The 57,671-nt window shown below is 43.1% G+C and carries 51 protein-coding genes, 1 tRNA gene and 1 other annotated feature (1 of these 53 running past the window's edge); of the genes, 28 read left to right on the forward strand and 24 right to left on the reverse strand.

Going from position 1 to position 57,671, the window contains the following annotated elements; genetic code table 11:
• Positions 1-428: 428 nt before the first annotated feature.
• The 6 genes from infB to radA all read right to left on the reverse strand — a co-directional run bounded on the left by infB (position 429) and on the right by radA (position 9,800).
• A complete protein-coding gene (infB, locus tag NWP22_RS04745) occupies positions 429-3,593 on the reverse strand; it encodes a translation initiation factor IF-2 (protein ID WP_271731774.1) in 3,165 nt (1,054 codons plus the stop codon).
• Between the two features lie 418 nt (positions 3,594-4,011).
• Positions 4,012-4,281, reverse strand: coding sequence for a YlxR family protein (locus NWP22_RS04750; protein WP_271731773.1), 270 nt, complete (start codon positions 4,279-4,281; stop codon positions 4,012-4,014).
• A 150-nt stretch (positions 4,282-4,431) separates the two neighbouring features.
• Entirely contained in the window at positions 4,432-5,709 is a 1,278-nt protein-coding gene (gene nusA / locus NWP22_RS04755; RefSeq protein ID WP_271731772.1) for a transcription termination factor NusA, read from the reverse strand.
• Positions 5,710-5,962: 253 nt separating this feature from the next.
• On the reverse strand, positions 5,963-6,424 hold the full coding sequence (rimP, locus tag NWP22_RS04760; protein WP_271731771.1) for a ribosome maturation factor RimP: 462 nt from the start codon (positions 6,422-6,424) through the stop codon (positions 5,963-5,965).
• A 213-nt stretch (positions 6,425-6,637) separates the two neighbouring features.
• Positions 6,638-8,071: a hypothetical protein gene (locus NWP22_RS04765; RefSeq protein ID WP_271731770.1), complete on the reverse strand. Its 1,434-nt coding sequence runs from the start codon at positions 8,069-8,071 to the stop codon at positions 6,638-6,640.
• Positions 8,072-8,273: 202 nt separating this feature from the next.
• The gene (gene radA / locus NWP22_RS04770) at positions 8,274-9,800 is read right to left on the reverse strand and encodes a DNA repair protein RadA (RefSeq protein ID WP_271731769.1); all 1,527 of its coding nucleotides are present in this window, start codon (positions 9,798-9,800) and stop codon (positions 8,274-8,276) included.
• Positions 9,801-9,970: 170 nt separating this feature from the next.
• Between radA and rpaB the strand changes: the two genes are divergently transcribed.
• The 3 genes from rpaB (at position 9,971) to NWP22_RS04785 (ending at position 11,952) form a co-directional block, all read left to right on the forward strand.
• Positions 9,971-10,699: a response regulator transcription factor RpaB gene (gene rpaB, locus NWP22_RS04775; protein WP_200989741.1), complete on the forward strand. Its 729-nt coding sequence runs from the start codon at positions 9,971-9,973 to the stop codon at positions 10,697-10,699.
• A 68-nt stretch (positions 10,700-10,767) separates the two neighbouring features.
• Positions 10,768-11,430 (forward strand): cofactor assembly of complex C subunit B, encoded by a 663-nt coding sequence (locus tag NWP22_RS04780; RefSeq protein ID WP_271731768.1) that lies wholly within the window; start codon positions 10,768-10,770, stop codon positions 11,428-11,430.
• 6 nt (positions 11,431-11,436) lie between these two features.
• Positions 11,437-11,952 (forward strand): DUF456 domain-containing protein, encoded by a 516-nt coding sequence (locus tag NWP22_RS04785; protein WP_271731767.1) that lies wholly within the window; start codon positions 11,437-11,439, stop codon positions 11,950-11,952.
• A gap of 5 nt (positions 11,953-11,957) precedes the next feature.
• Here the strand turns inward: NWP22_RS04785 and nblB are convergent, their stop codons facing one another.
• The 7 genes from nblB to dpsA all read right to left on the reverse strand — a co-directional run bounded on the left by nblB (position 11,958) and on the right by dpsA (position 20,647).
• The gene (gene nblB, locus NWP22_RS04790) at positions 11,958-12,629 is read right to left on the reverse strand and encodes a phycobilisome degradation protein NblB (RefSeq protein WP_271731765.1); all 672 of its coding nucleotides are present in this window, start codon (positions 12,627-12,629) and stop codon (positions 11,958-11,960) included.
• A gap of 45 nt (positions 12,630-12,674) precedes the next feature.
• On the reverse strand, positions 12,675-13,133 hold the full coding sequence (locus NWP22_RS04795) for a CBS domain-containing protein (RefSeq protein WP_271731764.1): 459 nt from the start codon (positions 13,131-13,133) through the stop codon (positions 12,675-12,677).
• A gap of 120 nt (positions 13,134-13,253) precedes the next feature.
• The gene (gene mutT / locus NWP22_RS04800) at positions 13,254-13,676 is read right to left on the reverse strand and encodes an 8-oxo-dGTP diphosphatase MutT (protein ID WP_271731763.1); all 423 of its coding nucleotides are present in this window, start codon (positions 13,674-13,676) and stop codon (positions 13,254-13,256) included.
• Positions 13,677-13,841: 165 nt separating this feature from the next.
• Positions 13,842-14,189, reverse strand: coding sequence for a DUF760 domain-containing protein (locus tag NWP22_RS04805; protein ID WP_271731762.1), 348 nt, complete (start codon positions 14,187-14,189; stop codon positions 13,842-13,844).
• 227 nt (positions 14,190-14,416) lie between these two features.
• Entirely contained in the window at positions 14,417-15,373 is a 957-nt protein-coding gene (locus tag NWP22_RS04810; RefSeq protein WP_271731761.1) for an RNA polymerase sigma factor, RpoD/SigA family, read from the reverse strand.
• Positions 15,374-16,105: 732 nt separating this feature from the next.
• Positions 16,106-19,381: a carbamoyl-phosphate synthase large subunit gene (gene carB / locus NWP22_RS04815; protein ID WP_271731760.1), complete on the reverse strand. Its 3,276-nt coding sequence runs from the start codon at positions 19,379-19,381 to the stop codon at positions 16,106-16,108.
• A gap of 711 nt (positions 19,382-20,092) precedes the next feature.
• A complete protein-coding gene (gene dpsA / locus NWP22_RS04820) occupies positions 20,093-20,647 on the reverse strand; it encodes a DNA starvation/stress protection protein DpsA (RefSeq protein ID WP_271731759.1) in 555 nt (184 codons plus the stop codon).
• Positions 20,648-21,236: 589 nt separating this feature from the next.
• Between dpsA and NWP22_RS04825 the strand changes: the two genes are divergently transcribed.
• The 3 genes from NWP22_RS04825 to NWP22_RS04835 are packed head-to-tail and all read left to right on the forward strand — an operon-like array spanning position 21,237 to position 22,416.
• Entirely contained in the window at positions 21,237-21,527 is a 291-nt protein-coding gene (locus NWP22_RS04825) for an Asr1405/Asl0597 family protein (protein WP_280792108.1), read from the forward strand.
• A 56-nt stretch (positions 21,528-21,583) separates the two neighbouring features.
• The gene (locus tag NWP22_RS04830; RefSeq protein ID WP_271731757.1) at positions 21,584-22,240 is read left to right on the forward strand and encodes a (2Fe-2S) ferredoxin domain-containing protein; all 657 of its coding nucleotides are present in this window, start codon (positions 21,584-21,586) and stop codon (positions 22,238-22,240) included.
• A 44-nt stretch (positions 22,241-22,284) separates the two neighbouring features.
• Positions 22,285-22,416: a hypothetical protein gene (locus tag NWP22_RS04835; protein ID WP_271731756.1), complete on the forward strand. Its 132-nt coding sequence runs from the start codon at positions 22,285-22,287 to the stop codon at positions 22,414-22,416.
• Between the two features lies 1 nt (position 22,417).
• Here NWP22_RS04835 and NWP22_RS04840 read toward each other — a convergent pair whose 3' ends face one another.
• Positions 22,418-23,542 (reverse strand): Rid family detoxifying hydrolase, encoded by a 1,125-nt coding sequence (locus NWP22_RS04840; protein WP_271731755.1) that lies wholly within the window; start codon positions 23,540-23,542, stop codon positions 22,418-22,420.
• A gap of 76 nt (positions 23,543-23,618) precedes the next feature.
• Positions 23,619-24,056 carry an NUDIX hydrolase gene (locus NWP22_RS04845; protein WP_271731754.1) on the reverse strand — a complete coding sequence of 146 codons (438 nt, stop codon included), beginning with the start codon at positions 24,054-24,056 and terminating at the stop codon, positions 23,619-23,621.
• 44 nt (positions 24,057-24,100) lie between these two features.
• Here NWP22_RS04845 and malQ point away from each other — a divergent pair, with 44 nt between their 5' ends.
• Positions 24,101-25,609 carry a 4-alpha-glucanotransferase gene (gene malQ, locus NWP22_RS04850; protein WP_280801585.1) on the forward strand — a complete coding sequence of 503 codons (1,509 nt, stop codon included), beginning with the start codon at positions 24,101-24,103 and terminating at the stop codon, positions 25,607-25,609.
• A 22-nt stretch (positions 25,610-25,631) separates the two neighbouring features.
• On the opposite strand, the gene NWP22_RS04855 is transcribed toward malQ, so the two are convergent.
• The gene (locus tag NWP22_RS04855; protein ID WP_271731752.1) at positions 25,632-26,438 is read right to left on the reverse strand and encodes a helix-turn-helix domain-containing protein; all 807 of its coding nucleotides are present in this window, start codon (positions 26,436-26,438) and stop codon (positions 25,632-25,634) included.
• Positions 26,439-26,464: 26 nt separating this feature from the next.
• Positions 26,465-27,229, reverse strand: coding sequence for a pseudouridine synthase (locus NWP22_RS04860; protein ID WP_271731751.1), 765 nt, complete (start codon positions 27,227-27,229; stop codon positions 26,465-26,467).
• 141 nt (positions 27,230-27,370) lie between these two features.
• Between NWP22_RS04860 and NWP22_RS04865 the strand changes: the two genes are divergently transcribed.
• Positions 27,371-28,084 (forward strand): LmeA family phospholipid-binding protein, encoded by a 714-nt coding sequence (locus tag NWP22_RS04865; protein WP_271731750.1) that lies wholly within the window; start codon positions 27,371-27,373, stop codon positions 28,082-28,084.
• 61 nt (positions 28,085-28,145) lie between these two features.
• On the opposite strand, the gene NWP22_RS04870 is transcribed toward NWP22_RS04865, so the two are convergent.
• The gene (locus NWP22_RS04870) at positions 28,146-29,051 is read right to left on the reverse strand and encodes a phosphatidate cytidylyltransferase (RefSeq protein WP_271731749.1); all 906 of its coding nucleotides are present in this window, start codon (positions 29,049-29,051) and stop codon (positions 28,146-28,148) included.
• Positions 29,052-29,157: 106 nt separating this feature from the next.
• Positions 29,158-29,760, reverse strand: a complete 603-nt coding sequence (cbiT, locus tag NWP22_RS04875) for a precorrin-6Y C5,15-methyltransferase subunit CbiT (protein ID WP_271731748.1) — start codon at positions 29,758-29,760, stop codon at positions 29,158-29,160.
• A gap of 94 nt (positions 29,761-29,854) precedes the next feature.
• Between cbiT and NWP22_RS04880 the strand changes: the two genes are divergently transcribed.
• A complete protein-coding gene (locus NWP22_RS04880) occupies positions 29,855-31,237 on the forward strand; it encodes a serine/threonine protein kinase (RefSeq protein ID WP_271731746.1) in 1,383 nt (460 codons plus the stop codon).
• A 314-nt stretch (positions 31,238-31,551) separates the two neighbouring features.
• The gene (tatA, locus tag NWP22_RS04885) at positions 31,552-31,716 is read left to right on the forward strand and encodes a twin-arginine translocase TatA/TatE family subunit (protein ID WP_271731744.1); all 165 of its coding nucleotides are present in this window, start codon (positions 31,552-31,554) and stop codon (positions 31,714-31,716) included.
• A gap of 71 nt (positions 31,717-31,787) precedes the next feature.
• Here the strand turns inward: tatA and cphA are convergent, their stop codons facing one another.
• From cphA to NWP22_RS04900, 3 genes are read right to left on the reverse strand one after another with little or no spacing between them, the layout of a single operon-like run.
• Positions 31,788-34,490, reverse strand: a complete 2,703-nt coding sequence (gene cphA / locus NWP22_RS04890; protein WP_271731777.1) for a cyanophycin synthetase — start codon at positions 34,488-34,490, stop codon at positions 31,788-31,790.
• Between the two features lie 42 nt (positions 34,491-34,532).
• Positions 34,533-34,673 carry a hypothetical protein gene (locus tag NWP22_RS04895; protein WP_271731743.1) on the reverse strand — a complete coding sequence of 47 codons (141 nt, stop codon included), beginning with the start codon at positions 34,671-34,673 and terminating at the stop codon, positions 34,533-34,535.
• 19 nt (positions 34,674-34,692) lie between these two features.
• Complete coding sequence (locus NWP22_RS04900) at positions 34,693-35,556, reverse strand: cyanophycinase (protein ID WP_271731775.1); 864 nt, start codon at positions 35,554-35,556, stop codon at positions 34,693-34,695.
• A 643-nt stretch (positions 35,557-36,199) separates the two neighbouring features.
• On the opposite strand from NWP22_RS04900, the gene trmD reads away from it, so the two are divergent.
• From trmD to NWP22_RS04935, 7 genes are all read left to right on the forward strand, one after another.
• Positions 36,200-36,940 carry a tRNA (guanosine(37)-N1)-methyltransferase TrmD gene (gene trmD / locus NWP22_RS04905; RefSeq protein ID WP_271731741.1) on the forward strand — a complete coding sequence of 247 codons (741 nt, stop codon included), beginning with the start codon at positions 36,200-36,202 and terminating at the stop codon, positions 36,938-36,940.
• An 8-nt stretch (positions 36,941-36,948) separates the two neighbouring features.
• Positions 36,949-37,431, forward strand: a complete 483-nt coding sequence (gene ispF, locus NWP22_RS04910; RefSeq protein ID WP_271731740.1) for a 2-C-methyl-D-erythritol 2,4-cyclodiphosphate synthase — start codon at positions 36,949-36,951, stop codon at positions 37,429-37,431.
• A 36-nt stretch (positions 37,432-37,467) separates the two neighbouring features.
• Entirely contained in the window at positions 37,468-39,252 is a 1,785-nt protein-coding gene (locus NWP22_RS04915) for an ABC transporter substrate-binding protein (protein ID WP_271731738.1), read from the forward strand.
• 28 nt (positions 39,253-39,280) lie between these two features.
• Positions 39,281-40,057, forward strand: a complete 777-nt coding sequence (larB, locus tag NWP22_RS04920) for a nickel pincer cofactor biosynthesis protein LarB (protein ID WP_271731737.1) — start codon at positions 39,281-39,283, stop codon at positions 40,055-40,057.
• 10 nt (positions 40,058-40,067) lie between these two features.
• Positions 40,068-41,453, forward strand: a complete 1,386-nt coding sequence (gene argH / locus NWP22_RS04925) for an argininosuccinate lyase (RefSeq protein ID WP_271731735.1) — start codon at positions 40,068-40,070, stop codon at positions 41,451-41,453.
• A gap of 686 nt (positions 41,454-42,139) precedes the next feature.
• Complete coding sequence (locus NWP22_RS04930; protein WP_271731733.1) at positions 42,140-42,631, forward strand: NUDIX hydrolase; 492 nt, start codon at positions 42,140-42,142, stop codon at positions 42,629-42,631.
• Between the two features lie 37 nt (positions 42,632-42,668).
• Positions 42,669-43,505, forward strand: a complete 837-nt coding sequence (locus NWP22_RS04935) for an alpha/beta fold hydrolase (protein WP_271731732.1) — start codon at positions 42,669-42,671, stop codon at positions 43,503-43,505.
• A 15-nt stretch (positions 43,506-43,520) separates the two neighbouring features.
• Here the strand turns inward: NWP22_RS04935 and NWP22_RS04940 are convergent, their stop codons facing one another.
• Positions 43,521-44,327: a pantothenate kinase gene (locus NWP22_RS04940; RefSeq protein ID WP_271731731.1), complete on the reverse strand. Its 807-nt coding sequence runs from the start codon at positions 44,325-44,327 to the stop codon at positions 43,521-43,523.
• Between the two features lie 109 nt (positions 44,328-44,436).
• Between NWP22_RS04940 and NWP22_RS04945 the strand changes: the two genes are divergently transcribed.
• Positions 44,437-46,152 (forward strand): diflavin flavoprotein, encoded by a 1,716-nt coding sequence (locus NWP22_RS04945; protein WP_271731730.1) that lies wholly within the window; start codon positions 44,437-44,439, stop codon positions 46,150-46,152.
• A 32-nt stretch (positions 46,153-46,184) separates the two neighbouring features.
• A complete protein-coding gene (locus NWP22_RS04950; RefSeq protein ID WP_271731729.1) occupies positions 46,185-47,918 on the forward strand; it encodes a diflavin flavoprotein in 1,734 nt (577 codons plus the stop codon).
• 104 nt (positions 47,919-48,022) lie between these two features.
• On the opposite strand, the gene NWP22_RS04955 is transcribed toward NWP22_RS04950, so the two are convergent.
• Entirely contained in the window at positions 48,023-48,571 is a 549-nt protein-coding gene (locus NWP22_RS04955) for a phycobiliprotein lyase (RefSeq protein ID WP_271731728.1), read from the reverse strand.
• Between the two features lie 524 nt (positions 48,572-49,095).
• Between NWP22_RS04955 and NWP22_RS04960 the strand changes: the two genes are divergently transcribed.
• From NWP22_RS04960 to rplJ, 9 genes are all read left to right on the forward strand, one after another.
• On the forward strand, positions 49,096-50,448 hold the full coding sequence (locus tag NWP22_RS04960; protein ID WP_271731727.1) for an efflux RND transporter periplasmic adaptor subunit: 1,353 nt from the start codon (positions 49,096-49,098) through the stop codon (positions 50,446-50,448).
• Between the two features lie 99 nt (positions 50,449-50,547).
• The gene (locus NWP22_RS04965) at positions 50,548-53,775 is read left to right on the forward strand and encodes an efflux RND transporter permease subunit (RefSeq protein ID WP_271731725.1); all 3,228 of its coding nucleotides are present in this window, start codon (positions 50,548-50,550) and stop codon (positions 53,773-53,775) included.
• Between the two features lie 95 nt (positions 53,776-53,870).
• Positions 53,871-54,233, forward strand: a complete 363-nt coding sequence (gene rplS / locus NWP22_RS04970; RefSeq protein ID WP_271731724.1) for a 50S ribosomal protein L19 — start codon at positions 53,871-53,873, stop codon at positions 54,231-54,233.
• Positions 54,234-54,378: 145 nt separating this feature from the next.
• Positions 54,379-54,451 (forward strand) — tRNA-Trp (locus tag NWP22_RS04975).
• A gap of 172 nt (positions 54,452-54,623) precedes the next feature.
• A complete protein-coding gene (secE, locus tag NWP22_RS04980; protein ID WP_271731723.1) occupies positions 54,624-54,845 on the forward strand; it encodes a preprotein translocase subunit SecE in 222 nt (73 codons plus the stop codon).
• Complete coding sequence (gene nusG / locus NWP22_RS04985) at positions 54,845-55,477, forward strand: transcription termination/antitermination protein NusG (protein WP_271731722.1); 633 nt, start codon at positions 54,845-54,847, stop codon at positions 55,475-55,477. Before secE ends, nusG begins: the two co-directional genes overlap by 1 nt.
• A 6-nt stretch (positions 55,478-55,483) precedes the next feature.
• Positions 55,484-55,909, forward strand: coding sequence for a 50S ribosomal protein L11 (gene rplK, locus NWP22_RS04990; RefSeq protein ID WP_271731721.1), 426 nt, complete (start codon positions 55,484-55,486; stop codon positions 55,907-55,909).
• A 57-nt stretch (positions 55,910-55,966) separates the two neighbouring features.
• Positions 55,967-56,683 (forward strand): 50S ribosomal protein L1, encoded by a 717-nt coding sequence (gene rplA / locus NWP22_RS04995; protein WP_271731720.1) that lies wholly within the window; start codon positions 55,967-55,969, stop codon positions 56,681-56,683.
• 79 nt (positions 56,684-56,762) lie between these two features.
• Positions 56,763-56,932: a sequence feature (ribosomal protein L10 leader region), on the forward strand.
• 218 nt (positions 56,933-57,150) lie between these two features.
• Positions 57,151-57,671 carry the 5' portion of a 50S ribosomal protein L10 gene (rplJ, locus tag NWP22_RS05000; RefSeq protein ID WP_271731719.1) on the forward strand. Its footprint extends 31 nt past the window's final position, so the window shows 521 of its 552 coding nt (coding positions 1-521); it begins with the start codon at positions 57,151-57,153; its stop codon lies off the right edge, out of view.

A 57,671-nucleotide genomic window follows, 5' to 3' on the forward strand; every position in this document is an offset into this window, starting at 1 on the left:
GCTCAAAATACTTCTTCGTGCAGATGGTTATTCTTACTCGCACCTTGATTATATCATCACGGCGAATCAATTCGCCGTTGGCACTTCCTCCACTGTCTAAAGCCAAGTGGAGGAAGTGCCTTTTTTGCGATTTTCTTGTGACATCATTCTAAACTGATTGCAAGCAATAGAGTATAGGCTTCTCATCTAATCCACCTATTGCCATGCCTACCCATCCTAGGCTATCGGAGGCGATGAGCTTTGCTTTAAGTCTACTCAATGCTCTACCGCCGATATAAATTTCTTACCTTCCTGAGGAAACTACAAAATACCGAGACAATTCATCAAGGGAGCAGAAGGCATTGATGAGTTTTGAACTGTGAGTTATGCACTCATTTGATCTCAAAACTCATCATTTTCACTCACAACCCAGAAATGAGCAACCAGCACTATTTCGTCAATGTGAGTGTACGACGCTTAGTTACCATTTGGAAGGCTTCAATCAAGTCACCTTCTACCCAGTCATGGAACTTATCAATGTTGATACCGCATTCATAACCGGAGTTAACTTCTCGCGCATCTTCCTTCATCCGTTTGAGGGAGTCAAGGACACCTTCATAAATGACCTTACCGGCACGACGCACTCGCACCTTGCAGTTGCGAACCAATTTGCCAGACTGTACATAACAACCAGCCACGGCTCCACGCCCCACAGGGAAGACGGCACGGACTTCGGTTTGGCCAAGGGGTTCTTCCACCAACTCTGGTTCCAGCAGACCTTCTAAAGCTCCTTGGATATCTTCCAAAAGTTTGTAGATGATATTGTATTCCCTCACATCCACCCCGGCTTCATCGGCGGCTTGTCTAGCGCCACTAGCATAGGTAGTATTGAAACCAATGATCACAGCGCCACTAGCTGCGGCTAGGTCAATATCGGTTTCAGTTATTTCCCCAGCGGTTGCCAATAGCATACGAATTTGAACTTCGTTTTGGGGGATTTGTCTGAGAGATCCAACAATAGCTTCCACAGAACCTTGTACGTCTGCCTTTAAGATTAAGTTGAGTTCTTTCAACTCTCCCTCTTGTGCTTGGGCCGAGAGGGTGGTCAAAGTGACACGCCCTTGTAACAGACGGGATAGACGTTGTTTGTCAGCGCGATCACTAGCCAGGGTTCTGGCTTCTTTTTCGTTAGCGAAGACCTGGAATTCATCGCCCGCGGCTGGGACATCACTTAAACCGAGTACTTCCACAGCAAAAGAAGGACTAGCAAGCTCTACTCGTTTGCCTCGGTCATCTACCATTGCCCGAACTTTACCAAACGCCGAGCCGGCCACTAACATATCTCCCACATGGAGGGTACCATTCTGAATCAGCAGGGTAGCAACTGCGCCTTTTGCCTTATCCAGATGTGCTTCAATCACTGTGCCCTTAGCAGACCTGTCTGGATTGGCACAGAGTTCTCCCACTTCTGCTACTAGCAAAATCATATCCAGAAGCGTATCGAGGTTTTCGCCCTTGATAGCACTTACAGGAACCATGATTGTTTCACCGCCCCACTCTTCAGGTGTGAGACCATACTGAGTGAGTTCTTGTTTAACTCGGTCTGGTTGTGCGCCTTCCTTATCAATTTTGTTAATGGCAACAACAATTGGTACTCCGGCAGCTTGGGCGTGACTAATAGCCTCTACCGTTTGGGGACGAACACCGTCATCAGCAGCCACTACTAAAATCGCAATATCAGTTACCCTTGCCCCCCGCGCCCGCATAGCCGTAAATGCCTCATGTCCGGGAGTATCAAGAAAAACTATCTGCTGTTCTTTTCCCTCATGTTGCACATCCACATGGTATGCACCAATGTGTTGGGTAATACCACCAGCTTCCCCAGCAGCAACCTTAGTTTTCCGAATGGAGTCAAGCAGAGTTGTCTTCCCATGGTCTACGTGACCCATAATTGTCACCACAGGGGGACGCCGCTGGAGTAGCTCCATATCTGCCACATCAAGCATTTCCGTGACTTTACGGGCTTCTGCTTCTGGTTGAGCAGTTTCCACTTCTATCTCCAGATCTTTTCCTATTAAGGTAATGGTGGGGATATCCAAATTCTGGGTGATACTTACAGCCATACCTTTGAGGAAAAGGATTTTCACAATCTCTGTATCGGCGATCGCAAAAACATCAGCCAGTTCTTGGACTGTCATTGGCCCTGTGATCACTACCTTTTCAGGACGTTCACGCTTTGTCTCCAATTCTTGGCGACGGTTTTGGTCGCGACGAGAGAAGGATTTTTTCTTTCTAGCAGTTGGGGCGCTAATAACTGCTGCTGCAGGTGACTGTGTACCTCGAGCAGCTTTTGGTTTAGGAGGACGGGCGATGGAAAGACTAACCTGGACTGTAGCTGGTGAGTCTTGATCCTCATCATCGAGTAAATCCTCTTCTTCAAAGTCATCTTCAACGATTGGTTTAACCCGCTTGCCTTTAGGTCCTACTTTACCGGACTTTTCCTTGATTTCGTCAATAATTTCTTCCTCTTGCCACCTTTTACCACCTTTAGCCAGACGCGGTGGTGTGGGGCGTTTCAAATCAAGTAGTTCCGGTGCGATCACATCAGTATCCAGGTCGGGTTTTACCTGTCCCCCTGACATGGGTTTTGGCGGAGTAGCAATTGGCATTGCGGCTACAACTTCTGACGGACGTACTGGACGACTAGGTCTTGTCCCATCTGCCAGTGGTGCACTTCGTAACCGCTGCTCCTGGTGACCTTGTCCGGGCGGCCGATTGCCTTTTTGTTCTGCTTTGACTGGATTTGTGGGAGTAGCACGATGCTGTTTTGCCGCTGGGGCTTGTGGGCTGTCACTGCTAGTGCCTCGTTGCGGCTTCTGCTTGACTTGATCGCGCTTGAGTACTGGTTTTTCTGTGGAACTCTGGCCGATTCCTACACGGTAATTTCCAGCCACCGGTCTGGCTGGCGGCTCCGCCAGATGGGGTTTTTGCGGTTTTTCCGCTTTTGGTTTAGGGGAAACCCCACTTCGGCTGCGTTCAGTTCCAGCTTTTTCAGGTTTTGCGGCTGCTCTTGTTTCTAGCGCCTGTGTATTAGAAACTGGATCTACTGGTTTGATTGCAGGTTCTGGTGAGGTCTCAGATTGATTCCGGGGTACAGGTCGAATTGGTGCCGTCGGCTTCATGGGTGAGACTGGTGTATCGATTGGCTCTGATTGTGAAGAAGAATGAACTTCTGAGGAAGCAAGTTGGCTATCATTAGCCACTGAAGCTTGGGGGGCGTTTCGGGTATTATTTCTCAATATTTTGGGTTTGCGAATTTCCAAAATTTGTGGTTTGTGAGGTGGTGTAGGTCGATTGCGATTGCCTCCGGCACTGCGCTTTGCGCCATCGCCAGGTTGTGATGTATTTAGTTTACTAGATGTATTGTTGCCTTTCAAATTATTAGCCGTCAGTTTTTCGGCAGCCGTGCGTATACGTTCTGCCTCAGATTCGGAAATAGTGCTGCTATGGCTTTTAACCGCGATTTCGAGCTGATCGCAAATAGCTAATAGCTCTTTGTTATCCAAATTCAATTCCTTTGATAATTCGTAGATTCTAACTTTGCCGTTGTTCATCCACTCTTCCCCTTTAATTTACAGTTTTTTAGCGGATGGTTGCCTGGTTTCGGACATCTCCATCCTTCGATTACTGTTTTAGGTTGCCCTTGGTGATTTTGCCGGTGCCTCCAGTCAGGAAAGAGAGATATTTCGGTTTAACTCTGACATCTCCACCAATAATCATGATGGTTGATGCCCAGCTGCCCCTGATCGCTACCAGGTTGCCATTCTTTAGTTTTTTGTTTTGCTGATTCTGAGTCTTCCACAACACAATCGAGTAAAACTTTTTGGGGGTATTGCCCTGCCACTCGTCTTGTAAAAAAGCCGCTGGTTACTACACCCATTTACTATTTTGGCATTCACCCCATTAATTGCAGAGTCGGCTTTATGCACAAAGACTCTGGGGATTACCGCCTCCAGGTTTTTCCACCCGTTGTTAATTTTGATTTTGGGCATGGGTTTGGCCTAGACGTTGCCACAATGTTTGATACAGTGTTTCAGGCACTGATGCATGTAGCGATCGCCCCAGTCTATTTTTTTTCTGAGCCGCTTGTAGGCAACTCATTTGGGGGCATATATAGGCAGAACGCCCCATCCCCTGATCTAATTGTACCTTTCCGGATGGAAAAACGCGGACAACCCGCCAAAAGTCTTCTTTCAAGCCGACTTGACGGCAACTAATACAACGTCGATAATTCGGTTTCATTGGTCTTATTTGACTACAGGGGAGCAATCTGGTTGTGAAAATAAAGTTGGCTTTACCAATCTTTACTTAATAGTGGCATGATTGATTCTGTGGTAATCATTAAGACTAGTAATCTTGTCAATAGTATAATAACTGCATCAGAGTCATAAGTTAATCTTGATCACTGATCTCAAAAATTTCTTCCTCCTGTTCTAGTTCCTCTTGGTTTTCATAATCTAGCTCCTCCAATTCCAGATCATCTGCCTCTGGTTTATATTGGGCTCGTGCAGCCGCGAACTTAGTATCCTCTCCCGTATAATCGTACTTAGCTTTGTCTTTGATGTCGATTTTCCAACCAGTGAGACGGGCTGCTAAACGAACATTTTGTCCTTCCTTACCAATAGCTAAACTCAGTTGATCTTCAGCTACAAGTACGTGAGTTTGGCGGGTTTCAGGATCCATGAGACGGACTTCATCCACCCGGGCTGGACTCAAAGCGTTAGCAATATATGTAGATGGATCTGGAGACCAACGAATCACATCTATTTTTTCCCCACGTAATTCGTTGACTACTACTTGAATGCGTGACCCCCGTGCACCAATACAAGCGCCAACTGGGTCTACATCCCGCTCAAGGGTATCTACTGCAATTTTAGTCCGAGGACCAACATAACGGGAAGGCGGATTAGCTTCTCGTGCTACGGCAACAATTCTGACTACCTCATCTTCAATTTCTGGGACTTCGTTAGCAAACAGATAAACAACCAAACCAGCATCAGCACGGGATACTAGCAACTGAGGACCCCGTTGTTGCCCTTGGGAAACCTTTTTGAGATACACCTTAAAAGTAGCATTAGCCCGATAATTATCATTGGGGAGTTGTTCTCGCTTTGGTAATTCAGCTTCCACTTCCGGCTGACCAAAGCCACTGGCCACTGCCAAAATCACCGATTGTCTTTCAAACCGTAAAACTCTAGCTTGTAGGACAGTTCCTTCTAAGTCTTGGAATTCTTCTTGCACCATTTGGCGTTGCTGATCCCGGAGTTTCTGAGCCAGCACTTGCTTGGTTTGCATGGCTGCCATGCGACCAAATTCTCGCTGATCTGGGGTGACATCCAGCACTACAGAGTCTCCCAATTGTGCTTCAGGAGCGACCTGTTGCACTTCATCGAGGGATATCTGATGGTCGGAGTTCTCCACTGATTGCACAATGCTTTTCGTAGAAAGAACGCGAAATCCTTCTCCTTCGATGTCAAGTTCTACCTCGAAATTCTCAAAATACTCTTCATCAAATTGTCTTCGTTCTAAGTTTTGGGCGCGACGATAACGTTCGTAGCCTTTAAGCAATGCTTCTCTAATAGCTGACTGAACTGCTAGACGTGGCAAATTGCGCTCACGACTGATACTTTCAATTAATTCTTTTAATCCTGGTAAACTAACCATTGACATAAGTAATCTCCTTTAAAATCGAGTCTAAAAAAAATAGGGATAAGGAAAATTAGAGGCGCAATTAATCAACCCGCGCCCTGTCAACTTTCCCAAGTTAGAGATAATTCATCAATTACCCCTAATAAACTCTCCTCTATACAAAGGGGTGGAGAGTGAGAAACTACACATTAGAGGCTTGGGATTAGAGAAAAGTTTGACTCTACTCCCTAGCCTTTTACTTCCAGTTACTGTTGTCTAGCTCTGAGTTCCTCACCTATGGGTGCTCATCTAGTTGCACCCTAGTAATCAGAGTGCGGGGAATTTCGATCACACGACCTTTTTGGTTTAAGTAAACAGTGACTTCATCCCGGCGAATCAACTGACCAATCCACTCTTGTTGTCCATCGTAGGGTTGGGAAGTGGAGATAATCACAGGAAATCCCTTAAAGGAAATAAATTCCCTGTCTGTAATTAATTGTCGTGAAATTCCAGGACTGGACACTTCCAAGACATAAGCATCTGGAATGATCTCCGCCGCATCTAAGGAAGCTTCTAAAGCCCGACTCATAAGCTCACAATCATTCAGTCCAGTGTCTTTTTGAGGGTTGCGGATATCTACCCTTAATACTGGAGGACGCTGGTTAGTCTGAAAAACTATGCCAACGAGTTCCAAGCCCAGTTCTGCTGCTACTGGTATTGCCAAATCGATAATTTGTGAAACTAAAGGATGAGTCATGCGAAATTTCAATAAAAAAAGTGGGCATCGACCCACTTCCTGCGATAGGGATATCTTCCAAGAAGTCTTGTGACGAATCAATAATGGTTCGTCTCTCTTCCGAGTTTAGCGCATTTCTTTAAGAGTCTATAGTAAATAGTCATTGGTCACTGGTTATTAGTCAATCTCTTGTGCCCTTATCCTCCTTATTCCACTGATATCCATCATTTTGAGCTAATTTTGGTTCTTAACCGGGAGAATGTTATTGTTATCTACTGATGCTTGTATTTTTAGCTGTCTGGTTTGTTCCATAATCTGGTCTATGTCTTCTTGGGATAACCGCTGGACATAGTTGAGCTTAAGTTCTTCGAGGTAGTCAGACATTAAGCTTTGAATTTCCGCAATTACGTGTTTTTGCTGTACTTCTTCGGAGAATATTTTGCTAAAGCTTTGCGCTAGTTGAATAGAAAGTTTGCCTCCTACAGGGTCTTTCATAGCTGTAGTGACCGCGCTGTAAAGGTTTCTGGTAAGTTGAGTTGCTAGTTGCTCACTGAGTTGGGCTTGTATATTACCTAATCCCCAAGGTACAAGGTGGCGATAAAGAGGGACTTGATTAATGGTGGTGGCAATATTGTGACGTAAAATGGCAATGATTTCTGGTTGAACTTTCGGCAGTACTTGATAGACTACAGTTTGCACTAAAATATTCGTGATCGCTTCTATTTCATTGATGTTGTTAATATTTATATAGGGACTCGCATTTTGTTTTTGCGTCAGCCATCTGGTGAAATCGCCGCTGCGAATTGAACCTTGAAGCTGGTTAATGACTCTGACTACCACTATTTCTGTGAGGTCTTCGGCAAAATTCGCTAATATTGATTGGTTTATTTGCTGCTGCAAGGGCTGAAGATTTAATAACCTGGCTTGGTGTAGGCGCACTGTTACCGGTATTACCCGTAACCAACGCCAAAAAGGCAATACTAAGAACAAGTCATACCAGCGCCACAATATAGCATTTACCCAGGTAAAATTGGGATGACGACTGCGCAAATAAAAGGAGCACCCCAATAATTCTATGCCAAATAGCAAGATAAAGGGTAAATCAATCTGCCAAAAGTTATCAAGCAATTCCCCATTTTCCCCGATGCGGCGGAAATAGTTGCTGGCTATTAAAGGTCGGATTTGTCTGTTAAAAAAGTTAATCTCTTGGTTCCATCCTTGTGTCGATAAATACTCTCGACTCCAGAAGGTATTAAAAGACTGTTTTGCAGATTCTTGACCGATGCGATCGCGCATCCGATTTTTAGCTTTTTCAAAATTACCACCTTTATTCACTGCTGCAAAGGGGTTACCGTCCACCATCTCATTACTGAGACGACCAAGTTCTTCTAACTTAATTTTGGCTTCTGGGGAAGTTAGCCCCGTTTGACTCACCTGGTCTTGGAGTGCGTCTACTTTATTTAAATAATTTCTCGTTTCTCTATGGTCTTCAATACCCTTAACAGGGTCATAAACTCGGGTAATTTGGGGTAAATTCCGTAAATAGAAATCCCGCCACGGTATGTAAGTTAAGTTAAAAAATACTAAACATAAATTAACCGTGGCCATGATTGCCATGACCCTTTCAAAAAGCAGGTTTGATGATTTTAAAGGCTTTTGTTTACTCATTGACTGTGATTATTTGCTCACTGGTTGGGCTTGTGCGGATATAATACGGATATATATACAGCACCTCTCCAGTCAATGAACTACACAGATATTAATATAGTAAATCTCATGGGACGGGCAGGCAAGCCCGTCTTCTAAGCAGATGAGATATGCTGTATATTTAGGGTGCTGGTTTCCGGAAAAACTTGTCAATGAGTTACCCCTACTGTGAGGTGTATTCCTCCTCCTCCAGTTCTAAATCGCTGTCCTCTAGGGTTTGGTGGGGAATGGCGGCAATAATTGCATCTATCACTTTAGATACTGCTAATATCTCGATGTTAAAATCGGGGTATTTTTGCCCTTTAGGAACGATTGCTCGTTTAAATCCCAGTTTAGCAGCTTCTTTTAATCGTAGTTCCATTTGAGACACAGATCGCACTTGTCCCCCTAATCCCACTTCACCAATTAATATTGTACCCGGCTCAACTATGCGATCGCGGAAACTGGCAACAATAGCGACGGCTATTCCTAAATCCACCGCTGGTTCCTCCACATTTAAACCACCCGCTGAGGCCACGTAAGAATCTAATTTTGACATGGGAATCCCGACCCGCTTCTCTAAAACAGCCAGAATCTGCACCAGACGGTTATAGTCTATCCCTGTACCTGCACGCCGGGGAGAAGGGTAACTAGTAGGACTGACCAAAGCCTGTAATTCTACTACAATGGGGCGAGTACCCTCACAAGCTACCACAAGAGCTGTTCCCGGTGCTGGGTCATCACGGTTACCTAAAAATAACTCTGAAGGATTAGGCACTTCTCGCAGTCCGTTCTGCACCATTTCAAAAATACCAATTTCGTGAGTGGCACCGAAACGATTCTTGACAGTTCTTAATAACCTGTGGGAGGCAAAGCGATCGCCCTCAAAATATAATACTGTATCTACTAAATGTTCTAAAACCTTCGGTCCGGCGATGGCTCCTTCCTTAGTGACGTGTCCGACAATTAACATCGTAATATCTTCATGTTTTGCCACCTTCATCAAAGCTGCTGTACACTCCCTCACCTGGGCCACAGAACCGGGTGCTGAGGTCAGCGCCGGAAAAAATATTGTTTGAATACTGTCAATTACCGCCAGATTCGGCCTTAGTGAGTCCATCTCCTTTAATATTTCTTCTAAGTCTGTTTCTGGTAATACATATAAATCAGCATTTATACCCTCTTCTCCTACCTCGTTTGCTGTGGCTTCTGATTGCTCACTGGTGAGATGCTGGGTTTTTGCTACTCCCAAGCGAGAGGCTCGCAATTTTACCTGTTGTCCTGATTCTTCTCCTGTGACGTAGAGAATGCGGTATTTTTGCGCTAACTGGTTTGATACTTGTAGTAGTAAAGTAGATTTACCAATTCCCGGATCACCACCAATTAGCACCATGGAACCAGGGACAACACCACCACCTAGCACGCGATCAAGTTCACCATACCCAGATTCCCAACGGGCGATTTGGCGATCGCTAATTTGATCAAATGTCAGGGAAGCTCTAGGTTTTGCTGGTTTAACCGTAGATTTACCAGGATTGTGACTTCCTTGCCAACCAGTTATCCCACCCCTAGTCAGCACATCTACTGATGATTGAATCGTAATTTGCTCTTCTAAAGAATTATATGTACCACAAGCTGGACACTTACCAAACCACTGGGGAGATTCTGCTCCACACTCGTTACAAATGTAAAAGGTTTTAGGCTTTGCCATTATTTAAAGTTGTTCAAAAATCTTAATGTTTTCTTAATTGTTGGTCAAAACTAAAATCAAATAAGAATAAGAGTTAGAGCTTTTTCCCAATCAATTGATGGAATGATATCTTAATATTATGGTATTAAAAATTAATCATGTTAAATTTTAGTTAAGGAGCATAGAGAAACTTGGAAAGCCATAAAGAAAAAATCTTGGTGGTAGACGACGAAGCCAGTATTCGCCGGATTTTGGAAACGCGCCTTTCCATGATTGGCTACGATGTGGTCACTGCGGGAGATGGAGAAGAAGCTTTAGAAACCTTTCGCAAATCAGAACCTGACCTAGTAGTGCTAGATGTGATGATGCCAAAGCTGGATGGCTACGGCGTATGTCAAGAATTGCGTAAAGAATCCGATGTTCCCATTATCATGCTAACAGCCTTGGGGGACGTTGCCGATCGCATCACCGGTCTAGAATTAGGTGCTGATGACTATGTTGTCAAACCATTTTCCCCCAAAGAGCTAGAAGCTCGCATTCGCTCAGTACTCAGACGAGTAGACAAAACAGGGGCTTCTGGTATTCCTAGCTCCGGGGTGATTCATGTTGGTAACATTAGAATAGACACCAACAAACGCCAAGTCTACAAAGGGGATGAGCGCATTCGGTTGACAGGTATGGAATTTAGTCTCCTAGAGCTACTAGTTAGCCGTTCGGGAGAAGCATTTTCTCGCTCAGAAATCTTACAGGAAGTATGGGGTTACACACCAGAACGCCATGTAGATACCCGTGTCGTAGACGTACATATTTCCCGTTTGCGGGCTAAATTAGAAGATGATCCTAGTAATCCAGAATTAATTCTCACAGCTAGAGGTACTGGTTATTTGTTTCAGAGGATAATTGAACCAGGCGAGGAATAAGCACAGTTGTAAAAAGTCAATAGTTGTATTCTCGCAACTAATGACTAATCACTAATGACTAACCACTAATGGCCAAATCTGACCCCAATAAAATTTTACGCCGTTTACCCCTAGCTGTGGGTGGGTTAGGCGCTGTACTTTTGCTAATTAACCGGTTGCTGACTCCAGAACTAACAGAGTCCCAAGCACGTGGGGATGTAGTGGGCGTAATTTTGAGTGCAGTTTTGATTCTCACAGGTTTAATATGGCAGCAAGTACAGCCGCGATCGCCTGATTCTGTAGAATTAATTGGGGAAGAAGGTTTTGTACTTGCACCAGACTTACCAGAGACCGTCAAAACCGAACTAGCGTGGGCATCTCGTTTATTATTAACTAATACAGTCACCCGCTCACTGGTAGTAGTGTATAAAAACCAGGTTCTCCTGCGTCGTGGTATTCTGGGTGCTAAATCGAAAGTAATACCAGGTCCCATCCTCAAACGAGTATTGGAAACACAAAAGCCAATTTATCTCGTAGCTTTGAAAGTATACCCCGGGAGAATTGAATTTGATTACTTACCAGAAAACACACAAGGTGTAATTTGTCAACCAATTGGTCAGGAAGGAGTGATGATTTTAGGAGCCAATGCACCCCGCAGCTACACCAAACAAGATGAACAATGGATTGCGGGAATTGCTGATAAATTAGCAGTAACCTTGCATTCCTCCTTGCTAGCTAATATGGAGATTTAAAACCTTATGCTTACTTATTGGCTACTAATTACCCTCATGGTAGTGGGGGTAATTGGTTCGGTGGTTCCCGGTATACCCGGAAGCAGTTTAATTCTAACTTCTATGATTATTTGGGGTATACTGGGTAGTTCCTTTGCAGCCATCAAAATACCACTGGTTGTCACAATTGTAGTTTTAATTCTCAGCATCGCCGTAGATTTTCTAGCTGGCTACTTAGGAGCAAAAAAAGCCGGTGCTAGTAAGTGGGGACAAATCGGCGCTATCCTAGGATTGATATTAGGCTTTTTTGGCTTACTACCAACCTTACCCTTCGGCGGACCTCTGTTAGGAATTTTATTAGGTCCGCTACTAGGCGCAATTATTGCTGAGTTTATTTACCGACGCGAACTATGGCCAGCAGTTAAGGCTGGTGTAGGCATTATAGTGGGTTCGGTAATTGGAAACTTAATTCAAGGAGTTTTAGCGATCGCCGCAGTTGTAGTTTTTATAGTCACAACTTGGCCTCAAGTATATGGAAGTTGAGAGAATCAAGCCAAATTTAAAGATTTTTTAGCTTCATTAGCTACCGCTTCCACTTCGTCATCAGTAAGAGTTTCTAAAAGCAAGTGAGCATCAGTACCACCTAAACGACTCAAAGCTTGAACAACCCTATAACGGATTTGCCAGTCGGAGCTAGTAATAAAGGGAGCTAAAAGGGGAACTGCTTCCATATCTCCCAACTCACCCAACGAACTAATCGCAGCTGTTTGGACTAATTCATTTTTTGATGATAGTGCTTCTTTGAGTAGTTCAAAGCCCCGTGGATCACCCAACTCTCCCAATGTCGCAATAACACTAAACTGCACCAGCCATTCAGGGCTTGTATTGTAAAGTTGCTGTAAATCTTCAAAAGCATCTTCGAGTTTTAACGCCCCCAAACAATCAGCCGCAGCAGCTTGTACATCAGGTTCAGGGTCATTGAGCATACCGCGCAATACATCCAAAGACAACTCTAAATTTTGCCTTCCCAGAGTATCCATCTGACTTACTGCTGAGTATCTTACTCGCGAATTACGGTCACCCATAGCAACTTGAATCAGTTCAAAAGCCGTTGCTGGTTCCAGTTCACGAACTTGATTAACACCACGCAAGCGATCGCCCAGATTTTCCGAACTCAGCAACTGCCGGACAGACTCAGAAGTAATATTAGTAATATTCATTTATTTGTCCTAAATTTTGTAAATTTTTTTAAAAAGCCTTGAATATTAACTACTTGCCATAGCCCGAACAATATCACCACGGGTAAGGATACCAACCACCTGACTCTCGCCGTCAATCACTGGTAGGCGGTGAACATTCCGTTCATGCATCAATTGTGCTGCTGCTTTGACAGTTTTATCCGGTGAAATACTTACAGCATTGGGACTCATTACCTCCCCAACAGTTTGTCCCAATACCTTGTGTATTTCCCTTTCATAAGTAGCGGGGTTTTGTAAATAGATGACGCTGTCTAGAAACATGATGTAAGCCGGAGGAGTCACACCAGTTTCTTGCCACATCAAGTCTGTTTCTGAAATAATACCCACCAGCTTACCAGCGTTATCCACCACTGGTAAACCACTAATGCGTTTTTCTGCCATAATTTGAATGGCCTCCTGAAGTGGAGTTTCCTTTCCCACAACAATTGGGTCACAGGTCATAACATCACTAACGGTCTTAGGCATTTGCTTACTGATACCCATGCAGTTAATGAAATATTATATCATCCCCCCGGCAACAGGATCACTACTTAGATAATGCAACAGGCTCCAGTACACCAAAAAGTCTTTTATTCAAAAATAATATCAATTTCTAACTTCCCGCCTTAACGCTGCGATAATTTGACTATTAGCCTCGGGAAAGGTAAATTTTTCCAGATCATCCAAATCCACCCAGCAAATTTCATCGCACCCTATGGTTTGAGGAATACCCATAATTAGACGACAATGATACACCATCAGAGTAACCCGCAAATGAGTATAAGTATGATCAATAGTAATTAAATGCTCTCCCACCGCGATTTCTATGGCTAGTTCTTCTTTAATTTCTCGTTTAATACATTCTTCGATGGTTTCACCAGGCTCAATTTTGCCTCCGGGAAACTCCCATAAACCACCCATCACACCTTGGGGAAGACGACGATCAATTAAAATTTGCTGATGCTGGTTCCAAATTACCGCCACACCGATAATTTTGTGAGGTTGGCAAGAAGAACTAGTTGTACTCATATATTATCGGGGGGTGGAGACTCCGCTAAAGTAAAAAAGTTAAGGGGATTATTGGTGAGTCCGTCCTCCCCGGAGACTAAATGCCCTGCACGCACACCCATTGCCTGAAGGCGTTTGATGTAAGATTTAGGTAACAGTATTGACTTTTTTAGGGAAAATTAGAAATCATGAGTCAACTGCGTGATGATTCTCTTCGGTTCCTTGTAAAACAGTTTCAAAATGCATTCTCTGTTCAGCGTTCCGGAGAAAATAACCGCTAATCATTGCCGAAGCCAGTAGCTGACCAAGACTTTCCCGACTGGTGGTGATTGTAATGTCGAAGTGTTCTGAAGGTAGGTTGCCTAATAATCCAATGATATTACGCTCCATTACCTGAATAACTTCAGAGGAAGTTGGCTTTGATAGTTGGGTAACTGTGTCCGGAGTCAGAGATTTAACGTATTGCCACAGTAAGTTAGTAGTTTCTGAATCACCGTTAAAAAATTCTGAGACCTTCTTGGATTGGTTACTCATCTTGTACCTCCTGTACTCACACTACTAACTGTAGTGTGGTGTTTGCAACTTGAATAATAATTTAGTTATTTGAACAGCCGATAAACTGTTCCTATCAATCTAATTTAACAGTCTAAGTCCATGCTTAAAGTCGATGTAACCGTACCTCCAGTAGCGTACTTTCTCATCTTAACCTAAACTCTGCTCACAAGTATTCCTGAGAAAGACGCGATCACTCGCGTCTGTACTCAACTTGCTAAATATTCGTTCATGTTAGCTTTAGATTTACGAAGTTTACTTAAGGCTTCTCGTTCGATTTGCCGGACTCGTTCACGACTAATCTGGAGAAGATCACCTATTTTCGCTAAAGTTAGAGCCTGTCCATCTAGTAAGCCAAAGCGCAATTTAATTACCTCCTTTTGTTGCGGGGTAAGTTCATCCATGAGGCGCTCTAAGTCAGAAGATAGAGAAGACTGCATGACAAACTCTTCTGGAGAAGCTCCGGGATCTTCTAACATTTCCCCCAGTTCGGTGTCGTAGTTATCACCCAACCGCAAATCTAAAGATAAAGGTAACCGCGCCTTTTCCAGATACTCCCGTACCTGTTTGGGTGTTAAATCTAACTCTAGAGCCAGTTCAGCAGCTGACGGTGCGCGTCCCAGTTGTTGCGATAATTGCCGTTGTGCCTTTTTGATTTTATTGAGTTTTTCAGTAATGTGAATTGGTAATCGGATAGTCCGAGCCTTTTCAGCGATCGCCCTGGTGATGGCTTGACGTATCCACCAATAAGCATAGGTAGAAAATCTGTACCCCTTGGTGGGGTCAAACTTTTCTACACCCCGCTGCATCCCAATACTACCTTCTTGAATCAAATCTAATAGATCAACGTTACGCTTAATGTACTTTTTGGCAACTGATACTACCAGACGCAAATTGGCTTCTACCATCTTGCGTTTAGCGATTTCACCCTGGGCGATCGCATCTTCCAACTCTGTTACTTCTAGATTTGCAGCTTTCGCCCACTCTTCTAGACTAGGTTGACGACCCTTCTGGTTAACCAGAGAATCCCTGACATCGTGCAAAATACGAGAAAATTGCACCTGTTTACCGTAGAAAATTTCCTCCTCGTGGGTTAAGAGTGGCACACGGCCAATCTCACGCAGGTAAGTCCGCACGAGGTCTGTGGCTGTCTGAGCGGTCTTCATGGCGCTACTCTTTGGTAATTAATGATGGATGTAACGGTAGGGTAATTAACTGATCTTTGTTGTTGTGGGATATAACCCACTGAGAATAATAACTGTTGCTCAGGTTACTACTTTATACATTCCGATGTGATCATCGGCTACTTTGTTCCCTGGCTTAGGGCTTGGCGGCTAGACTCTATAATTTATGTCTCATTTTCCACATCTGTCTTAGGTTAGATAAAACTTAATAAATCAAACATTTCTTGTATCTATATTAAAAACTGTAACATTTATGATAAAAGATGCCAATACCTGTAGACGCTGATTTTTGTGACATTTGCTAATGGATATCATTATCTTTAGCAATGGTTAGAAACACTACCAGTGGACATAATTGGCGAAATCCACAGGTTTAATCACCACAAGTGTTGTATTTTGCCCTTTTCCTCCTGTTTTAATCTATGCGTCTTGCCAGAGCCACAATTTATAGAGTTCGATCACATTTGTATCCTCTTGATTACGAATGACCTTAACCCCGCACCATAGCTGTGCTAAGAGCGTATCCAGACTTATCCCATTACGAAATACTAATCGTATTCGCTCATATTTCTTAACATATCTCAATATAAATAATAATTATGGTTCTATAATAATTACTTAATTTTTCCTGTAAATACTGCTGAGTGGACATTACCCAAAAAAGCAAAGTGGTCAACTTTGCCTGACCACTTTGTTCGTATAAGCCCGAAATTCTCAGGTGCTAGCCCCTAATTCACCCACCTTGCAGTAATCTTGGATCACCTTGACATCTAAAGTAGTATTTTGCAGCGAACGAATAGCTGCCACAGTAGCTCTAGCGCCAGCAATAGTAGTCACAATGGGGATTTTGTAGGCTAAGGCTGTACGCCGGATTAACCTAGCATCAGTTTGGGCTTCTTCCCCAGAAGGTGTATTAATAATCAATTGAATTTTCTGATTTTTAATTGCATCCAGCACGTGGGGACGACCTTCATGGAGTTTCAGGACTAACTCAACATCTAGCCCGTGTTCCTGGAGGACACGGCGTGTACCTAATGTAGCCATGACAGTAAAGCCCAATTGCATCAGTTCCTTCACCACATTCGCCGCGTCAGATTTATCGCGATCGCTCATGGAGACAAACACAGTACCCTTAAGGGGTAAAAACTCGCCAGCAGCTAATTCTGCCTTAGCAAAAGCCCGCCCAAAGTCGGTGTCAATCCCCATTACCTCACCAGTCGAGCGCATTTCTGGACCTAATATAGTGTCAGTTCCCGGAAATTTATTAAACGGTAATACTGCTTCCTTCACAGCGATATGAGATGGAATCACTTCCTGAGTTAAGTTGAGTTCTGCTAAAGTTTTCCCCGACATAATTAAAGATGCCAGTTTTGCTAAAGGTACACCCGTAGCTTTAGATACAAATGGCACAGTACGCGAAGCCCGGGGGTTAGCCTCTAGAATATAAACTTGGGGAGAATACCCTTGCGCGCCCACAACAGCAAACTGAATATTCATCAATCCGACCACAGACAATGCTTGAGCTAATTGCACCGTCCAAGTGCGGATTTGTTGCAGAACTGCTGGAGACAGGGAAATGGATGGTAGAGAACAGGCAGAATCCCCTGAGTGAATACCCGCCTGCTCAATGTGTTCCATAATGCCACCAATCACCACATTCCCCGTGTGGTCAGCGATGGCATCCACATCGACTTCAATGGCATTTTCGAGAAACTTATCAATTAAAATAGGATGATCTGGTTCTACCTGAACGGCAAAGGTCATGTAACGTTCTAATTCTGTATCAGAATAGACAATTTCCATGGCTCGTCCTCCCAAGACGTAACTAGGGCGCACTACCACTGGATAACCAATGCGTTGAGCGACAATCAGCGCATCTTCGTAACTGCGAGCAATACCATTAGGGGGTTGAGAAATATTCAACTGATTAAGAATCTTCTCGAAACGTTCTCGATCTTCCGCCATGTCAATGGAATCCGGCGATGTTCCCCAAATTTTCGTGGGGAGATCGGTGTTCTGGTTAAGAAATTCCTGTAAAGGAACCGCCAATTTTAGGGGTGTTTGTCCCCCAAACTGAATAATTATACCTACGGGATTTTCAGCTTCGATAATGTTGATCACATCTTCTTTGGTTAACGGCTCAAAGTACAGGCGATCGCTCGTGTCATAATCTGTAGAAACCGTTTCAGGATTAGAATTAACCATAATTGTCTCAAATCCCGCTTTCTTCAAAGCATAGGCCGCGTGACAACAACAATAGTCAAACTCAATTCCCTGGCCGATGCGGTTAGGACCACCGCCCAAAATCATCACTTTCGGCTTAGTGGTGGGTAAAACCTCGGTTTCTGCTTCGTAGGTAGAGTAATAGTAAGGAGTGAAAGCTTCAAACTCAGCCGCACAGGTATCTACAGTTTTATAAACCGGAATTACTCCCAATTGTTTACGGTAATTGCGGACTTCATCCTCACTCGTCTTAGTAGCAAAGGCAATCTGGCGATCGCTAAAGCCATCCCGTTTAATTGCATATAAATGCTCTTTTGTCAACTGGTGTAAAGGTGTGCGCTTCAGGAACTTTTCCACATCCAGCAGTTGCTGCATTTTATCCAAGAACCACGGATCAATGGCCGTAAGTTCGTAGATTTCCTCGCTACTTAACCCCAATTGTAAAGCATGGCGCACCGCAAAAATGCGATCGGGATGAGGGGTTCGCAATTGAGCGCGAATTTGTTCACCACTTGGCAACTTTTCCGATTGGTCACAACCCCAGCCAGCCCGTCCAGTTTCTAGAGAACGGAAAGCCTTTTGGAAAGACTCATTAAATGTCCGCCCAATGGCCATGGCTTCACCCACTGACTTCATTTGAGTTGTCAGCACAGGGTCAGAACCAGGAAACTTTTCAAAAGCGAAGCGGGGAATTTTAGTAACTACATAGTCAATAGTCGGTTCAAAGGATGCGGGGGTTTGCTTAGTGATATCATTTTTAATTTCATCCAGGGTGTATCCCACAGCTAGCTTGGCCGCAATTTTGGCAATGGGGAAACCCGTAGCTTTGGAAGCTAGGGCGGAACTGCGGGAAACACGAGGGTTCATTTCAATCACCACCACATCACCAGTCACGGGATTAACCGCAAATTGGATATTAGAGCCGCCGGTTTCTACGCCAATCTCCCGGATAATTTTAATTGCCATATCCCGGAGCCTCTGATATTCCTTATCAGTCAGCGTTTGGGCAGGGGCAACAGTAATGGAATCACCCGTGTGAATCCCCATCGGGTCTAGGTTTTCAATCGAACAGATAATCACTACATTATCTGCCAAATCCCGCATGACTTCCAACTCGTATTCTTTCCAACCGAGTAGGGATTGGTCTATGAGAATTTGCGACACTGGGCTAGCATCTATACCTACCTGTGCCATTTCTTCAAATTCTTCTTGATTATAGGCAATACCGCCACCAGTCCCCCCCATTGTAAAGGCAGGACGTATAATTAGGGGATAACTGCCAATGCGATCGGCGATTTCTTTGGCCGCTGATAAAGATGAAGCCGTACCACTAGGACAAACAGCCACCCCGATTTTTTCCATAGCTTCATTAAACAGTTTGCGGTCTTCCGCTTTCTCGATGGCTGGTAATTTAGCGCCGATTAGTTCAACGTTATACTTATCCAATGCGCCATTTTTCGCTAGGGCTACGGCAAGATTGAGTGCTGTTTGTCCTCCCATGGTAGGTAGGAGGGCATCAGGGCGTTCTTTGGCGATAACCTTTTCGACCATATCCGGTGTTAGTGGCTCAATATAGGTGCGATCCGCTGTTTCTGGATCAGTCATAATTGTTGCCGGGTTAGAATTAACTAAGACTACTTCATAGCCTTCTTCTCGCAGTGCTTTACAGGCTTGAGTACCGGAGTAGTCGAATTCACAGGCTTGACCGATGACGATAGGACCAGAGCCTAACAGTAGTATTTTCCGGATGTCTTGACGGCGGGGCATAGTTGTTGCGTTGGAGTAAGAGAATACAAATCCTGATTATTTTAAAGGTCTTTCGCCTTTGTCAGATTATTTATTATTAAGTTTTCCAGGTTGGATAGCGCATAGGGACTGGGGGGCGCTTACCTAATACGCCAGCCATTGTATCAAGGAAACTACTATAGCCTACCTTTTTGTGGATGTACTGTCCTTGTGCAGTATGGCTGATTACAAAATATATGAATCCTCCATAAGTTCCACTGCTTTTCCCACCATCAAGCAATTTTTGAGGTAAAGGTCTAATTTTCTTCCCATGTCCCGTCACATTTTTATTAAGATATGTAAGTTTTCTAGTAATAGAATAAATTATCAATAACAGAAATTGGACTATTAGTAAATATCTTCAATTGCAACTAATACTTTTTAGAATATATCTGAGAACTTTATCTAATTTGAGTGATTGGAAATCATATCTACTACGACAAAAGCCACGAACCCGGGCTTAAAAGCCTTGGTATAGTAGCGAATTATTTTCGCCAAAAACTTTTCATATATCCTCCAAGTTTCATGGTCAGTTTATGTTCTAACTAGCTTGAACATTATTGCCATACATTAAAAAAGCAGGTGTTTCAACCCTTGGGAGTTAAAACACCTGGCTTTTGTATATCTTCTTAATGTTTAAGTCTGTCAACTACTATCTGAGAGCAGACTTGACGCGAATCCAATTATCAAACTCTAATTTTCAGCAGTTTGGACAAATCCTAAAGTTAAGCTATCTTTACCCAGGAAATGAGCTAAATGGTAAGCCCTTTCCTCAGTTTTTAACAGAATTTGTTCATAGAGATAGCGGGTACCACGGTCGCCTAAACTCTCTGCCTGAGAAGCTTGACGACGAATAACCTTAATAATGGCTTGTTCTGCTGCTAAATCATTTTCTATCATTTGGCGGCAAGAATATACACCGTCGGGTTCTGGCTCAAAACAGGTAAGTTCCGCTAACTTACTAAAACTAGCCGCTGGTACACCACCCAGCCCGTTTAGGCGCTCGCCAATTTCATGGACATGACTTTGTACTTGTTCGTAGTTGTCGCTAAAGAACTCATGCAGTGAGTAAAATTCTGAACCTTCTACTACAAAATGATGCTTTTGATATTGTAAATATAGTGCTTGGAAGCTAGCTAACACAACGTTGAAACCTTCTGTTACCGGAGCAGTAACACTATGATCTAGCAGTACAGGATTGTCATAAACCTGACCAAAATTTTGTACTAAAGTTTGTGTATCAGACATTGTTCTCCTCGCTTTTTCACAGTTATGGCTTTTAACTGCTTATCTTTTATATATTAACATTTTTAGAAGAAATCAACAGCGATTAATAACAAAAAAATTAGATTTTTATTTCTGTAAATATGGTTTTTTATGAGAACTGGAATGATGCCAGGGATCTCATCACAGTTATGATTAATCAACTAATAACAGTATCTAGCAATTATTTTCTAAACATAACCAATCTCATCCCTTCCAACTTTCAGGTTTTTCATCAGCAAAGGAGATGATCTTTACGTTTCCACCCGCCAAACAACCCAGGTAATTAGGGGAATTAGTAAAATTTTAACCTTCTAGGGGATGAAGTTTAACAATTTCAGTCATTTTCCCGCTCAAACATGGGAGATTTCCAGTCATTGGTCGCAATGAGTCACAACTCAATCGCCTATTCCTCCCACACTCACCACTACCCACTTCCTAATTCATAACCGGAAAGTATGAGAAATTTGTGATCTTTTTTTGATTCAATTGAGAAAACTTTTCATTTAAGGTATGCTGATATTAAAGAGGCATTATTCCCCAAGATTTTTCAGTTCAGGGGCTTAAAGCACTAATGGGTTGCAAGTTGAGGGCTAGTCTGTTGAAACGGTTACGTTCACAAATCGAGAAAAATTTTATTGTAGGCGTAGAGGTGGACTGGGCAGACCGATGGCAAGTGTATAAACGCTTACATGAATTAGATATCCCCTGTTCCTGTGAGACTAACCAACCATTGAGGGTTGAGATTAACACCCCTTTAGCAATGGTTCAAGTCTGGTCTGTAATACAGCAGTTAACAGCATCTCGACAGGATTTGATTTGGAGTCTGGAATGCTGCTGGAAAAGTCGTTACCGAAATTTCTGAAGTTTTGACACACAACACCTATTTAGGCTGAGTTAGTTAAGGAGAGATTAAGCAAAATGAGTGCATCTTACAGTAGAGAAATATCGGAATTTCGCCTAGAAGGAAAATTCATAGATTTTGTCATTAAAGATGGCTACAACCTCAAGGGCTTGTTATTAGACACTGCTGAGGGTGAATGCTATGTTAAACTTGCTAAACATTTACGCGCGGCTTTTGACTTGCGTTTAGCGCCTGGTAGTTGGCTGCAAGTTGTTGGTTCTCAAAAGCATGATATAAAAAAAGATAAAGTTATATTGAAAGCGGAGCGTGTGATGGCAGTACGTTCTCATATCGAGACGGTTGCAACGGTTACCTCAGTCATAGAACCCCCGGACATCAAAAACACGCAGGAAAAAATAAGTAAAAATAAAGACACTATTTTGGTGTGTCACAAGTCTGATTGTATGAAGCGTGGCGGTAAAGCAGTTTGTCAAGCGTTGGAGGCTGCTTTAAGTCATCGTGGGTTGGAAGATCAAGTGAGTATTAAAGGTACTGGCTGTATGAAAAAATGCAAGGCTGGCCCTAATATAGTGATGCCAGACAAAACCCGTTATAGTCGTATTCCATATACACAAGTTCCGGCAATTATGGATAAGCATTTTGCTCATTGCAAGAAGCAACAGCAGTCACATAATTGCCCACAGGGAGTCATACATCATCGGGAAATTGGTTGAAACCGCTGGTAAGCTTGTGATCCTTCCATAAAACATTCTTTGTCTTGCCTGTTGTTTGGCAATGGGTATTGGCAATTATTATTAATAATAATTTTCGGCTGAAGTTGAAGGCGATCGCCCTAGGATTGACTGTACAATCTAGGCGATCGCCTAATATTTTCCTGTGGCAAAAATAGGCTAAACAACCGCAATACAATCGATTTCTACCAAAACATTCTTTGGTAGACGAGAAACCTGGACACAAGCACGGGCTGGGGCTGTAGCTTCAGGAAAATATTGAGCATAAACCGCATTGACTACGGCAAAATCATTCATATCAGCTAAAAATACTGTAGTTTTGACCACACTTTCAAATGTGGCACCAGAGGCTGTCAGAATAGCTTCTAGATTAGCCATAACTTGCTCAGTTTGCTTTTTAACATCATCTGTGTAGATGACATCACCCAGTCGGGGGTCAATGGCAATTTGTCCAGCCACAAAGATCATTTGACCGTTAGCGGCGATGGCTTGATTATAGGGTCCCACCGGAGCCGGTGCTTTATCAGTACGAATTACTTGACGATTCATAGATATCATGTTTTCTAATAATGTTTCCCCTGTGCCAATTTCTCCGTCACAGGTGTTTGGCTGTTGGTACACTTCCCCATCAGGCATTATTGCACCAGTGAGGTCAGCATTGTCAAAGCTCGCCCCATAAATATTGGCTCCGGTTAAAATTGCCCGTTGTAAATTTGCACCATCGAAATTTGCTAGCATTAAATTTGCATCTGTCAGACAGACTCTTTCCAAATTAGCCCCTTGCAAACAGGCCCCCTTGAGGTTTGCTTGTTCTAGAGAAGCCCCAACTAAATTCGCCTGAGCTAAATTCACCCCTGACAAATTAGATTTATCTAACCGGACTCCCCGAAGTTGGGCTTTGTGCAGATTGCAGTTTTCCCATAATGCTTTCATCAGATTAGTATGGATTAGGTTAGCTTGGGTGAAATTTGCGCCAGAAAGATTCGCCTCTTCCAAATTTGCAAAACTTAAATCAACACCAGTCAGGTCAGCCCAACTTAAATTAAGCCGATAGCCCCTAATTTGAGTCAAATTTGTACATTTTAAAGCAGCCCTAGACAGATTTGCTTCCCAGAGATTAGCTTTTTTTAATTTAGCTTCACTTAAATCTACTCCACTTAAATCTGTTTTGTGTAAATCTATATCATTTAACTGTGCCCCTCTCAAGTCTACACCGCTAAAATTGGCGTTTTGAAATTGCCGTTCTCCTGCGGCATATTGCTCTAACAATTCCTCAACATTCATAATGCACCCTCAAGTACTACCAACACATTATAGAGTAATAATTTATTCATTTTATTCTATGTACATCTGTGGTTAATTAATCAAAACCCAACTGGGGACGTAGCCCATAATGGCGATAATGCCAATAATCCCGGAGAATGCGATCATGGTCAAAACATAAATTACTCGGTACACGCCAAGACTCAAAAATGCCTATATTTTTGGCATCATCACCTGCCATTGGTTCCCCCGTGGCTGTTGCTAAAAACACAATGCTGATGGTATGCTGACGGCGATCGCGACTAGGGTCAGAATATACCAAGAATTGTGTAATTAACTCGACTTTCAAACCCGTTTCTTCCTGTGCTTCTCGTCGCGCCGCCACCTCTACAGGTTCACCATAATCAACAAAACCACCGGGAATAGCCCAACCAAAAGGTAAATTCTGTCGCTCAATTAATACTATTGGTCGATGTGGACGGTCTACCAATTCAATAATGATGTCAACGGTGGGTGCGGGGTTTCTGTAAGTCATGATAGATTTGATGGGATAACTTCTTGTTATATTTGAACTTAAATATGCCTTTTCCTAGATCCAGTGGTATTTTATTGCATCCTACATCCTTCCCCAGCCGATTTGGTATTGGAGATTTAGGCTTAGAAGCCTATAAATTTATTGATTTCCTCAGAGAGAGTTACCAGCAATATTGGCAAGTTTTACCTTTAGGACCAACGGGATACGGTAATTCTCCTTATGCTGCATATTCAGCCATGGCGGGAAACCCTATGCTCATCAGTCCAGAACAGCTGCAAGAGCAAGGTTTACTAACTGAAGAGGACTTTGCTAATTTACCAGTATTTAACGACTCTCAGATAGACTATGAGGGAGTCAAGTCTCTCAAGACTGCTTTGCTACAAAAAGCTTGTAATCATTTTCAAGTTAAGGCCACACCTTTACAACAAAAGGAATTTGCTGGTTTTTGTGACAGCAAAGCCTATTGGTTAGATGATTACGCCTTATTTATGGCGATCAAAGACACTCATAATAATACCAGTTGGCATACTTGGGAGGCGGAACTGGTCAAGCGTGAACCAGCAGCAATAGATAAAGCTAGGGAAAAATTAAAATCGGAAATCTTCTATTATAAGTTTGTCCAATTTGAATTTTTCCGCCAGTGGTCTGAACTTAAATCCTATGCCAATATGAGCGGCATTTACATTATTGGCGATATTCCCATTTATGTAGCCCAAGATAGTGCTGATGTGTGGGCGCACCCCGAGATATTTTGTCTTGATGAAGAAACCAGAGAACCAGCTTTAATGGCGGGAGTTCCACCGGATTACTTTAGTGAAACTGGTCAATTATGGGGTAATCCTGTTTATAATTGGCAAGAATTACAAAAGCAAGATTTTAAATGGTGGGTGGGTCGCTTTGAAGCGATGCTCGATTATATAGATGTGATTCGCATTGACCATTTCCGCGGATTTGAAGCCTACTGGGCTGTGGAAAGGGGAGAAGAGACAGCCATGAATGGAGAGTGGTTGAAAGCTCCAGGAGATGAGTTATTTGATGCGATTAAAGCGAAACTAGGTACACTACCAGTTTTAGCGGAAGATTTGGGGGTAATTACCCCAGAAGTAGAAGCATTACGGGACAAGTATGAATTTCCTGGGATGAAAGTTTTGCAGTTTGCTTTTGGTTCTGATCCCGGTAATCCTTTTTTACCTTTTAACCATACACGTAATGCTGTAGTTTATACGGGTACTCACGATAATGACACAACTGTAGGCTGGTTTAATCAAGCTAACGATTGGGAAAAGCGCAATTTATTACTTTATTTAGGTTGCATTAGTCCAGAAGGTGTCCACTGGGATGTAATTCGACTGGCTTTGAGTTCCATCGCTAATCAAGCAATTATTCCTTTGCAGGATATTTTAGGTTTAGCAAGCGAGGCGCGAATGAACTTTCCCAGCACTGCTGAGGGTAACTGGGGTTGGCGTTACCAGTCCTCATTGTTAACAAGAGAACTAGGAGAGCGTCTGAAAAATCTGACTCAACTTTATGGACGCGCACCCCAGGAGAAGTGAGGAATAAACAGCTGTTTATTCCTCAGGACTTTGGTCTAGCAGCAATCTTGATTTCTCTCTCTTTCCCCGGTTCTCCCATTTGTTTAGCTTCTTGCTGATTGACACTGATTAATACGCTACCCGCATTATTGGTTTTCACCGTTAGTTGCTGTTGGGCTTTCCAACTGCGCTGACTTCCTTCTGGGAGAACGCCTTCAAACTCAATTTTGCCATCAGCTATAATACGAATCCATGATGATGCTTTTAATGTCACACCAATATGCAGTGAGTCACTGTTATTGATGCGATTCAATCTACCGCTAACACTTTGGAACTGGTTTGATGCTTGGGAATTTACTTGATTGTGCTGTGGTTTTAACACAGTTTCTTGTTTTGGCTGTTGATTGCTATCGCTCAGAGTAGTATTATTTAGCAGGCGAGATAAGCTACTTACAGAGCATACAATGACAAGTATGTAAAGTAAGTAAAGATGAACAGGACGTAGTAGACCACTTAAATGAACTTTCCCAGTAGGTGCTAAACTCACGGGTGGAAAACCCAGAGGAAAAGTATTGGACAATTCTACTCCATTTAAGCCTAATGCTTCGGCAAATTGTCTGATTAAAGCTCTAATATAAACTGGTTCTGGCAGATCATCTAATTTACCTTGTTCAATGGAATCTAAGAGTTTCTGGGGAATTTTGGTTAAAATTACTATGTCTTCTTGTGATAAACTTCTTTCTTGACGGACAGCCAACAGGTAAGCTCCCAGTTCTGCCAATTTTTCCGATTGTTGTTGTTTTAATGAAACTCTAATTTCGGGTTTATCTTTACTTTTGAGCCACTTCATGCTTTCGTTCCATTCCTGATCTCATCTCAATCTTTAACGGGTAGATGCTTAATTTGTTTTTGCAAAAAGCGAACTTCAGCATCATTAAGTGAACGATATTTACCCTCATGTAATAAGGGCAAATTTGGCCTTTTTAATTGAATCGGACCTATGGCAGTACGATGTAGCTTAATTACTGGATATCCCAACTGTTCAGCTACACGGCGAATCTGTCGGTTTCTCCCCTCTTTTAAAACTATTTCTAAATGGCTATTTTTGGCAATAGTTCCTATAAAATTTACTGTAGCAGGAAGTGTTTTTTTTCCCCCCAAGACAACCCCTTCACGCCACATTTCTAGCACCGCTTCCGGGGGATGTCCCTTTACTAGTACCCGATAAGTCTTAGGAATCCTGTGACGTGGATGGGTGAGTCCAAATGTGAGATTTCCATCATTTGTCAGGATTAATGCTCCTGTTGATTGTGCATCTAAACGACCAACTGGGTGCAAACCTGAACCCTGGCGTAACTCGGGTGCGAGTAAATCCAAAACTGTTTTTCTTCCTTGGGGGTCGTCACAAGTAGAAACTACTCCCGCAGGTTTGTGTAGTAATAAATATATCAAGGGTGGACGCCGTTGGGCAGAAACTGGCTGACCATCTACGGCAATTTTATCTTTTTCTGGATCAAGTTTTTGACCTAAATGTGCTGTGACACCATTGATCCGCACTCGCGATCGCCGAATCATTTCTTCAGCTTCACGACGTGAGGCAATCCCCCACTGAGCTAGAATCTTTTGTACCCGTTCCTCCATAATGAAATTATTGTGTATAGTCTTTTCGATTTAAATAATCATATGATTTAAATTTTGTGCAGAATAGAGATAAATGTTACATTTAAGGCTAATTTCGCCTCACTTAGTTACTGAGCGAGTACCCATCAACCTAGTTGTTCCATGTCCGAGAAAAATTCCCTAAGCAAAAATCCACCTAAAATCCGGATCATCACACATACACTGACAACAGCCCTCAAACTGTGGTTAAAATCACAGGTCAGCCAAGTATCGCAGTTAGATGTAGAAATTAAAGCGAGCGATCGCCAAATTCTCTCTGGTTGTGTTCCTTGGGTATCTATTTTTGCGACTAATGCAGTGTATCAAGGTATTCATCTCACACAAATTCAACTGTTAGCAGAAAATATTCAGGTAAATATCGCCTCAATACTCAAGGGACAGGCACTACGACTATTAAAAATAGTACCTGTTTCTGTTCAATTAATGGTAGAAGAGAAAGACCTGAATAGTTCGCTCTCATCTGAATTATTCTCTACTGGTTTAAATGATCTATTGTTGAAAATATTACCAGAAATTGGTTTGAGAGCCAAGCCAATTTCCTGGCAAAGAATAATACTTGATAATAATAAAATTCTCCTCAGGTGTATTATATCATATGCAAGTGAAGCCACGCATCTGGAAATTAATTTCAATTGCTCCTTAATTGGCGGTCATGAGTTGAAGCTAGACAATATCCAAGTCATGCAAAACGAAGCATCTCTGTTAAAGGATGAGCGCAGTTACAATCTGAATCTTGGCTCAGATGTCGATATTCAAGAAATGAGTGTGATCCCTGGTCAGATGATTTGCCAAGGAATGATTAAGATTAATCCTTGAGGAGAGATGAAACCTGGATCCGGGGTAAATGGTTTAGCCTACAGTCCCCATTCTCCACAGGTCAGAGATTTGCAATCAATGGTAATAAAAGCGTCACAAAATAGTAAACCAACGGGGCTGTAAAAATATAACTATCAGTGCGGTCTAAAATACCACCATGACCGGGGATCAACTGGCCTGAATCCTTCACGCCAGCGTCACGCTTGAGCATAGACTCAGTGAGGTCACCTAACAGACTAGCAATACCAATCAGTAAACCCAATCCTACACCAGTGAAGAGGAATTTTGGCAAGTGCAGATAATAGGCTCCTACCAAGGCTACAGCGACGCTGGCTATAATTCCAAATACCGCCCCTTCAACGGTTTTTTTGGGACTGATATCAGACAAACGGGTTTTACCGAAGAATTTGCCAATAACATACGCACCAATGTCAGCAGCCCAAATACAAAAGAAAGTCAACACTGTTAAAGTTAAGCCTGGAGGTAAGGATGCTAAACTTTCTTCCTGGAAGTTGCCAATATTGGGCCAGTAACTACCGTTAGCTTGCGTGGCGTAGCCATAGGGCATATTGCTGTAGGCTAAACTATCAAGATTACGCAATCTTACCCAGTAACTTGATAAGTAGCCAACATAAAATAGTCCCATAATCGAGGCGGAAATATCGGCGATTGTAGCCATTTTTGGTTGAAACAATAAATAAAAACAAATTAATGTCCCTGCTATTGGCATCACAGCATCAGCCAAACTTTCATTAAAGTTACAAATCACTAGTAAAGCTAGGCTGACAAACATGGTAGTTTTAGCAGCCGGTAAAATACCTCTAGCTCTTACCAAATTAAAATATTCTTCTTGACCTAAAAGAACCACCACCGCAATGGCGATAGTAAAGTACCAACCACCTAAAAGGGTAGCCGCTAGAGCCAGGGCGATCGCCACAATTCCACTAATAATCCGAGACCAAGGCATAGAAATGAGTATGAAGTATAAAGATAAAGTCTAATAGCGTAGCGTGGACTAAGCCATAGTAGAAGCTCTAATTTATCCTGGATGCCTCAGTTTTGATCCTCCTAAACTAGTCTAGTTTCTCACCACTCAGGATAAAGATGGGATCAACAGCCACAAAGGTTTGAGAAAAGCCCCGCGTCTCCAAACGGTTGACAGCAGACTGGACAACTTCAATATTTCTAGCTCGCAACAGTGAGAAGCTTTGAGAAATAGCATATAGTCCTTCTAGATTAGTAGCTGTGGCCACAACCCTCCCTGATGCGGGCAAATAATGCCATACGGCTGGTAAAATATCCTCTATGGGTTTTCCACCCTCAATGCAGACGCGATCAGGGGATAGCTTCAGCTGATGCAAACAGTCTGGGGCGCTACCTTCAATTATTTGCACATTCTTGACTTCAAAGCGATCGCAGTTGCGCTTAATTAAGTTGGCTACATCTTCATCCCGTTCCACTGCTATAATGTGTCCGTTAGGACATAGTAGTCCAGCTTCTACAGGAATTGTCCCTGTTCCCGCGCCAATATCCCATAATACTGAATCAGATTTGAGCCGCAGTTGGGAAATTAATAATAGTCTCAGTTCTCGCTGACTGAAGGGAATACCCGGTAAATGCTCAAATAATTCATCGGGAATACCAGGAGTAGTATAAGGCCAAAGTTGGGAAGGCATAGAAAAACACAATTATACTAAATGTATCAGCTTGCCCAATTTGACAAGCCATAAGCCAAAAAAGCTTGAGAACTTAGCGTTATTAGCAATCATAATGATCAGCGAAATCTTAGGCGATCGCTACGAAGTCCAGCAGCTATTAGGAAAGAAATCAGGGCGACGGACGTTCTTAGCCAGGGATAAAACCACAGGGGAGTTAGTAGTCGTCAAGTTACTTTCTTTTAGCAGTGACTTTGAATGGGATGATCTCAAGCTATTTGAGCGCGAAGCCAAAATTTTAAAATCTTTGTCCCATCCCGCTATCCCCAGTTATCTAGACTATTTTGAAGTAAATTTACCCAAGCTTAAAGGATTTGCTCTAGTACAGAGCTATATTTCAGGTCAAACTTTAGAACAATACATCAAAGTTGGACGGACTTTTACAGAATCTGAAATCAAACAGGTAGCCACAGAGCTTTTAGAAATTCTCATCTACCTACATGGGATGCATCCACCTGTGATTCACCGTGATATTAAGCCTAGCAATATTTTATTGGGTGAGCGCTCCGCTCATCATGTCGGTCAAGTTTACCTAGTAGATTTCGGTTCTGTGCAAAATGTACTTGATACAGAAGCCGGGACTAGAACTGTAGTCGGAACATATGGCTATATGCCTCCAGAGCAATTTGGGGGGCGTACTGTTCCAACTTCTGACCTTTATAGTTTAGGCGCAACATTAATTTATTTAGTCAGCGGTAATCATCCTGCCGATTTACCCCAAAAAGATTTTCGCATTCAGTTTGAACAAGTAACTCACCTGAGTCCAGGGTTGACTCGCTGGTTAAGGTGGATGACTGAACCAACCCTAGAACGGCGACCAAGTTCGGCTTTAGAAGCCCTGAAAGCTTTGAATGAGTCGGACTTGAAAAGCCCCCTCCCTTTAAATATGGTTAAACCTGTGGGGAGTAAAATTCAACTTTCCCAGGATTGGGATCATCTGGAAATTCTCATCCCATCGGCTGGTTGGAAGTTTTCGATGTTATTCAGTGGTTTGTTTGGTATGTTTTTGTTCTTTGGTGGCTTCGTGGGGACAATTGGGGGGCTATTTACCATCAATTTTTTCGTTGCCTTACAGGGATTGATGCTGTGGGGTATGGGTTATTTCATATTGTATTATTGTTTATTTGACTCTCTATTTAGACGCACCCGCCTGCGTTTCGATGAGCAGCAAATGACCTTTACTGATGAATTATTCGGATTTAAATGGCATCGTTTCCTCCCGGCGCCTCGGGAAAATATTACTAAGATCGCTTATATTCCTCGATACGTCGAAGATGCTATGGGTGATATTCTCCACCCAGCAAAGTTAGAAATTTGGGTGGGAGTGACAAAATACCCTCTGAGTGTTAATCATGGTGCTATTCAATCTGAAGCGGAACTGGAATGGCTAGCTCATGAATTAAGTCATTGGTTAAATATCCCCATTGAGAAAGCATAGAATTACCAAACCAAAAACAATTTAAAAGTCAGCCCAATTGCAATTTGAAAAATAGTTGTCTTGAGCGTCTAGGGTCTTTTGCTTTCCCAGTACTGTTAAAGGTTGGTTTCTAGCCCCTGTCTTTAAACCTGGTGAGTGTCAAATTCAAAGTAAAACTGAGAAAAGATTCTAAAATTTTTACTGCCTTGGTCTCACCTGGGAGATACTCTAAAATAAACCCAAATATTGCTCATCTATTTAGATAAACTTGGCACTAGAGAATTTTATGATCTAAAGTTGTGTCTTTAATTATACTTGAATAAAGGATAACCATAATGTTTGGACTAGGATGGCCGGAAGTAGTCATAATTGCCATTGTAGCTATCGTAATTTTTGGCCCTAAAAAAATTCCTGAATTGGGAAATGCATTGGGTAAAACCTTACGGGGGTTCAAGGAAGAATTGAACTCTCAGGATGATGACGCCCAGGGTGATAGCTAAGGAGGGGTAGCCATAGGAGAACAGCAATATTTAGAAGTAGAGACGCCATAGATTCGTCTCTACAACCCCAACTAAGGTAAAGTCTTGATCACAGAAGATGTCATCCCATTTTGAGTATCTATGATTGTGGTGGAGGTATTTTGTGGCTGTACCTCCTCTGTTACTAAACCCCGCAGCTTGATTAACTTGATGGCTCGACTCACACTTTCTGGTAAAATTACTACTAGACTGTTATCGGGAGCCATATCTAAGGCTTTATTAATTGCCGTAGTTTCATCCAAAACTGACTCATAAGGACAATTTGGATTAACTTGGGTAATACCGTTAGTAATCAAATCCGCCGCTGACCCACGTAATCGCCCCCTGGTGTCATCATCTTCTTTGACAATAATATAGTCAAAAATTTCTGCCGACAATTTCCCCAAGGTGACAAAATCTTCATCCCGGCGATCGCCTGGACCACCGACAACGCCAATGCGCTCTCCCGTAGTCCAATTTCGCACAAAAGAACCTAAAGCCTCATAACTGGCGGGATTGTGAGCGTAATCTACCAAAGCATGATACTTACCCAAATTAAATAAATTCATTCTTCCGGGGGTTTGACTCACCGAGGCCCGGAAAGTCTTCAACCCGGCGCGAATCTGTTCTATGGTCACATCCTGGACAAAAGCCGCCAAACTAGCCGCCAAAGCATTAGCAATCATAAAACCGGCTCGTCCGCCCATGGTCAAGGGAATATTTTCGGCTCTTTCTATGCGGTGTGTCCAATCGCCCTTAACAATAGACAGATAGCCATTCTCATAAACCGCCGCGACACCCCCCTGCTGTACATGCTGACGCACCAACTCAGCATCAGGATTCATAGTAAAATAGGCAATATTAGCTTTAGTTTTCTGGGCCATAGCTGCTACCCGATGGTCATCGGCATTTAGCACAGCGTAACCGTCAGGAAATACGGCTTCTGCTACTACACTCTTTAAATTAGCCAACTGCTCAATGGTATCTATATCACCTATACCCAAATGGTCAGCGGATACATTCAATACTACACCGACATTAGCCAGATCAAAACCTAGACCGGAGCGTAGGATTCCACCGCGAGCAGTTTCCAGCACTGCCACCTCCACAGTGGGATCTTCCAAAATCACATGGGCGCTTTGGGGTCCAGTATTATCTCCTGACTCCACTAAGTATTCACCGATATACGTCCCATCTGTAGTTGTATATCCTATGACCTTGCCTGTCTGCTTATAAATATGTGCCAACAGTCGAGTAGTGGTTGTTTTACCATTAGTACCTGTGACACTCAAAATCGGAATCCGACCTGACTGTTCATGGGGAAACAGCATATCCATAACCGCCCCAGCAACATTCCGGGGTATACCTTGACTGGGAGCTACATGCATCCGGAATCCTGGCGCTGCATTCACCTCCACAATTACCCCATCTACCTCGCGCAAAGGACGGCTAATATCTGTAGTGACAATATCTAAGCCGGCTATATCCAAACCAATAATTTTCACCACCCTTTGAGCCAACCAGACATTTTCCGGGTGGATTTCATCCGTGCGGTCTATGGCACTTCCCCCAGTACTCAAATTAGCTGTTGCCCGTAAATAACAAATTGTCCCTTTAGGTGGTACACTCTTAAGGGTTAAGCCTTGCCTTTCTAATAATTGGTAGCTGCTACGGTCTAATTCAATCTTGGTGAGGATATTATCATGTCCTTCACCACGATTAGGGTCTTGGTTGGTTTCCTCGATCAGTTGAGCAATGGTAGACCGACCATCGCCGACAACATGAGCCGGAACCCGTTCCGCTACGGCTACCACTTTGCCATTTACAACCAGCACCCGATGGTCTCGCCCGGCGTAATAGCGCTCAACAATAATAGAGCGAGAAATTAATCGGGCTGCTTCATAAGCCGCTTCGGCTTCATCCCACTCTCTAATATCAATGGTAATTCCACGCCCGTGGTTACCATCAGATGGTTTGATGACAATAGGATAGCCACCCACATATTCAATGGCTTCTTCCAAATCATCAAAAAAGTTGATCACTGTACCTTTGGGTACTGGGGCTCCAGATGCTGCCAGAATGCGTTTGGTAGCTTCCTTATCGCAAGCTAATTCGACTCCCAAAATTCCGGTATTACCAGTCATAGTTGCTTGCATCCGCTTCTGATTCACGCCGTAACCCAATTGAATCAAAAACCGGGCACTCAACTGTGTCCAGGGAATACCTCTTCTTTCAGCTTCTTTGACAATTGCTTCAGTCGAAGGACCTAAAGAGGATTCACGCCATAAATCTTGTAGGTCTAAAATATCTTGATCGAGTTCTGCTTTTGGATAACGACCTCTATCAACGATACTTTGGCAAAGCCGCACAGCTGCTCTCGCCGAGTAGCGTCCTGCTTCCTCATTCAGATACTCGATCACCACCTGGAAAATCCCAGGTGTGGCAGTTTCGCGGGTGCGCCCAAAGCCGACATGCATTCCGGCTAATTCCTGCAGTTCTAAGGCTACGTGTTCCACGATGTGGCCCATCATAGTGCCTTCCTTAACCCGCATCAGAAAACCGCCGCGACAGCCAGGGGAGCAGTAATGACCTTCCAGACTTGGCAGAGCCTCTACTAATCCTTCGTAAAAGCCAGGGATTTGATTCGAGGGCGTCTCGGCAAGGTTCTCTAAATCGAGTCGCATAACGATTAGCTTGTGGCGTCGAATGCTCCAGTAATTTGGGCCACGTAAGGTCTGGATCTTGAGGATTCTCATGGGAATAGGTAGATGGAGATTCGGAACCAAAATTCTAGTTTCTTACTGAAATTGACCGCTAAACTGTTTATGGTGAACAGTTTTTGTGTTAGTGTTAGCGGGGCTAGCAACAAAACAGGGTACTTGGTCATTGGGGGAGTCTAGTTTTTTGGGAATTTGATAGGGTAGCGTGGCGTAAGCCATATTTTTCCTCCCCCTTGTTTTAGCGGTCGATCCGGTGTACAGCAGGTAATACAGTCCGCTGATATAGGTGAAAGCGATCGCCATAGCTGAGGATGTGCAATCGTAAATTATGCACGGTGAGAGGTTCATTAGCGCCCACATGAGGCTCGTTGGTGTGGCTCACTTCTGTGGGATCGACAATAGTGACACTTCCTTTACCGACAACTTGTAGCCAACCATCACGTTCAAATACAGCACAAGTATCTTCATCAATTCCAATCCCTAGGCGGTCGGGATGAGCGGCGATCGCACTAATCAACCGACCCATGCGATTACGATTGTGAAAATGCTGGTCAACAATCACCTCCGGAATAAAACCCAAACCCGTTGCCATATCGACCAGGGAACGATTTGGAGTTTCACCACTACCACCACCAGCAATCATATGATGCCCCATCACTGCGGCTCCAGCACTAGTACCGGCCAGTGTCAGTTGTCCGTCCCGTACCCGTTGGCGGATAATTTCCATAGCTGGCGTATCTGAGAGTACGCCACAAAGACGCAATTGGTCGCCTCCAGTGAGAAATACACCACTACAGGATTCCAAGGACTCTTTGACAAGGCTGGTTTCACACTGTTCGCGTTCGCGTATGTCTAAAATCTCGACTTTGTCTGCACCCATTTCTTCAAATAGGCGAATATATCTACCACCGATGATAGCTGGTTCGCGAGAAGCCGATGGAATAATTGTAATATAGGCCTTACTAGCACCAGCACGGCCAAAAAAAGTTCTGAGGATATCGCGTCCATGAACTTTATCTTCTGCGCCTCCGATAACCAGAACGGCGGTTTTAGTTGCTTGGGGTGTCCTCATTTCCAGCGATTTAGCTTTTAATTGCGGCATTGTGTTTCTCCTGTCAACAACTTCAGGTGAATAGAACAAGGTATGGCTATGGACACTCAGGGGAATGGCTAACACCAAGGAAGCGATTGCACTTCGCTTTTTGGGGGAGAAACTTGTCCTAAACTTAGCATCGGGGTAACTTGCCGATTTAACTTCTGGACTGATCCACATGTTCCCGTAGCGTCTCCGTTAGGATAAGCCTTAATATTCATGTGTTGTTTACTGTTCCTCAAAGCCGGTGCCTTGTTGTTCACCTGTACACTTTTTCCAGACTGGCAAAATAATGCTGGGGAGACTGGAGATGACACTTGTGTTCGGTGGGTTTCCCCCCTTTGACGAAATGTCCTTTTCCCCTCTGGTATTGCGGTCTATCAGGTTTTAACACGCTTTTCTTGAGGCTGGGCCTATGCAGCCACTGAAGTTGTTAACTTGCTCAGATTATTAATTTAAATGTACTTGTGACAATATTTAAACACAAATTAAGTAATTAGAAAAACTTTTGATCCTACTAAAATCAAGAGATTTTCTGAGATCGTTCATAAAATCCTCTTGATTAAACTTGTCTGTAGTTCTATCCTACATTGAGCGATTGTGTTTGCTAGACATTCAAATTTAAGATTAGTGTTCTCCAATACGAATTACTGTGCGCTTTGATATAGTTACACTTTTTCCTGACTGTTTTACCTCACTTTTAAGTTCCGGTCTGCTAGCCAAAGCCTTAGCTAAACGGATTGCTCAAGTAAATCTGCTTAACCCCAGGGATTTTACCACCGATAAGCACCATAAGGCTGACGATGAACCCTATGGCGGTGGCGTAGGGATGCTGATGAAGCCAGAACCAATCTTTGCTGCTGTGGAATCGTTGCCAAGTCTACCACGCAGAGAGATTATTTTTATGAGCCCCCAGGGTCAAACCATGAATCAACCCCTATTGAAGGAATTGGCTACGAATTATGACCAGCTAGTAGTCATCTGCGGCCATTACGAAGGAGTAGATGAGAGGGTACTCCATTTAGTCAATCGGGAGGTATCTTTAGGAGATTTTATTCTCACCGGGGGAGAAATTCCGGCTATGGCATTGCTCAATGGTGTAGTCAGGCTTTTACCAGGTACTGTAGGTAAAGTCGAGTCCCTGAAGGCAGAAAGTTTTGAGGAGGGATTGCTAGATTACCCCCAGTACACTCGCCCGGCTGATTTTCGCGGTTGGAAAGTTCCCGATGTCTTACTATCTGGAAATCATGCGGAAATAGCTCGATGGCGATATCAGCAACAACTCAAAAGAACGGCTGATCGCCGTCCCGATTTGCTGCAAAAATGGCAACAGGAGAAGCAGCAATTGGGGGAAAAGACATTCCCCAATGACCCATCACGACAAAATAACTAATCATAACCATGAATATTCGCATTGGCAACGGCTACGATATCCACAAATTAGTCAGCGATCGCCCTTTAATTCTGGGAGGAATCCCAATTCCTCACGAATTTGGTTTATTAGGGCATAGTGACGCTGATGTCCTCATTCACGCCATCATGGATGCTATGTTAGGGGCCTTATCCTTGGGGGATATTGGTCATTATTTTCCTCCCACTGATCCCCAATGGGCTGGGGCTGATAGTGTAGTTCTATTAACTCAAGTACATCAACTCATCAAGGAACAAGGTTGGCAAATAGGTAATATTGACTCGGTAGTAGTAGCAGAACGTCCCAAATTAAAGCCGCATATTGAAAAAATGCGTGCTAATTTAGCCTCTGTTTTAGAGTTAGTACCCAATCAAATCGGCATCAAAGCCACGACTAATGAAAAATTAGGCCCCGTTGGTCGCGAAGAAGGTATATGTGCTTATGCAATAGTTTTATTATCAGCTAAAAACTGATTAGTCAATTTATTTAATAAAACTAAACGATAAATTATGATATTCAGTAACAAAATATCTAAACCAATAAAAGGTTTTTGGTTATTCATATGTTTAGTGGCTTTTACAGCTATGACAATTATAGCCTGTAACCCATCTAAATTCCCAACTAAATCCGCAGAATTACCGCAATTAATCAACAGCATTCTCAGTGATCCGAAAACCTTTAATTATGCGCTGAGTTCCGAATCTCCTAATATTTTCGGTTTAACTTACGAGGGATTAACTACCCAGAATCCCATCACAGGGGAAATTGAGCCAGTGTTAGCAGAATCATGGTCAGTTACCGATGATAAATTAGGGTTTATTTTTACCCTCAGAGAGGGTTTAAAATGGTCAGATGGGCAACCACTAACAGTAGACGATGTTGTTTTCACTTATAACGACATCTACCTCAACGAAGAAATTCCCACAGATACTAGAGATATTCTCAGAGTAGGTGACAGCCGCGCATTACCTAAAGTAGAAAAAATTGATACCCGGCGGGTTAAATTCACTACTCCAGAACCATTTGCGCCCTTTTTGGGAACATTAGGAATCCCAATTTTACCCGCCCATGTCTTGGAAAAATCCATCACAACAAAAGACCGAGAAGGTAAGCCTATATTTCTCTCCAAGTGGGGCGTTGATACTCCTGTCGATGAAATCATCGTCAATGGCCCATACAAATTAGAGCGTTATGATACAAGTCAGCGTGTAATTTTCCAGCGTAACCCCTATTATTGGCGTAAAGGCCCACAAGGAAAATCTCAACCTTATATTGAACGGATAGTATGGCCAATTGTCGAATCTACAGATACTTCAATGCTGCAATTTCGTTCTGGTGGTTTAGATGCTGTGGGAGTGACACCAGATTACTTTTCTTTGCTCAAAAAGCAAGAAAAACAGGGTAATTTCACCATCTATAACGGCGGTCCAGCGACTGGAACCTCCTTTGTTGTGTTTAATCTCAACAAAGGTAGAAGAGATGGTAAACCTCTGGTAGACCCGATAAAGTCTCGTTGGTTTAATACAGTTGAATTTCGGCAAGCAGTAGCTTATGCTATTGACCGCCAAACCATGATTAATAATACTTTCCGCGGCTTGGGTCAAACTCAAGACTCACCCATTACCATCCAGAGTCCTTTTTATATGTCTCCGGAACAGGGACTAAAAACCTACGATTACAATCCTGAAAAAGCCAAAGAATTGCTCAAAAAGGCTGGTTTTAAATATAATACCCAAGGTCAACTATTAGATTACCAAGGTAATCGGGTTCGTTTCACCTTACTAACAAATGCAGGAAACAGAATCCGCGAAGCAATGGGGGCACAAATTAGACAAGATTTAGGCAAAATTGGGATCCAGGTTGATTTCACACCCTTGGCATGGAATACTTACACAGATAAGCTAGCTAATACTCTAGATTGGGATGCTTCTTTACTAGGTTTGACTGGTGGGCTAGAACCCAATAATGGCGCTAATGTCTGGTCACCTGAAGGGGGATTACATATGTTTAATCAAAAACCCCAGGCGGGACAAAAGCCAATAGAAGGCTGGGAGGTGTCTCCTTGGGAGGCGAGAATTGCTGAACTTTACATTCAAGCGGCCAGGGAATTAGACGAGGCCAAACGTAAAGAAATTTATGCGGAAACTCAGAAGATTAGCCAAGAATATTTACCGTTTATTTATTTGGTTAATCCTTACTCATTGTCAGCAGTGCGAAATAAATTTGAAAATATTCAGTATTCAGCTTTAGGTGGCGCATTCTGGAATATTTATGAAATCAAAATGACCTCCTAATTTTCCTATTCCCTCATTGAAAATTACCGTGAATCAACCCGAAAGTTTGCGATCGCTCTTAGAAGCGGTTGCTAATGGTCAAGTTACCCCAGATATAGCGTTAGACTCTCTAAAAAGTTGGTCGTATGAATCTGTGGGTGAGTTTGCCAAAATTGATCATCATCGCCAACTGAGAACTGGTTTCCCTGAAGTCATTTGGGGACCTGGTAAGACTCCAGAGCAGATTGTACAAATTATGCAGGTGATGCGCCACCGTAACCCGGTAGTGATGGCAACCCGCATTGAACCAGAAGTTTATACCGCACTGCAACCCAAGATTAGGGATTTACGATATTACGAATTGGCGAGAATTTGCGCCATTAGTCCCCCCATCATTGACCCAAAGATTGGCGGTTTAATTAGTATTCTTTCGGCCGGGACTGCTGACTTACCGGTGGCTGAAGAGGCGGCTGTAACAGCAGAACTTTCTGGTTTGCGTGTACAGCGTCTTTGGGATGTGGGTGTGGCGGGAATTCACCGTTTACTTAGTAATCGCCATTTGATTCAAGCCTCATCAGTTCTCATTGTTGTGGCGGGAATGGAGGGCGCTTTGCCTAGTGTTGTGGCAGGTTTAGCAGATTGTCCAGTGATTGCTGTTCCTACTAGCATTGGTTATGGTGCCAGTTTTGGCGGTTTAGCCCCCCTATTGACAATGCTCAACTCCTGTGCAGCAGGTGTGGGGGTGGTGAATATTGATAATGGTTTTGGTGCTGCTGTGCTCGCCGGGCAAATTTTGCGAACAGCTGAGAAAATCAATTCAAAATAAAAGATTATCTATGACGAAAGAACAAACGTGGAGTCAACGATTTGAATCCGCATTACATCCAGCCATCGCTCGTTTTAATGCCAGTATAGGTTTCGATATCGAATTAATCGAATATGACCTGACTGGTTCTCAAGCTCATGCTAAAATGCTGGCTCATACGGGTATTATTTCCTCTGTAGAGGGGGATCAACTCGTGGCTGGTTTAGAACAGATTCGCCAAGAATACCGCCAAGGAAAATTTCAGCCGGGTATTGATGCAGAGGATGTGCATTTTGCTGTGGAACGCCGACTAACGGAAATTGTCGGCGATATAGGTAAAAAGCTGCACACGGCGCGATCGCGTAATGATCAAGTTGGTACCGACACTAGACTTTATCTGCGGGAGCAGATTCAAGCAATCCGCAGCCAACTAAGAGAATTTCAACGTGTATTACTAGATATAGCCGAAGACCACGTTGAAACTTTGATTCCTGGATATACGCACCTTCAACGTGCCCAACCCGTGAGTTTAGCTCATCACCTCCTGGCGTATTTCCAAATGGCACAACGCGACTGGGAACGCCTAGGAGATGTTGCTCGCCGGGTGAATATTTCCCCCCTCGGCTGTGGTGCATTGGCGGGGACGACTTTCCCTATTGACAGACATTACACAGCTAAACTATTGCATTTTGACACAATTTATGATAATAGCTTGGACGGAGTTAGCGATCGCGACTTTGTGATTGAATTTCTCTGTGCGGCCAGCTTAATCATGGTTCACCTCAGCCGTCTTTCTGAGGAAATTATCCTCTGGTCATCGCAAGAATTTGGTTTTGTCACCCTCAAAGATAGCTGTGCTACTGGTTCTAGCATTATGCCCCAAAAGAAAAACCCCGATGTACCCGAATTGGTGCGCGGAAAAACTGGCAGGGTATTTGGTCATCTCCAAGCAATGCTAGTAATTATGAAAGGCCTACCCCTGGCATATAATAAAGACCTGCAAGAAGATAAAGAAGGTTTATTTGACAGCGTTAACACCATCAAAGCGTCTCTAGAAGCCATGACAATATTGTTGCAAGCTGGGTTGGAATTTTGTCCACAGCGTTTAGCAGCAGCCGTTAGCGAAGACTTCTCTAACGCTACAGATGTGGCAGATTATCTGGCGGCTAGGGGTGTTCCTTTCCGAGAAGCCTATAACCTTGTTGGTCAGGTGGTGAAAACCACTATTGCCGCCGGTAAACTCTTAAAAGATTTAACATTAGAAGAGTGGCAACAACTCCATCCAGCATTTGCCACAGATATTTATCAAGCAATCTCCCCCCGTCAAGTCGTAGCAGCACGCAATAGCCACGGTGGCACAGGTTTTACACAAGTAAATCAGGCAATTACTACAGCCCGCACTCAAATTGGTGAATAACAGAAGTATAGCGTGGGCAATGGGCAGATATTTCTAGTCTAGCTTATTCCCAATGCGCAATGCCAATTAACAAATCAGGGGGTACATATAATATGTACCCCCTGAAAATCCAAAAACTCAAATAATTAAAAGATGTCAACAGAATTAGGACTCAGCGTCAGTTGCGGCTGCGCCCTCTTCTTCCTCACTCTTAGGAGGTCTTTGTTGGAACCTTCTCTGCATTCTTCCTGTAGTAGTCCGTTTACGAAACTTTCTGGCATACGCCTGGTTACGTAGCGCCTTTTCTTTTTTCGGGTTACGGCGCTTGGCCATGTTCACCTCATTTAATAAACAACAAAAAATCCCAACTAGGCATTACATAAGGAACATCAGCTACTTATGTCATTGATATATCTTTGGCCTAGATTAGTCATTATATAGTTTTAACAGCATACTAGTCTATCGTATTTCATTTATTTATGTCAATACTACCGAGAACTGCTTCTCCAGTGCCAAGGTGTTGATTATTGTGGATCAAGTTGTATTTAAGCCATAGCTAACCCAAAAAGTCAATTACTTACGTGAATAATGTATAAATACACACTAATGTTTTTTTTGGCAATCAATAAGAACATTGATATACTGTACAAAGTCTTGAGAAAAAACTGATTTCTGCCATTCAAACTCAATAAATAACTTAAGATTGAATGTTATTGCTTTTTTTTGCAACATTTGCCCAGTCGAGAAGTAATTTATGGCGCTTAGTACAAACGGTACTAGGTCTGATTTTCCGTCATCCTATTACTGGTGCTAGTATCATCCCAATATTGCCAGATGGTCGAATTGTCCTGATTAAAAGGCGCGATGACGGCTGCTGGGCGTTACCAGGGGGTATGGTGGATTGGGGAGAGGATATTCCTCAAACAGTCAAACGAGAATTGAGAGAAGAAACCGGACTGGAGTTGGTAAAAATTACCCGTTTAGTAGGAGTTTACTCAGCACCTGACCGTGATCCTCGCATTCATTCAATTTGTATTCTGGTTGAAGCTGAAGTTCAAGGAGAAATGGAGATTCAAGATACTTTGGAAGCTTTGGAAATCGAGGCTTTTCAACCTGATTCTTTACCTCTAGGAAAAATGTCTCATGACCACACGCGCCAGTTAGAAGATTATTTGAACGGCTTGACAACACTAGCATAAACGGTATTGTTGATTAGAGATTTAACCTTAGATTAAAGTGCATACACTATTCCGTAACTCCCGGAGACAACTTACTCAAGGGCTTTTGTTTTGGCGTGAAGCTGGTGAAGGGACTCCTGTAATTTTCTTACATGGTGCTTGGAACAATAGCAGTCAATGGGTATCAGTAGTTGAGTCACTATCTGATAATTTTCATTGCTTTGCACCAGATTTATTGGGGTTTGGTGAGTCAGAAAACCCTAATGTTCATTACTCGATTGATTTAGAGGTAGAGTGTATTGCCGAATTTGTTCAAGCTCTGAGATTGGAAAAAGTATACTTGATAGGGTATTCTCTTGGCGGTTGGATTGCTGCTAGCTATGCTTTGAAGTATCCAGATCAAGTATATGGTTTAGTATTGCTAGCACCAGAAGGTGTAGCTGTACAAGGACAGGAAAGATATTTTCGGAAAATGCGAAAATTTGTTAAAAGTACACCAATCTTATTGAAGATATTAAAATTCTGTCGGGGATTAAATAAAATTCCGGTTTGGAAAGAAAAAATTGACAAAAATTTTAGTTGGCGTCGGACTTTGTTAGAATATCCTGCAGCGTGTCAGATGTTGTTCCAAAGGCGAGATTCAGAAATTGAAGCAGAATTAGTTGATAAAAGATTGCACTTGATGAAAGTTCCAGTGCTCATTTTACAAGGTGGTCAAGATTCTTTAGATGCAGTAGTTAAAACTCAAACTTACACTCGCCTGCTGCCTCAAGTAGAGTTGAAAATAATTGATCATGCCGGAAATGATTTGCCTGGTTATTGTAGCGGAATTGTCATTCGATATATTCAGAACTTTATCGAGAGTAATTCCAACAATTCCCACTTTTACTACTAATTCGGTAAAGCCTAATTAAAAGAATCTGACTATTTCTAGCATTCCCCAAAAAATTAAATTTGCTTCGACAATTAAACGCGCTGCAATATCTGGAAATTTAAATTGCAGATATTTTAATAATAAAAGTCTATCGCCTCCTTTGATGACTATTTTAGCATCAGGAAATAGCCGCCACCACGACACGCAAAAATCTTGAATCCCAGCTAGTAAAGTGTAAATAATCCCACTTTGAATCGCCTCTGGTGTATTTAAGGCAAACCTTGGAGGTAAATAGATAATTTCTATTTCTAGATCTGGTAATTGTGCGGTTTTTTGCCTTAAAGTAGTAAACTGTAAAGCCAGTCCTGGTAGAATTGCGCCTCCTAGCAAAGACTCATTAGCATCCGCACCCGTAAAAGTTAGTGCGGTTCCAGCGTCAATTACTAGTATGGGAAAACCAAATTTTTTTCCTGCCCCCCACAAGGCCAGCGCCCGGTCAATTCCCAAAGTGGGATACATATTTAAAAGAGGAATTTGCTCTAACGTGATCACACGCACATGAGGGTGATTTTGCCAAATTGCGGTTTGATCGGGGACGACAGAAGCTAAGAATATAGGAGGATGGGGAGTTTTCTCAGGGGCTATTTGCCTATTCCTGACATGGCCAGGCAAAATTTCTGGTGGGACATCATCGAGTGTTTGACATTGAGCTAGTTTTTGTATTATGGACTCCGAAATATGTTCAGTGTCCCAGGTGTGGGTCAGAGTTTCACCTGTGAACAGTCCCCAGTGTAGGCGGGAATTGCCAATTTCCAAAGCTAACCAAAGATTCTGTGGTTTCACACTTTTAATTTTTTTAACTCTGTCATAGTTTTTTCAATCAAGCTGAACAATCAAGGCGTGTCACAATACAAATAGGGGAAAAATACTCATTGCGTCAAGGAGGACAATTATGGTATCCACAACTCAAAAACGTCTCACTATAGAAACTGTGGCAATTGCTCAAGAAACCATAGCAATCCGCTCTTTAGACTGGGACCGCGATCGCTTCGATATTGAGTTTGGTCTGCAAAACGGTACCACTTATAACTCGTTTCTCATCCGAGGTGAGCAGACTGCCTTGGTTGACACTTCTCACCAAAAGTTTCGCCAGTTATATTTTGATATACTCACGGGATTAATCAATCCCACAGAAATTAATTATCTAATTGTCAGCCACACGGAACCAGATCATAGCGGCTTAGTGAAAGATTTGTTGCAAATGGCTCCAGAAATTACCGTTGTGGCTTCTAAGGTAGCAATCCAGTTTCTAGAAAACTTAGTACATCAACCATTTAAACGCCAAATTGTCAAAAATGGCGATCGCTTAGATTTAGGCAATGGTCATGAATTAGAATTTGTCATTGCCCCCAACTTACACTGGCCGGATACCATATTCAGCTTCGATCACAAAACCAAAGTTCTCTACACCTGTGATGCTTTTGGGCTGCATTATTGCTCAGATAGCACCTTTGACGACAACTTAGCAGCCATTGAGGCAGATTTTAAATATTACTACGAATGCTTAATGGGGCCTAATGCGCGCTCAGTGCTATCTGCCCTCAAACGCATGGCGGAACTAAAAACCATTGATATGATTGGCACTGGTCACGGGCCGTTATTATCTCACAATGTGGCCGAACTCATAGGGCGCTACCGTACTTGGAGCCAAAACCAAAGCAAAGCGGAAACAGCAGTGGGGATATTTTACGTCTCTGAATATGGTTACGGCGATCGCCTTGTCCAAGCCATTACCAAGGGTATTAGTAAAACCGATGTGGCGGTGGAAGTCGTAGATTTGGGGTCAGGGGTAGATTTACAGGAACTGAGGGAATTAGTTGGACGGTGTACAGGAATAGTAGTGGGTACACCAAACGCGGGAAGCAATGCCAATATCCAAGCAGCACTCAGTACCATTTTAGGCTCTGCGAAAGAAAAACAAGCCATAGGCATATTTGAAACCGGCGGCGGAGACGATGAACCTGTAGATCCTTTACTAAATAAATTCCGTAACTTGGGATTAACAACAGTTTTCCCGCCAATTCGCATTAAGGATACCCCCACCGAAAACACTTACCAACTGTGTGAAGAGGCGGGTACAGACTTGGGACAGTGGGTAACACGCGATCGCAGCATCAAAGCTATGAAATCCCTGGATACAGACCTAGATAAAGCACTAGGTAGAATCAGTGGCGGACTATATATAATTACTGCCAAAAAAGGCAACATATCCAGCGCCATGTTAGCTTCCTGGGTTGCGCAAGCCAGCTTCAAACCCCTGGGATTATCCATTGCAGTCGCTAAAGACCGGGCGATTGAATCACTTATGCAAGTAGGCGATCGCTTTGTCCTCAATGTCTTAGAGGAAGGTAATTACCAAAAACTCATGAGGCACTTCTTAAAACGGTTCGCCCCAGGTGCTGACCGCTTTGCAGGTGTGAGAACTCAGCCTGCCCAAAACGGCGCACCCATCCTCGCCGACGCTTTAGCCTACATGGAGTGTGAAGTTGTGAGTAGGATGGACTGCGGTGACCACTGGGCGGTATATAGCCACATCTACGAAGGAAGAGTATCCAAACCAGAAGCATTAACGGCTGTCCATCATCGGAAAGTCGGTAACCATTACTAAAAAGATGATTGATGACTGGTGATCCGTTAAAAATGAGTTTTAAAGCTATGACTTTCTCTGTAGACAAACCCCGTGACGTTCAAGCCCTTCCCATTGGGACAGATACTACAATACTGCGATCGCGCAGTTGGTCAAGACTGAGATTTGAAATTGAATATGCTCTTGCTAAAGGAACAACTGCCAATTCTTATATAATTCAGGGGCAAAAAATTGCTGTGATTGACCCTCCAGGGGAAACATTTACGCAAATTTACTTAGAAGATTTACGGCGAAGGGTTGATTTAAAAACTATTGATTATGTCATTCTCGGTCATATCAATCCTAATCGGGCCTCTACTCTCAAGGCATTATGGGAAGTTGCACCCCAGATCACCTTTGTCTGTTCTAACCCTGGGGCTAAAAATTTACGCAGTACTTTAGACAATCAAGATTTACCAATTAAAGTTATGCGGGGGGATGAAACCCTCAACTTGGGTAAAGGTCATGATTTACAATTCATTCCCACCCCTAACCCACGTTATGCAGATCAGCTTTGCACCTACGACCCACAAACAGAAATCCTATACTCAGATAAGCTATTTGGGGCGCATATTTGTGGCGATCAGGTATTTGATGAGGGCTGGGAAGCAATCAACGAAGACCGACGCTATTACTTTGATTGTCTGATGGCTCCTCACCCTCGGCAAGTAGAAACAGCATTAGATAAACTTGCTGATGTACCCATCAGAATGTATGCTCCTGGACATGGCCCCATAGTGCGTTATGGCTTAATCGAACTGACTAAAGCCTATCGCCAATGGATTCAACAACAAGCCTCATCCGACTTGACAGTGGCACTGATTTATGCATCAGCCTATGGTAATACCGCCACCTTGGCCCAGGCGATCGCTCGTGGTATTACTAAGGCTGGCGTGGGGGTAGAATCCATTAACTGTGAATTTACAGAACCAGAAGAAATTCGGCTGGCGGTGGAAAAGTCTGCTGGTTTTGTCATCGGTTCACCTACCCTTGGCGGTCATGCACCTACTCCGGTGCAAACAGCTTTAGGAATTGTCCTTTCTACGGCTACTAATGATAAACTATTCGGGGTTTTTGGTTCCTTTGGCTGGAGTGGTGAAGCGGTTGATTTAATTGAAAATAAACTCAAAGACGCTGGATTTCGGTTTGGTTTTGATACTATCCGGGTGAAGTTTAAACCCGATGATACTACATTACAATTATGCGAACAGGCCGGTACTGACTTTGCTCAAGGACTGAAAAAGGCTAAAAAGGTGCGTGTTCCCACCCAACCAGCCACAAATGTAGAACAAGCAGTTGGCAGGATTGTGGGTTCTCTTTGTATTGTGACAGCCAAGGAAGGCGATATATCCAGCGCCATGTTAGCCTCCTGGGTTTCTCAAGCTAGTTTTAATCCTCCTGGTTTAACCGTCGCCGTGGCTAAAGACCGAGCGTTAGAAACGTTGATGCACTCAGGTAATAAATTTGTCCTTAATATCCTCCCGGAGGGTAAGCATATAGGTTTGATGAAACACTTTCTCAAACCTTTTGCTCCCGGACAGAACCGATTTGCTGGTGTTCCATCTGACGAGTCTGAAAGTGGTTCTCCCATTCTCACTGAATCCTTAGCATATTTGGAATGCTCCGTACAAAGTCGATTGGAATCAGGTGACCATTGGCTGGTTTATGCCACGGTAGATAATGGCAAGGTCTTAAATAAAGATGGTGTCACCGCTGTGCATCAACGCAAAACCGGAAGTCATTATTAGCTATGGCTACGCCACGCTATCACTATCAACAAAGGGTGACTTTGTGATTCTTTGCCATAGACAGGCCAGATGTATGGCTTACTCTATGATCCCCACTTACCATCCTAGAGTAAACCGTCCATTCTCTTTTCCAAATATTGACCAATCATCAATTCCTCTCCAGCACGGGAAATGATTGTCTGTCTGGTGCGGTATTTACTACCCACTAGTTTTAACTCCTCTTCAAACACTGACCCGTTGTACTCAGTTCTCAAACTGAGTGTTTTCGGGTTGGAGAAGTAATATTGAGCTGTGATTGGTTTGACTGTAGCAAAACCGCGATTGCGATACAAGGTATTTCCCAAAACTCCAAATAATGTGGAACCTTGAGATTCTTTTTCGGATCTGAGGACATCTGTAGTTTCCCAGGTAACTTGAGCGCCACAAATTAAACTCACCGAACCCGCTAAATTGTGGATATGACCCAGGTTTTGTAATTCATCACATCCTGATTCTAAAAACCGGATGGTGATTAAACTTTGTATTTCCTTGGTTTTACCTTCCGGTAAGGTATAGTAGCGTCTTTCAGAGCGCCACTGACCAACTGATTCTCGAAAAAACTCTGCAATCTGGTACTCGTCAGCGGTTTGTGCAAGTTTGAGGGGTGATGTCACTGTTAATTATCCTCGCCTATGGCTACGCGACGCAAGCTATCGCAAAAACTTATGTCATTTATATTATAAGAGTACAAAAGGCAATATTTCGTTAATAAAATTAATATAAATTCAGAAATATTAGTTAATTTGCTAAAAAATGTATGTTTGTGTAAAATAAGTTTCATAGTTTTCTAGGTTAGAATCACCACTAAAAATTCCTAAAAGTCCTAATAGGAGAGGTGAATCTCAGCTATAATTGGCGATTTGAGATGGAAAAACCCGGAAAGAATCATCAGTAATGCAGTAACACTCTATACTGTAAATATCAGATTACCAAGTACAAAAAAATATTTACGCTTGTACTGGCAAGATAATGGTAAATACTTTATTAACTGCGATAGCGCAGTGTGGCGTAAGCCATAAGTAAAAAATAAAACTAAACAAGCTGTCAGAGTCGCCGTATAGATTCGTGCAAATATGCATGAGTCAGTAGAAATATACAGTCCCTTTCCACAAAAAACTGTCTTTATTGAGCAAATATCATGATTTTGGCGGTAAAAATCTGTTTTAAACCCACCTATAACGCCTCCTTAAACCAATTAATTCATCCCCAATTGTCAAAACCTTCTCTTCCTGCTCCCTTCTGGTTTGCATTACTACTAGGTGTGGGATTATTAACGGCTAGTTGTGGGGAGGTACCCAAAGAATCTGCTCACGCTCAATCTCAGCAACGTCGTGAAAGACAAAGCAGTAACAATCCTACACCTGTAGATGTAGCGATCGCCCGTACTGATTCATTAAAGGTTCAACCAACTTACACAGGGAATACCACACCATTTCAGACAGTATCATTGCGATCGCAAGTAGAAGGAAGACTATTGGCTTTGAACTTAGACGTAGGCGATCGAGTAGAAAAAGGCGCTAAGGTGGGACTCTTAGATGATACCTTGCTCTTAATAGCGTTAAGACAAGCAGAAGCGGAACTAGCGTCCCTAAAATCAGAAGTAACCAAGGCAGAAACTCAAGTAAGTAATGTCCGAGCCGAAGTTGAAAGAATGCGGTTAGAATTATCACAAGCTGAGGCTGACTCCCAACGACAACAGGAACTCTTTCAAGCGGGGGCGATCTCCGAACAAGCTGCGGAACAATCACGCACCAGATATCTCACCGCAGCCCAGTTATTAAGAGCATCGGAAGAGCGGGTACGTACAGAACAGCAATCCGTCACCACAGCCCAAGGTAGAGTAACTGTGCAACAAGCCGTAGTCGCTCAATTTCAGGAACGTAGATCCTACTCTCGCTTAATCTCCCCCATCACCGGTGTGATTACACAAAGAGTCACAGAACCAGGTAATCTTCTCCAACCAGGTAATGAAGTTGTACAGATAGCTGACTTTAGCCGTGTAAAAATCATAGTCCAAGTTTCCGAATTAGAACTATTTCAAATTGAAGTAGGACAGTCAGCACAAGTCAGTTTAGATGCTTTCCCCAATGCAACCCTAATAGGTAGAGTCACACGAATCTCTCCAGCGGCTGATACAACAGCTCGCTTGATACCAGTAGAGGTAGTGATTCCGAATAACGACAACAAAATTGGTAGTGGACTCTTAGCAAGAGTCAAATTTGAACCCCAGTCATCACAGCGAGTAGTGGTGTCTCAATCAGCTATTCAAAAAGACTCAGACGAGAGCAACAGTCAAGTATTTATAATTACAGAAACAGAAGGTAAAACCAAGGTAACAGCCCGTGCGGTTACTTTAGGTAACAAAGCCGATGGTAAAGTAGAAATTCTATCTGGCTTGCAACCAGGTGATCCCTATGTTGTTCGAGCTGCTCGGCCTTTAAAAGATGGTCAAGCTGTAGTTCTTTCAGTTTTGTCAGAAACAGCTAATTAAAATTGTGACACAAAATTAAGCAATAATACTTACACAGATGTCATCGGAAATTTTGGACTAGGAATTGATGAAGCTTCTTTTATCGGAGATGAGCAATAGATGCAAGAAATACAGAAAGGTGGATTTAGTATCAGTAGTATTTCTATCCGGCGACACATTGCCACACTGATGTTAGCTCTAGCTGTGTTCGTATTAGGAGTATTCTTTATTATAAAATTACCCGTAGATTTACTACCATCAATTACCTATCCCCGAATTGGTGTGAGAATAGAAGCACCGGGAATCTCTCCAGAGGTAGCAATTGATGAAATTACAAGACCGTTAGAATCAGCCTTTTCTGCAACAGAAGGTGTACTCCAGATTTTTTCTCAAACTCGTGAAGGAAGGGTAAGTTTAGACCTGTATTTTCAACCAGGGGGCAATATTGATCAAGCCCTAAACGATGCTACAGCCTCCTTAAATAGAGCTAGAGGGAGATTACCAGAGAGCATTGAAACACCGCGTTTATTCAAATTCGATCCTTCCCAGTTACCAGTTTATGAGTTTGCGTTAACCTCACCCTCTCTACAAAGCCTAGATTTGCGGGTTTTTGCCGAGGAAGAACTAGCGCGTGAACTCGGTGTTGTCCCCGGAGTCGCAGGGGTAGAGGTATCGGGAGGGGTGAAAGAAGAAGTCAGAGTCAATCTTGATTTAGACCGTTTACAAGCTTTGGGTGTGGGTTTGACAGATGTCCTGGATGAACTGAGAAACCGCAATCAAGATGTTGCTGGGGGTCGGCTTTTAGGGTCAAATTCTGAGCCATTGACTCGGACTGTGGGGCGGTTTCAAAATGCTGATGAAATTAGAAATTTGTCTTTTGAAGTCCGTTCGGTACTAGATGATAATAGCCAGACGCTCTTATCTGATCGTCGTGTTTATTTGCGAGATTTTGCTCAAGTTATTGATGGTTCTGAACAGCAGCGCATCTACGTTTTACTGAATGGGGAACCAGCTGTTAAACTTAGTATTCAAAAACAACCGGATGCTAATACTGTTAATGTTGTTGATGCTGTCACAAAACGTTTAGAACAACTGGAAGCATCGGGTGTATTTCCTGAAGGGACAATACTCACATCTACCTTGGATGAGTCAAAGTTTATCCGCAATTCCATTTCTAATGTCGTTACGGCCGGGTTGATGGGTACAGCGCTAGCTGCTACCGCAGTTTTGCTATTTTTGGGTTCCCTGCGACAAACTTTTATTATTGTCATTGCTATTCCTTTAGCTAGTTTAGCCGCCATTATCTTAATGGGAATATTTGGGTTATCCCTCAACGTTTTTAGTTTGGGTGGTTTAGCTTTGGGGGTGGGAATTGTGGTGGATAACTCCATTGTCATGTTGGAGAATATTGCTCAGGGTGCAGGTATGACTCCCGGTAAGGATAGTAAAACCCGCCTGAATTCCCATGAACTTATTCAACAAGCTCAACACAGCAGTCAGGAAGTAGAGTCGGCTTTAATTGCTTCTACCAGTACAAACTTAGTGGCGGTGATGCCGTTTTTGCTCATTGGCGGCTTTATATCACTACTATTCAATGAGTTAATTCTCACTATCAGCTTTTCTGTGGCGGCTTCCATTTTGATTGCGGTAACTATTATACCTATGCTCACTTCACGGACTTTGGCATGGCGATTTTCCAGTGGGTTGAGTAAGTTTTGGTTACTACAAGCATTTAACCGCCGCTTTTATGCAGCGACAAATGCATATAGGCGATTTTTGTCTGAAGTATTGCGCTGGCGATTTTTAACAGTTGCGATCGCTATTGTAGTTTTTGGGGGTGCTAGTTTGTGGATGGCTCCGCAAATTCCCCAAGAAATCCTCCCGCGCATTAGTACAGGACAAGTCAGATTAAATGCTCAGTTTCCATCTGGTACGACTCTAGAAACCAACCGCAAGGTTATGGCTATGGTGGATGAAATTCTCCTCCAGCAACCGGAAACTGAATATGTCTTCTCTACCGCTGGTGGTGCGCTTTTCGGCACAAATGTCAATGCTAATCCCCTCAGAGGTACTAGCACTATTACCCTCAAAGCGGGTAGTAATGCTGAAGCCTACATAGAAAGAGTTACCCAAAAAATTAACCAGATCAACTTAGTAGGAATTCGCCTCCGCCTTTCCCCTGGTCAGGTGCGGGGCTTAATTCTCAGTAATTCTCCAGCACGTGGTGCTGATATTGATGTTATTCTTCAGGGTAACGATACACAGAAACTCGAACAAGCTGGTGGAGAGGTACTAGCTGCTCTAGAACAGCAAGCTACTTTAGTGAGATTTCGTCCCGAAATCGATGACCGTCAACCAGAACTGCAAATTCTTCCTGACTGGGAAAGAGTTGCAAACTTGGGCTTAACCACTATCAAGATTGGCGATACAATTCAGACGGCTATTTCCGGTAGTGTTCCTACCCGACTCCAACGCGGTAACCGTTTAGTGGATGTGAGGGTACAGTTAAATGAAGCATCCATCCAAGAGGTGTCTCAATTGGAAAGATTACCTTTGTTCGTGAATAATAACCGTCAGGTGCGACTGATGGATATAGCTACAATTACTAAAGCCGAAGCTCCTGCGGAGATTCAGAGAATTAATCAGCGTCAGGTAGTGATAATTGCCGGTAATTTGACTGAGGGCGCTAATCTCAGTGATGCTTTTACCCAGGTAGATAGCATATTGGGTGATATAAGTTTACCTGACGGTGTGAGCATTTTACCCAGTTCTGCGGCTGCATCTAATCAGGAACTACAGAACTCACTGCAACTATTAGGTGGATTAGCTAGTTTTCTCGTTTTTGTCGTCATGGCAGTGCAATACAATTCACTCATTGACCCCCTGGTAATTATGTTAACAATTCCTCTGGCTTTGGCTGGAGGCATTTTTGGTCTTTACATTACCAATACAGCCATTGGTGCCACTGTCATAGTCGGGGCGGTATTATTGGTGGGTATTGTTGTTAACAATGCCATCATCATGGTAGAACTAGCGAACCAAATTCGCCAAAGAGATCAAGTTGGTAGGAAAACAGCAATTTTACAAGCTGCTCCTCAACGCTTACGTCCAATATTAATGACTACTATTACTACGGTTTTAGGGATGTTTCCCTTGGCGCTGGGAATCGGTGAAGGTTCAGAATTTCTTCAACCATTGGGTGTGGTTGTGTTTTCTGGTCTGTCTTTGGCTACATTACTCACTCTGCTGATAATTCCTTGTTTTTACAGTATTGCCGAAGATTTATGCAATTGGCGGCACGGAAAGCCAATTTTTATCCATATGGGCGGACGGAAGAAAAAGTTCTGATGTTGAATTAATCAAGATTTTGCTCTAAATAAGTAGACTGAAAGAGGATGATCGCTTTATGATTAGTGATTGTGAGTTTTTAAAGCAGAAACACTATGAACGCTCAAGAAATTATCCGCTCCATTGAGGCGGAACAACTGAAGTCGGATTTGCCCATCATCTATGTGGGCGATACTGTAAAAGTCGGTGTAAAGATTCAGGAAGGACAAAAGTTTCGCGTACAACCCTACGAAGGCGTGGTGATTGCTAAACGTAATGGTGGTATTAACGAAACTATTACAGTCCGCCGCGTGTTTCAAGGTATTGGTGTAGAGCGGGTATTTTTGTTACATTCTCCCCGCATCGACAACATTAAAATCATCCGTCGAGGTAAAGTCCGCCGTGCTAAACTTTATTATTTACGTCAACGTGTAGGCAAAGCTACCAGAATCAAACAACGGTTTGACCGTGCCTTGTAGATTTCGGCTAAAGTATGGCAGAAAATTCGACAATCAAGCGGCATTCGCCGCTAATTTTCCCCGACAAAAAAAAAGGTGACATAATGGAGAAAATGCGCTATACTAAAAAAGGTTCAGCGCAATGACTGAATCCAAGCCACTTTGTGCGCTCTTAGTTCAGTTGGTAGAACGCAGGTCTCCAAAACCTGATGTCGGGGGTTCAAGTCCTCCAGGGCGCGCTTGAAAGGAAAAAAACACACCCCGGAAAAACAGCATTCCTGCTAAAATGGCAGATGGATCTAGTTATTTCGGGTGTAATTATTTTTTATTTACAGCTTTTTTGCTTCCAGTAAGATGGAATGAAAATGAGCAGGGTGTACCTTATATTGACAAAACGGGGGTAAAACGACAGTGGCCAAAAAAAATGAGGCAGAAATGCCAGGAAACACCAATGGCTTCAGTTTAGCCAACTTCTTTCAGGGTACGAAGGAAGAACTGGAAAAAGTGGTTTGGCCAAGTCGAAAGCAACTAGTGAGCGAATCAGCAGGTGTACTCTTAATGGTCACACTATCTGCATCTTTGATATACTTGGTCGATGGATTGTTCGGTTGGGTCGCACAACAGGTATTCTGATGACTTCTGCAACAGACGAACCATATAACTCAGCTTTACATTCTGAGGAAACAGCAGAAACGGCGCTTAATGAAGCACGTTGGTATGCAGTACAAGTAGCCTCAGGCTGTGAAAAACGCGTCAAGACAAATTTGGAGCAACGTATCCACACTTTTGATGTATCTGACAAAATTATCCAAGTGGAAATTCCCCACACGCCAGCGGTAAAAATCCGCAAGGATGGTAGTCGTCAGCAAACAGAGGAAAAGGTTTTTCCTGGTTATGTGCTAGTGCGAATGGTAATGGAAGATGACACTTGGCAGGTGGTACGAAATACCTCTCATGTAATTAATTTCGTGGGAGCAGAACAAAAGCGTGGCGGTAGCAGAAGCCGCGGTCACGTGAAACCAGTACCTTTAGGTGCATCAGAAGTAGAAAGGATCTTCAAACAAACTAGTGAACAGGAGCCGATTGTTAAAATTGACATGGTCACTGGTGATAAGATAGTCGTGCTTTCAGGTCCTTTTAAAGACTTTGAAGGTGAGGTGATTGAAGTCAGTCCGGAGCGTAGCAAATTAAAAGCCCTGCTCTCGATTTTTGGGCGAGATACACCAGTAGAATTGGAATTTAATCAGGTAGAAAAACAGAGCTAAACACAAATGGCGAAGAAAGTAGTAGCGGTCATTAAACTGGCCCTGAATGCTGGAAAAGCCAACCCAGCACCACCAGTGGGTCCCGCATTGGGTCAACACGGTGTGAACATTATGATGTTCTGCAAGGAGTACAATGCCAAAACAGCAGACCAAGCTGGAATGGTAATTCCTGTAGAAATTTCGGTGTTTGAAGACCGGAGTTTTACATTTGTACTCAAAACACCACCAGCATCAGTACTGATTCGCAAGGCAGCGAAAATTGAAAGAGGCTCTAATGAACCCAACAAAAAGAAAGTTGGGTCAATTACAAAAGCTCAACTGCAAGAAATTGCTCAAACGAAATTGCCTGATCTCAACGCCAATGATATAGAAGCGGCGATGAAGATTGTGGCAGGTACTGCGAAGAATATGGGCGTGACCATCGCCGAGTAAATAAAAAAACTTATCGGGGGAGAGATTTAATCTCGCAAATTACCCCAGGAGATAAAAATGGGAAAAAAAATATCGCGCCGTTTGCAGGCGCTGCTAGAAAAAGTAGAAGATAGGGAGTATGCGCCATTAGAAGCTTTGAGTCTGCTCAAAGAAACGGCAACAGCTAAGTTTCCTGAAGCAGCAGAAGCGCATATCCGCCTGGGCATTGACCCCAAGTATACAGACCAACAACTGCGGACAACGGTAACACTGCCCAAAGGTACTGGACAAACTGTGCGGGTGGCGGTAATTACTCGAGGTGAAAAAGTTGCAGAAGCTAGCAATGCTGGTGCGGATCTAGTCGGCTCTGATGAGCTGATTAACGAAATTCAACAAGGTATGATGGATTTCGATAAACTAATCGCTACTCCAGATGTGATGCCACAGGTGGCAAAACTGGGTAAGTTACTTGGTCCGCGGGGTTTGATGCCATCTCCTAAGGGGGGAACGGTAACATTTGACTTAGCAAGTGCGATCGCAGAATTCAAAGCGGGTAAATTAGAATTCCGAGCTGATCGAACTGGTATTGTCCATGTTATGTTTGGTAAGGTGTCTTTCTCGCCGGAAGATTTGTTGGTAAACTTAAAGGCGTTGCAAGAGACTATCGACCGTAACCGTCCTTCGGGAGCTAAAGGTCGTTATTGGCGAACAATTTATGTAGCTTCCACCATGGGGCCATCAATTAAAGTCGATATCAATGCTCTACGGGATTTAAAAGTCGCTGAAGTAGCTTAAAGGGTATTAGAGACTAGAGAAGAGAAAAGATAGTTGAAATCATCCATTTCTCCACCTGAGTCAGGACTGTACTCCTCCCAAAACTAAATAAGCCAAGCCGGAGACAGCAGGAGCCATTGGCTCAAATATCCTGCCGAGGTTAAAGCTCTAATTACCACGAATTACTACCCATTAAGGTGTAGATATCGAGGTATTAAGAGTTTTCCTGTCAAACCCCGGCTAGTATAGCTGGGGTTAATTGTTTTGACTGGCTGATAGTAAAAGCAAAAAATACCCGGACGGGAAGAAACAAAGAAATTCGGCGCACAAAGAAATGGTATTAACATTTTTGAATTGGCTGCTCTCGAATTCACACCTGTGAACAAAAACCCGCAGGAGGTAAAACCGAGTTTAGTCTCCATAACTAGATTTAAACAAGTTTTACTTAGTCGAAAATTAAGATTTTGCCCTTGGAGGTAAAACTAAGCATGGGTAGAACGCTAGAAAATAAAAAAGAGATAGTAGCTGATCTCAAAGAAACTTTGAGTGAGTCAACTTTGGCACTGGTAATTGATTACCAGGGGTTAACAGTTGCTCAGATTACCGACCTAAGGCGGCGCTTACGTCCAAGTGGCGCTGTTTGTAAGGTAACAAAAAACACCTTTATGGGCATTGCCATTGAGGGTGACGAGAATTGGCAACCACTTTCGGGATTGCTTCAAGGTTCTTCTGCCTTTTTGTTGGTTAAAGAAGATTTTTCATCCGCAATTAAGGCTTATCAAGACTTTCAGAAAGCCACCAAGAAGACAGAACTTCGTGGCGGGGTTATGGAAGGTCGCCTGCTCAAGGAAGCTGATGTCAAGGCTTTAGGAGACTTGCCATCCAAGGAGCAACTCATGGCACAAATTGCCGGAGCTATCAACGGATTGGCTACCAAACTGGCTGTGGGTATCAACGAAGTTCCCAGTTCTTTGGCTCGTGCGTTGCAAGCTGTGGCTGACAAAGACCA

Origin of the sequence: Anabaenopsis tanganyikae CS-531 (assembly GCF_029891675.1) — a bacterium.
Classification (GTDB): Bacteria; Cyanobacteriota; Cyanobacteriia; order Cyanobacteriales; family Nostocaceae; genus Anabaenopsis; species Anabaenopsis arnoldii.

Bases quoted from the DNA above. Each gene is read 5' to 3' on its own strand.
- infB (WP_271731774.1), bottom strand. From the start codon at position 3,593: ATGAACAACGGCAAAGTTAGAATCTACGAATTATCAAAGGAATTGAAT.
- NWP22_RS04750 (WP_271731773.1), bottom strand. From the start codon at position 4,281: ATGAAACCGAATTATCGACGTTGTATTAGTTGCCGTCAAGTCGGCTTG.
- nusA (WP_271731772.1), bottom strand. From the start codon at position 5,709: ATGTCAATGGTTAGTTTACCAGGATTAAAAGAATTAATTGAAAGTATC.
- rimP (WP_271731771.1), bottom strand. From the start codon at position 6,424: ATGACTCATCCTTTAGTTTCACAAATTATCGATTTGGCAATACCAGTA.
- NWP22_RS04765 (WP_271731770.1), bottom strand. From the start codon at position 8,071: ATGAGTAAACAAAAGCCTTTAAAATCATCAAACCTGCTTTTTGAAAGG.
- radA (WP_271731769.1), bottom strand. From the start codon at position 9,800: ATGGCAAAGCCTAAAACCTTTTACATTTGTAACGAGTGTGGAGCAGAA.
- NWP22_RS04780 (WP_271731768.1), top strand. From the start codon at position 10,768: ATGGCCAAATCTGACCCCAATAAAATTTTACGCCGTTTACCCCTAGCT.
- NWP22_RS04785 (WP_271731767.1), top strand. From the start codon at position 11,437: ATGCTTACTTATTGGCTACTAATTACCCTCATGGTAGTGGGGGTAATT.
- nblB (WP_271731765.1), bottom strand. From the start codon at position 12,629: ATGAATATTACTAATATTACTTCTGAGTCTGTCCGGCAGTTGCTGAGT.
- NWP22_RS04795 (WP_271731764.1), bottom strand. From the start codon at position 13,133: ATGCCTAAGACCGTTAGTGATGTTATGACCTGTGACCCAATTGTTGTG.
- mutT (WP_271731763.1), bottom strand. From the start codon at position 13,676: ATGAGTACAACTAGTTCTTCTTGCCAACCTCACAAAATTATCGGTGTG.
- NWP22_RS04805 (WP_271731762.1), bottom strand. From the start codon at position 14,189: ATGAGTAACCAATCCAAGAAGGTCTCAGAATTTTTTAACGGTGATTCA.
- NWP22_RS04810 (WP_271731761.1), bottom strand. From the start codon at position 15,373: ATGAAGACCGCTCAGACAGCCACAGACCTCGTGCGGACTTACCTGCGT.
- carB (WP_271731760.1), bottom strand. From the start codon at position 19,381: ATGCCCCGCCGTCAAGACATCCGGAAAATACTACTGTTAGGCTCTGGT.
- dpsA (WP_271731759.1), bottom strand. From the start codon at position 20,647: ATGTCTGATACACAAACTTTAGTACAAAATTTTGGTCAGGTTTATGAC.
- NWP22_RS04825 (WP_280792108.1), top strand. From the start codon at position 21,237: ATGGGTTGCAAGTTGAGGGCTAGTCTGTTGAAACGGTTACGTTCACAA.
- NWP22_RS04830 (WP_271731757.1), top strand. From the start codon at position 21,584: ATGAGTGCATCTTACAGTAGAGAAATATCGGAATTTCGCCTAGAAGGA.
- NWP22_RS04840 (WP_271731755.1), bottom strand. From the start codon at position 23,542: ATGAATGTTGAGGAATTGTTAGAGCAATATGCCGCAGGAGAACGGCAA.
- NWP22_RS04845 (WP_271731754.1), bottom strand. From the start codon at position 24,056: ATGACTTACAGAAACCCCGCACCCACCGTTGACATCATTATTGAATTG.
- malQ (WP_280801585.1), top strand. From the start codon at position 24,101: ATGCCTTTTCCTAGATCCAGTGGTATTTTATTGCATCCTACATCCTTC.
- NWP22_RS04855 (WP_271731752.1), bottom strand. From the start codon at position 26,438: ATGAAGTGGCTCAAAAGTAAAGATAAACCCGAAATTAGAGTTTCATTA.
- NWP22_RS04860 (WP_271731751.1), bottom strand. From the start codon at position 27,229: ATGGAGGAACGGGTACAAAAGATTCTAGCTCAGTGGGGGATTGCCTCA.
- NWP22_RS04865 (WP_271731750.1), top strand. From the start codon at position 27,371: ATGTCCGAGAAAAATTCCCTAAGCAAAAATCCACCTAAAATCCGGATC.
- NWP22_RS04870 (WP_271731749.1), bottom strand. From the start codon at position 29,051: ATGCCTTGGTCTCGGATTATTAGTGGAATTGTGGCGATCGCCCTGGCT.
- cbiT (WP_271731748.1), bottom strand. From the start codon at position 29,760: ATGCCTTCCCAACTTTGGCCTTATACTACTCCTGGTATTCCCGATGAA.
- NWP22_RS04880 (WP_271731746.1), top strand. From the start codon at position 29,855: ATGATCAGCGAAATCTTAGGCGATCGCTACGAAGTCCAGCAGCTATTA.
- tatA (WP_271731744.1), top strand. From the start codon at position 31,552: ATGTTTGGACTAGGATGGCCGGAAGTAGTCATAATTGCCATTGTAGCT.
- cphA (WP_271731777.1), bottom strand. From the start codon at position 34,490: ATGAGAATCCTCAAGATCCAGACCTTACGTGGCCCAAATTACTGGAGC.
- NWP22_RS04895 (WP_271731743.1), bottom strand. From the start codon at position 34,673: ATGGCTTACGCCACGCTACCCTATCAAATTCCCAAAAAACTAGACTCC.
- NWP22_RS04900 (WP_271731775.1), bottom strand. From the start codon at position 35,556: ATGCCGCAATTAAAAGCTAAATCGCTGGAAATGAGGACACCCCAAGCA.
- ispF (WP_271731740.1), top strand. From the start codon at position 36,949: ATGAATATTCGCATTGGCAACGGCTACGATATCCACAAATTAGTCAGC.
- NWP22_RS04915 (WP_271731738.1), top strand. From the start codon at position 37,468: ATGATATTCAGTAACAAAATATCTAAACCAATAAAAGGTTTTTGGTTA.
- argH (WP_271731735.1), top strand. From the start codon at position 40,068: ATGACGAAAGAACAAACGTGGAGTCAACGATTTGAATCCGCATTACAT.
- NWP22_RS04930 (WP_271731733.1), top strand. From the start codon at position 42,140: ATGTTATTGCTTTTTTTTGCAACATTTGCCCAGTCGAGAAGTAATTTA.
- NWP22_RS04945 (WP_271731730.1), top strand. From the start codon at position 44,437: ATGGTATCCACAACTCAAAAACGTCTCACTATAGAAACTGTGGCAATT.
- NWP22_RS04950 (WP_271731729.1), top strand. From the start codon at position 46,185: ATGAGTTTTAAAGCTATGACTTTCTCTGTAGACAAACCCCGTGACGTT.
- NWP22_RS04960 (WP_271731727.1), top strand. From the start codon at position 49,096: ATGATTTTGGCGGTAAAAATCTGTTTTAAACCCACCTATAACGCCTCC.
- NWP22_RS04965 (WP_271731725.1), top strand. From the start codon at position 50,548: ATGCAAGAAATACAGAAAGGTGGATTTAGTATCAGTAGTATTTCTATC.
- rplS (WP_271731724.1), top strand. From the start codon at position 53,871: ATGAACGCTCAAGAAATTATCCGCTCCATTGAGGCGGAACAACTGAAG.
- nusG (WP_271731722.1), top strand. From the start codon at position 54,845: ATGACTTCTGCAACAGACGAACCATATAACTCAGCTTTACATTCTGAG.
- rplK (WP_271731721.1), top strand. From the start codon at position 55,484: ATGGCGAAGAAAGTAGTAGCGGTCATTAAACTGGCCCTGAATGCTGGA.
- rplA (WP_271731720.1), top strand. From the start codon at position 55,967: ATGGGAAAAAAAATATCGCGCCGTTTGCAGGCGCTGCTAGAAAAAGTA.